General features: G+C 66.4%; 51 protein-coding genes, 1 tRNA gene and 2 pseudogenes (2 of these 54 cut by a window edge). 16 read left to right on the top strand and 38 right to left on the bottom strand.

The genetic code is table 11. The features are described 5' to 3' along the window. Both istA and istB read left to right on the top strand, forming a co-directional pair. Positions 1 to 836 carry the 3' portion of an IS21 family transposase gene (gene istA, locus D5041_RS09100; protein ID WP_265284485.1) on the top strand. It extends 691 nt beyond the left edge of the window, so only the last 836 of its 1527 coding nucleotides appear in the window; the start codon falls outside the window, past its left edge; its stop codon occupies positions 834 to 836. A gap of 59 nt (positions 837 to 895) precedes the next feature. After that, positions 896 to 1666 carry an IS21-like element helper ATPase IstB gene (istB, locus tag D5041_RS09095; RefSeq protein ID WP_265285072.1) on the top strand — a complete coding sequence of 257 codons (771 nt, stop codon included), beginning with the start codon at positions 896 to 898 and terminating at the stop codon, positions 1664 to 1666. Positions 1667 to 1933: 267 nt separating this feature from the next. Here istB and D5041_RS09090 read toward each other — a convergent pair whose 3' ends face one another. From D5041_RS09090 to D5041_RS09050, 9 genes are all read right to left on the bottom strand, one after another. Then, positions 1934 to 2296, bottom strand: a complete 363-nt coding sequence (locus D5041_RS09090) for a hypothetical protein (RefSeq protein WP_265284484.1) — start codon at positions 2294 to 2296, stop codon at positions 1934 to 1936. 383 nt (positions 2297 to 2679) lie between these two features. Further along, positions 2680 to 4137 carry an N-acyl-D-amino-acid deacylase family protein gene (locus tag D5041_RS09085; protein ID WP_265257580.1) on the bottom strand — a complete coding sequence of 486 codons (1458 nt, stop codon included), beginning with the start codon at positions 4135 to 4137 and terminating at the stop codon, positions 2680 to 2682. A gap of 10 nt (positions 4138 to 4147) precedes the next feature. Further along, positions 4148 to 5125 carry an ABC transporter ATP-binding protein gene (locus tag D5041_RS09080; RefSeq protein WP_265257581.1) on the bottom strand — a complete coding sequence of 326 codons (978 nt, stop codon included), beginning with the start codon at positions 5123 to 5125 and terminating at the stop codon, positions 4148 to 4150. Continuing rightward, positions 5122 to 6144: an ABC transporter ATP-binding protein gene (locus tag D5041_RS09075; RefSeq protein ID WP_265257582.1), complete on the bottom strand. Its 1023-nt coding sequence runs from the start codon at positions 6142 to 6144 to the stop codon at positions 5122 to 5124. Before D5041_RS09075 ends, D5041_RS09080 begins: the two co-directional genes overlap by 4 nt. A gap of 14 nt (positions 6145 to 6158) precedes the next feature. After that, complete coding sequence (locus D5041_RS09070; protein WP_010103953.1) at positions 6159 to 7046, bottom strand: ABC transporter permease; 888 nt, start codon at positions 7044 to 7046, stop codon at positions 6159 to 6161. A 2-nt stretch (positions 7047 to 7048) separates the two neighbouring features. Continuing rightward, positions 7049 to 7984: an ABC transporter permease gene (locus tag D5041_RS09065; protein ID WP_010103954.1), complete on the bottom strand. Its 936-nt coding sequence runs from the start codon at positions 7982 to 7984 to the stop codon at positions 7049 to 7051. Positions 7985 to 7996: 12 nt separating this feature from the next. Next, positions 7997 to 9565 (bottom strand): ABC transporter substrate-binding protein, encoded by a 1569-nt coding sequence (locus D5041_RS09060; RefSeq protein WP_265284483.1) that lies wholly within the window; start codon positions 9563 to 9565, stop codon positions 7997 to 7999. A 95-nt stretch (positions 9566 to 9660) separates the two neighbouring features. Then, positions 9661 to 11106: a M81 family metallopeptidase gene (locus D5041_RS09055; RefSeq protein ID WP_010103956.1), complete on the bottom strand. Its 1446-nt coding sequence runs from the start codon at positions 11104 to 11106 to the stop codon at positions 9661 to 9663. A 441-nt stretch (positions 11107 to 11547) separates the two neighbouring features. Then, positions 11548 to 12528: a DMT family transporter gene (locus tag D5041_RS09050; RefSeq protein ID WP_265284482.1), complete on the bottom strand. Its 981-nt coding sequence runs from the start codon at positions 12526 to 12528 to the stop codon at positions 11548 to 11550. A 92-nt stretch (positions 12529 to 12620) separates the two neighbouring features. Between D5041_RS09050 and D5041_RS09045 the strand changes: the two genes are divergently transcribed. Further along, complete coding sequence (locus D5041_RS09045) at positions 12621 to 12983, top strand: DUF1801 domain-containing protein (RefSeq protein ID WP_265284481.1); 363 nt, start codon at positions 12621 to 12623, stop codon at positions 12981 to 12983. A gap of 49 nt (positions 12984 to 13032) precedes the next feature. Here D5041_RS09045 and D5041_RS09040 read toward each other — a convergent pair whose 3' ends face one another. From D5041_RS09040 to D5041_RS08975, 14 genes are all read right to left on the bottom strand, one after another. Then, positions 13033 to 13458, bottom strand: coding sequence for a VOC family protein (locus D5041_RS09040; protein WP_265284479.1), 426 nt, complete (start codon positions 13456 to 13458; stop codon positions 13033 to 13035). Positions 13459 to 13602: 144 nt separating this feature from the next. Continuing rightward, the gene (locus D5041_RS09035) at positions 13603 to 14346 is read right to left on the bottom strand and encodes a class I SAM-dependent methyltransferase (protein WP_265284478.1); all 744 of its coding nucleotides are present in this window, start codon (positions 14344 to 14346) and stop codon (positions 13603 to 13605) included. Positions 14347 to 14467: 121 nt separating this feature from the next. Beyond that, positions 14468 to 15205 carry a lysophospholipid acyltransferase family protein gene (locus tag D5041_RS09030; protein ID WP_029554284.1) on the bottom strand — a complete coding sequence of 246 codons (738 nt, stop codon included), beginning with the start codon at positions 15203 to 15205 and terminating at the stop codon, positions 14468 to 14470. Between the two features lie 69 nt (positions 15206 to 15274). Beyond that, positions 15275 to 16582, bottom strand: coding sequence for a dihydroorotase (locus D5041_RS09025; RefSeq protein WP_265284476.1), 1308 nt, complete (start codon positions 16580 to 16582; stop codon positions 15275 to 15277). A gap of 148 nt (positions 16583 to 16730) precedes the next feature. Beyond that, positions 16731 to 17693 (bottom strand): aspartate carbamoyltransferase catalytic subunit, encoded by a 963-nt coding sequence (locus D5041_RS09020; protein ID WP_265284475.1) that lies wholly within the window; start codon positions 17691 to 17693, stop codon positions 16731 to 16733. Between the two features lie 2 nt (positions 17694 to 17695). Next, positions 17696 to 18208, bottom strand: a complete 513-nt coding sequence (pyrR, locus tag D5041_RS09015; protein WP_010103973.1) for a bifunctional pyr operon transcriptional regulator/uracil phosphoribosyltransferase PyrR — start codon at positions 18206 to 18208, stop codon at positions 17696 to 17698. Then, positions 18205 to 18615, bottom strand: a complete 411-nt coding sequence (gene ruvX, locus D5041_RS09010; RefSeq protein ID WP_010103974.1) for a Holliday junction resolvase RuvX — start codon at positions 18613 to 18615, stop codon at positions 18205 to 18207. Before ruvX ends, pyrR begins: the two co-directional genes overlap by 4 nt. Then, entirely contained in the window at positions 18612 to 19214 is a 603-nt protein-coding gene (locus D5041_RS09005; RefSeq protein WP_010103976.1) for a YqgE/AlgH family protein, read from the bottom strand. Before D5041_RS09005 ends, ruvX begins: the two co-directional genes overlap by 4 nt. 83 nt (positions 19215 to 19297) lie before the next feature. After that, a complete protein-coding gene (locus D5041_RS09000; protein ID WP_265284473.1) occupies positions 19298 to 25321 on the bottom strand; it encodes a hybrid sensor histidine kinase/response regulator in 6024 nt (2007 codons plus the stop codon). A gap of 48 nt (positions 25322 to 25369) precedes the next feature. Further along, positions 25370 to 27622, bottom strand: a complete 2253-nt coding sequence (locus tag D5041_RS08995; RefSeq protein WP_265284471.1) for a methyl-accepting chemotaxis protein — start codon at positions 27620 to 27622, stop codon at positions 25370 to 25372. 23 nt (positions 27623 to 27645) lie between these two features. Next, positions 27646 to 28173, bottom strand: a complete 528-nt coding sequence (locus D5041_RS08990; RefSeq protein WP_010107874.1) for a chemotaxis protein CheW — start codon at positions 28171 to 28173, stop codon at positions 27646 to 27648. Between the two features lie 14 nt (positions 28174 to 28187). Continuing rightward, the gene (locus tag D5041_RS08985; protein ID WP_010107876.1) at positions 28188 to 28553 is read right to left on the bottom strand and encodes a response regulator; all 366 of its coding nucleotides are present in this window, start codon (positions 28551 to 28553) and stop codon (positions 28188 to 28190) included. 11 nt (positions 28554 to 28564) lie between these two features. Continuing rightward, the gene (locus D5041_RS08980) at positions 28565 to 28960 is read right to left on the bottom strand and encodes a response regulator (RefSeq protein WP_029554591.1); all 396 of its coding nucleotides are present in this window, start codon (positions 28958 to 28960) and stop codon (positions 28565 to 28567) included. Between the two features lie 50 nt (positions 28961 to 29010). Next, positions 29011 to 29184 carry a rubredoxin gene (locus tag D5041_RS08975; protein WP_321162188.1) on the bottom strand — a complete coding sequence of 58 codons (174 nt, stop codon included), beginning with the start codon at positions 29182 to 29184 and terminating at the stop codon, positions 29011 to 29013. 109 nt (positions 29185 to 29293) lie between these two features. On the opposite strand from D5041_RS08975, the gene thiD reads away from it, so the two are divergent. After that, entirely contained in the window at positions 29294 to 30244 is a 951-nt protein-coding gene (thiD, locus tag D5041_RS08970) for a bifunctional hydroxymethylpyrimidine kinase/phosphomethylpyrimidine kinase (protein WP_029554592.1), read from the top strand. Further along, complete coding sequence (gene hemL, locus D5041_RS08965; protein WP_265284470.1) at positions 30228 to 31541, top strand: glutamate-1-semialdehyde 2,1-aminomutase; 1314 nt, start codon at positions 30228 to 30230, stop codon at positions 31539 to 31541. Before thiD ends, hemL begins: the two co-directional genes overlap by 17 nt. A gap of 74 nt (positions 31542 to 31615) precedes the next feature. On the opposite strand, the gene purH is transcribed toward hemL, so the two are convergent. The 7 genes from purH to tilS all read right to left on the bottom strand — a co-directional run bounded on the left by purH (position 31616) and on the right by tilS (position 37744). Next, positions 31616 to 33199, bottom strand: a complete 1584-nt coding sequence (gene purH, locus D5041_RS08960) for a bifunctional phosphoribosylaminoimidazolecarboxamide formyltransferase/IMP cyclohydrolase (protein WP_265257589.1) — start codon at positions 33197 to 33199, stop codon at positions 31616 to 31618. Positions 33200 to 33311: 112 nt separating this feature from the next. Next, a complete protein-coding gene (locus D5041_RS08955; protein ID WP_010107890.1) occupies positions 33312 to 33545 on the bottom strand; it encodes a helix-turn-helix domain-containing protein in 234 nt (77 codons plus the stop codon). After that, complete coding sequence (gene dusB, locus D5041_RS08950) at positions 33542 to 34588, bottom strand: tRNA dihydrouridine synthase DusB (protein ID WP_265257590.1); 1047 nt, start codon at positions 34586 to 34588, stop codon at positions 33542 to 33544. The genes D5041_RS08955 and dusB overlap by 4 nt, the downstream gene beginning before the upstream one ends. Positions 34589 to 34685: 97 nt before the next feature. Further along, positions 34686 to 35222 (bottom strand): M15 family metallopeptidase, encoded by a 537-nt coding sequence (locus tag D5041_RS08945; RefSeq protein WP_265284469.1) that lies wholly within the window; start codon positions 35220 to 35222, stop codon positions 34686 to 34688. A 73-nt stretch (positions 35223 to 35295) separates the two neighbouring features. After that, positions 35296 to 35388, bottom strand: a tRNA-Ser gene (locus tag D5041_RS08940). A 53-nt stretch (positions 35389 to 35441) separates the two neighbouring features. Beyond that, the gene (locus D5041_RS08935) at positions 35442 to 36710 is read right to left on the bottom strand and encodes an aspartate kinase (RefSeq protein WP_265284468.1); all 1269 of its coding nucleotides are present in this window, start codon (positions 36708 to 36710) and stop codon (positions 35442 to 35444) included. Positions 36711 to 36769: 59 nt separating this feature from the next. After that, positions 36770 to 37744 (bottom strand): tRNA lysidine(34) synthetase TilS, encoded by a 975-nt coding sequence (gene tilS / locus D5041_RS08930; RefSeq protein WP_029554256.1) that lies wholly within the window; start codon positions 37742 to 37744, stop codon positions 36770 to 36772. Positions 37745 to 37933: 189 nt separating this feature from the next. Here tilS and D5041_RS08925 point away from each other — a divergent pair, with 189 nt between their 5' ends. The 8 genes and pseudogenes from D5041_RS08925 (at position 37934) to D5041_RS08890 (ending at position 44234) form a co-directional block, all read left to right on the top strand. Then, the gene (locus D5041_RS08925; RefSeq protein ID WP_265284467.1) at positions 37934 to 39001 is read left to right on the top strand and encodes an ABC transporter ATP-binding protein; all 1068 of its coding nucleotides are present in this window, start codon (positions 37934 to 37936) and stop codon (positions 38999 to 39001) included. 59 nt (positions 39002 to 39060) lie between these two features. Beyond that, positions 39061 to 40350 (top strand): ABC transporter substrate-binding protein, encoded by a 1290-nt coding sequence (locus tag D5041_RS08920; protein WP_265257593.1) that lies wholly within the window; start codon positions 39061 to 39063, stop codon positions 40348 to 40350. 31 nt (positions 40351 to 40381) lie between these two features. Next, complete coding sequence (locus tag D5041_RS08915; protein WP_010103677.1) at positions 40382 to 41281, top strand: ABC transporter permease; 900 nt, start codon at positions 40382 to 40384, stop codon at positions 41279 to 41281. Next, positions 41278 to 42171, top strand: a complete 894-nt coding sequence (locus D5041_RS08910; protein ID WP_265257595.1) for an ABC transporter permease — start codon at positions 41278 to 41280, stop codon at positions 42169 to 42171. The genes D5041_RS08915 and D5041_RS08910 overlap by 4 nt, the downstream gene beginning before the upstream one ends. Then, positions 42168 to 42896, top strand: a complete 729-nt coding sequence (locus tag D5041_RS08905; RefSeq protein WP_265257596.1) for a GntR family transcriptional regulator — start codon at positions 42168 to 42170, stop codon at positions 42894 to 42896. The genes D5041_RS08910 and D5041_RS08905 overlap by 4 nt, the downstream gene beginning before the upstream one ends. Before the next feature lie 20 nt (positions 42897 to 42916). Beyond that, positions 42917 to 43168, top strand: a pseudogene (locus tag D5041_RS08900) (aspartate/glutamate racemase family protein); the annotation flags it as partial. A 38-nt stretch (positions 43169 to 43206) separates the two neighbouring features. Then, positions 43207 to 43458, top strand: a pseudogene (locus D5041_RS08895) (aspartate/glutamate racemase family protein); the annotation flags it as partial. Positions 43459 to 43496: 38 nt separating this feature from the next. Next, on the top strand, positions 43497 to 44234 hold the full coding sequence (locus D5041_RS08890) for an aspartate/glutamate racemase family protein (RefSeq protein WP_265257597.1): 738 nt from the start codon (positions 43497 to 43499) through the stop codon (positions 44232 to 44234). Positions 44235 to 44268: 34 nt separating this feature from the next. On the opposite strand, the gene nth is transcribed toward D5041_RS08890, so the two are convergent. Next, positions 44269 to 44907: an endonuclease III gene (nth, locus tag D5041_RS08885; protein WP_010107808.1), complete on the bottom strand. Its 639-nt coding sequence runs from the start codon at positions 44905 to 44907 to the stop codon at positions 44269 to 44271. 489 nt (positions 44908 to 45396) lie between these two features. Here nth and D5041_RS08880 point away from each other — a divergent pair, with 489 nt between their 5' ends. The 3 genes from D5041_RS08880 to D5041_RS08870 all read left to right on the top strand — a co-directional run bounded on the left by D5041_RS08880 (position 45397) and on the right by D5041_RS08870 (position 48842). Continuing rightward, the gene (locus tag D5041_RS08880; RefSeq protein ID WP_265284466.1) at positions 45397 to 46494 is read left to right on the top strand and encodes an aldose 1-epimerase family protein; all 1098 of its coding nucleotides are present in this window, start codon (positions 45397 to 45399) and stop codon (positions 46492 to 46494) included. Then, a complete protein-coding gene (locus D5041_RS08875; RefSeq protein ID WP_236610810.1) occupies positions 46394 to 47554 on the top strand; it encodes a LacI family DNA-binding transcriptional regulator in 1161 nt (386 codons plus the stop codon). Before D5041_RS08880 ends, D5041_RS08875 begins: the two co-directional genes overlap by 101 nt. A 94-nt stretch (positions 47555 to 47648) precedes the next feature. Further along, complete coding sequence (locus tag D5041_RS08870; RefSeq protein WP_265284465.1) at positions 47649 to 48842, top strand: aminotransferase-like domain-containing protein; 1194 nt, start codon at positions 47649 to 47651, stop codon at positions 48840 to 48842. A 39-nt stretch (positions 48843 to 48881) separates the two neighbouring features. Here D5041_RS08870 and D5041_RS08865 read toward each other — a convergent pair whose 3' ends face one another. The 7 genes from D5041_RS08865 to D5041_RS08835 all read right to left on the bottom strand — a co-directional run. After that, positions 48882 to 49934 carry a cyclase family protein gene (locus D5041_RS08865; protein WP_265281808.1) on the bottom strand — a complete coding sequence of 351 codons (1053 nt, stop codon included), beginning with the start codon at positions 49932 to 49934 and terminating at the stop codon, positions 48882 to 48884. A gap of 80 nt (positions 49935 to 50014) precedes the next feature. Next, positions 50015 to 50527, bottom strand: a complete 513-nt coding sequence (locus tag D5041_RS08860) for a DUF1993 domain-containing protein (RefSeq protein ID WP_029554583.1) — start codon at positions 50525 to 50527, stop codon at positions 50015 to 50017. A gap of 201 nt (positions 50528 to 50728) precedes the next feature. Further along, complete coding sequence (locus D5041_RS08855; RefSeq protein WP_265284464.1) at positions 50729 to 51298, bottom strand: DUF2867 domain-containing protein; 570 nt, start codon at positions 51296 to 51298, stop codon at positions 50729 to 50731. A gap of 44 nt (positions 51299 to 51342) precedes the next feature. Further along, complete coding sequence (locus D5041_RS08850; protein ID WP_029554582.1) at positions 51343 to 53826, bottom strand: arsenate reductase (azurin) large subunit; 2484 nt, start codon at positions 53824 to 53826, stop codon at positions 51343 to 51345. A 284-nt stretch (positions 53827 to 54110) separates the two neighbouring features. Further along, positions 54111 to 54620: an arsenate reductase (azurin) small subunit gene (locus tag D5041_RS08845; protein WP_265284463.1), complete on the bottom strand. Its 510-nt coding sequence runs from the start codon at positions 54618 to 54620 to the stop codon at positions 54111 to 54113. Positions 54621 to 54895: 275 nt separating this feature from the next. Next, positions 54896 to 56140: an organoarsenical effux MFS transporter ArsJ gene (gene arsJ, locus D5041_RS08840; protein WP_265285070.1), complete on the bottom strand. Its 1245-nt coding sequence runs from the start codon at positions 56138 to 56140 to the stop codon at positions 54896 to 54898. 1 nt (position 56141) lies between these two features. Beyond that, positions 56142 to 56875, bottom strand: the 3' portion of a protein-coding gene (locus D5041_RS08835) for an ArsJ-associated glyceraldehyde-3-phosphate dehydrogenase (protein ID WP_010107782.1). It continues 310 nt past the right edge of the window; the window shows 734 of its 1044 coding nt (coding positions 311-1044); the start codon falls outside the window, past its right edge — the gene reads right to left on this strand; it ends in the stop codon at positions 56142 to 56144.

Below are 56875 nucleotides of genomic sequence, written 5' to 3'. Positions count from 1 at the left end.
TCGCCCGCCACTACGGCGTCTCGATCCTGCCGGCACGCCCGTATTCGCCCCAGGACAAAGCCAGCGCCGAATCGGCCGTGCAAGTCGTCACCCGCTGGATTGTGGCCCGGCTGCGCCACCAGGTGCTGGCCGACGTACACGCTGCCGACGCAGCGCTCTGGGCACTGCTGCCTTCACTCAACGAGCGGCCCTTCCAAAAGCTCGATGGCAGTCGCGCCAGCCTGTTCGCCGCGCTCGACAGTCCGGCGCTGACGAGCCTGCCGGCGCAACCCTGGCAGTGGGCCATCTTCAGGACCGTCAAGGCCCACATCGACTACCACGTCGAGGTCGAGCGCCATCGCTACAGCGTGCCGCATGCGCTGGTGGGTTTGGAACTGCAGGTGCGCATCACCGACGCGCTGGTGGAGGTGCTGCATCGCGGTCAGCGTGTGGCCTGCCACGTGCGCAGCAACCAGCGCGGCGGCTTGACCACGCACGATGAGCACATGCCCGCAGCCCACCGGGCGCACAAGCAGTGGACGCCCGAGCGGCTGATCCACTGGGGTCAGGGCATCGGTGCGAACACGGGCCAATTCGTCGTGCAGTTGCTGCACAGATTCCGTCATCCCGAGCACGGGTATCGCAGCTGTCTGGGCCTTCTGAGTTTGGCCAAGCACTACGGCCCGCAACGCCTGGAAGCGGCCTGCACGCTGGCTCTGGAGTTGCACGCCGGGCACTACCGCCATGTGCGCGAGATTCTGTTCAACGGACGCGACCTGATCGCGCGCAACCACAGCGCGCCCGAGTGGGTGGCACCCGCGCACGAGAACCTGCGCGGCGCGGCCAACTACCAATGATGCGTGTCGTCACGCGTACTGCCGACGGCACCGAATCCACCAAACCAGAGAACCCGAACATGATGATGAACAACACCCTGGCGCAGCTGCGCGAGCTCAAACTCGTAGGCATGGTCAGCGCCATCGAAGAGCAACTGAGCAGCAGCGCGAGCACCACGCTGAGCTTTGAGGAGCGGCTGGCGCTGATGGTCGATCGGGAGGTGCACCAGCGCAGCGACAAGCGCCATGCGGCCCTGCTCAAACGGGCACGGCTGAAGTACCCGCAGGCCTGCATCGAAGACGTGGACGGCCGTGCCGGGCGCGGCTTTGAGCGACCGACGCTGATGAGTCTGGCGCTGTCGCGCTGGGTCGAGGAAGGCAGCGCGCTGCTCATCACCGGCCCTACCGGCTCGGGCAAGTCGTGGCTGGCCTGTGCGCTGGCGCAGTACGCGTGCAGGCGCGGGCAATCGGCGCTGTATCTGCGCGTGCCGCGACTGGCCGAGGAACTGCGCATCCTGCACGGCAACGGCGGCTTCACGCGCTGGCTGGCGACGCTGGCGCGCACCGACGTACTGCTGCTCGACGACTGGGCGCTGGCAGCCCTGGACGGCCCCACGCGGGCGGACCTGATGGAGGTCATAGACGACCGGGCAGGCACCCGCGCCACGATCATCACCAGCCAGTTGCCGCTGGAGCACTGGCACGCCTGGATCGGTGACGCAAGCATCGCAGACGCCATCCTCGACCGACTGCTCGCGCGCAGCCACCGCCTGGCATTGAAGGGCCAATCGCTGCGCACGCAACCGCCCGGCGCGGGCAACACCACTGACTCTCCCGAGACGGTGCGCTGAGCAGCACCAGCCCTGTGCATTCGTGCACAGGGCCACGCGGGCCGCGCGACTGAACGCCTACAAGGGCGTTGTTGACCTGTGGATGAGTCAGAGTCCAAGCACAAAAAATAGAAAAACACAAGAAAAAACTCGAACGATACTCAGGTATCGTGGCCTGCAACACCCGACAAGGAGGCCTCAACCAGTCAATCCATACCCCTCTCTACAATCTCAACCGCGTAACCCCAGACCCAGCGCTCAAATCGGTCACGATGCCGAAATGGGCGGTCACGCTCGCCGAAATACCCAGCCGGGCAGCGCGGGCATGTCTTCCTCGCGCTGGTATTTGTTGCCGCTGATGACGTGGATCGGGTTGCCCGCGCCCTGGTTCGTGCCGCTGGTGTTGCCCTGGCTCGCGGGGCCCGGGCTGCCGCAGGTTGCACCGCCTGGCGTGGGGCTGCAGACCCCGCCGCCCGGTCCGGCGGTATCGGGCTTTTCTGTGCCGGGCATGCAGCTTTGGCGTTTCGGGTCGCAGGTCCCCGGCGTCTTGCCCCCGGGCAGACCGTCGAGCGGACCGGCCGATGCGCTTTGGCCGAGCACTACCGCGCATACAAGGCAGGCTGCGTGCAGCAGTTGCTTCGGGTGCATCATTTGGTGGCTCCACAGGATGGGCAATTCGCACCGACACAGCCCGTGTCTCCCCCGCCGGTGCCCGGGTCGTCAGCGCGTGGCGCAGCCGATCGTGGTGTGCTGTGTTGCCGCATGATGAATTGGATCGACAAGGTTTTCTGGCTTGGCAATGACCCAAAATGGGGCGGGAACCCGATACGGAGTTCCCTCTGTACAGTGGCCGACTACAGGGAAGGCAGTTACGCCGAGTCCCGGCCAGCATGCACTGGTAACGTCAGTGTATCCCATGGATCACGAATGATAAGCATTCGATTTCCTGCCGTGGTCTGCAACTTGATGCAGCAGCGACCCGACCCCTGCCTTCATGCAGGAGGAATTCCGCCGCCGAAGTCGGCTGAACCCCGCTATTTTCCCGTCTTGCGCACGATGACCTGCCCGTTGCGCGCGCCGCTGTGCGCGCCGTCCTGCCAAGTCACGGCGCCGTTGACGATCACCGTGTCGATGCCCTCGGCCGCCTGCGTCGGGTTCTCGTAGCTGGCCCTGTCGCGCACCGTTGCGGCGTCGAAGATCACCACGTCCGCGTGCTGCCCGGGCGCGAGCGTGCCGCGCCCTTGGAGTCCGAAGTTGCGCGCCGTGAGTCCGCTCATCTTCCACACCGCGGTCTCCAGCGGGAACAGGCCGAGGTCGCGGCTGTAATGGCCGAGCACGCGCGGGAAGCTGCCCCACAGGCGCGGGTGCGGCTTCTCGCCGAGCGGAATGCCGTCCGAGCCGATCATGGTCTCGTCGAACGCGAGGATGCGCTGCACGTCGTCCTCGTGCATCATGAAATAGATCGCGCTGCCGGGCTGCAAGCGCCGCGCCGCCTCGGTTCCCGAGACGCCCCATTCGGCCGCGATGTCCTTCAGGTCGCGGCCCGCGCATTCGGGGTGCGCAAGGCTCGACGCGATGAGCACGCGGCAGTCCAGCATCCCGCGGTCGGTGCGGATCATGGTCGATCCCGCGGTGTAGGGATAGCAGTCGAGCGCAATGCACTGGTGGCGCATGGCCTCCTGGATGAAGGGCAGCGTGAGCCGCGTCTTGCCAAAGTTCCGCGCGTTCTGCACCTTGTGGTGCGAGATCACCACCGCAACGTCGAGCGCGCGGCCGATGGCAAAACTCTCTTGCAGCGCTTCCATCACCTGGTCCGCCTCGTCGCGCATATGCGTCGCGTAGAGCGCCTTGCGCGCCGTGAGCGGGCGGCCGACCGCGATGATCTCCTCGGTCGTGGCCTGCGCTGCGGGCGGGTAGAAGGTGCCGCTCGACAGGCCGATGGCGCCGGCCTGCAGCGCCTCCTCGACCAGTTCCTGCATGGCGCCGATCTCGGCCGCGTTCGCCGGGCGGTCCAGGTCGGCCATGGTCACGGCGCGCAGGGTCGAATGCCCGACCAGCGCCGCGACGTTCACCGACGCGGGCGCAGCGCGCAGCGCGTCGAGGTACGCGGCGAAGCGGGTATGGCGTCCCTCGGCCGGCGTATCGAGCAGGCTGAGCGGCATCGGCAGGTCCATTCCGGCGCGCAGCGGCGCGGCGCTGATCCCGCAGTTTCCCGTGACCACGGTGGTCACGCCCTGCGAGACCTTGAACGGCATCTGCGCCTGCGACAGCAGCGCCTGGTCGTCGTGCGTGTGCGCGTCGATGAAGCCGGGCGCGACGATGCGGCCGCTGGCGTCGAGGACCTGGTGCGCCGCGCGAGCGCTCAGGTCGCCGATCTCGGCGATGCGGCCGGCGCGGATTCCGACGTCGGCCGCGAACCGCGGCGCCCGGGTGCCGTCGATCACGTCGCCGCCGCGGATCAGCAGGTCGAAGGCAGATGGGTCGTGCGGCACGGGGGGCTCCTTAGCGAAAATGGCAGGCTACGAAATGCCCGTCTGCCGGGGGCCGTGCGCCGAGTTCGGGCGCCTGCTCCTGGCACACGGGCCGCGCCAGGGGGCAGCGCGTATGGAAGTGGCAGCCCGGGGGCGGGTTCGCCGGGCTCGGCGGGTCGCCCTGCAGCAGCAGGCGTTTCGCCCGCGTGCGCGGGTCGGGAACCGGAACCGAGGACAGCAGGATCTCGGTGTAGGGATGGCGCGGCGCGGAGAACAGCGCGTCGCGGTCGGCGACTTCGACGATGCGCCCCAGGTACATCACGGCCACGCGCCGGCTGATGTGGCGCACCACCGCCAGGTCGTGCGCGACGAAGAGGTAGGCGATTCCCAGCTCCGCCTGCAGGTCCATCAGCAGGTTCACCACCTGCGCCTGCACCGACACGTCGAGCGCCGAGACCGGCTCGTCGCAGACGATCAACTTGGGCCCGAGCGCCAGCGCCCGCGCGATGCCCAGGCGCTGGCGCTGGCCGCCGGAGAATTCGTGCGGGTACTTGCTTGCCGCCTCCGGCCGCAGGCCGACCCGGGCGAACAGCCATTGCACGCGCGCGCGCCGCTCGGCGGCCGAGGCCATGCCGAAATTCCTCAGGGGCTCGGCGACGATCTCGCCCGCCGAAAGCCGCGGGTTGAGCGACGCGTAGGGGTCCTGGAAGATGATTTGCAGTTCGCGCCGGCGCAGCCGCATCTGCCCGGGCGACAGTTGCGTGAGCTCCTCGCCTTCGAGCCGCACCGAGCCGCAGCTGGGTTCGACGAGGCGCAGCACCGACTTCGCCGTGGTGGTCTTGCCGCAGCCCGACTCGCCCACCAGCGCCAGCGTCTCGCCGCGCGCCACGGAAAAGGAGACGCAGTCCACCGCCTGCACCGGCCGCCGCGCTTTCTCCAGCCAGCGCCGGGGGAGCGCGTAGTGCTTGCTGAGCCGCTCGACCTGGAGCAGGGGCGCGGGGGTGTTCATGCGCGCGCCTCCTGCGCGGCCCGGACGCGGCCTTCCTCGACGGCAAAGCAGGCCACCGTGTGCCCTGCTGCCTGCGTTGCGAGCCGCGGCGTCTCGCTCGCGCAGCGCGCGCCGGCGTGCGCGCAGCGCGCCGCAAAAGCGCAGCCGCGGCCCAACTCGTGCGGCGCCGGAACCATGCCCGGGATCTCCGCCAAGCGCGCCCCGCTGCTGTTCATCGAGGGCATCGAGGCCATCAGCGCGCGCGTATAGGGGTGCAGCGGCCGGTCGAAGAGGTCCAGCACGTCGGCCTCTTCCACCTTGCGCCCGGCGTACATCACGATGACCCGCGTGCAGCTCTCGGCGACCACGCCCAGGTCATGCGTGATCAGCACCACGCCCATTCCCAGTTCCTGCTGCAGGCGCCCGATCAGGTCGAGGATCTGCGCCTGTATGGTCACGTCGAGCGCCGTGGTCGGCTCGTCGGCGATGAGCACCTCGGGGTGGCAGACCAGCGCGAGCGCGATCATCACGCGCTGGCGCATTCCGCCGGAGAGCTCGTGCGGGTACGCGTGCACGCGCCGACCGGGTTCGGGGATCGCTACCTGACGCAGCATCTCCACCGCGCGCGCGAGCGCGTCGGCGCGACCGAGCCTCTGGTGCAGCCGCACCGTCTCGGCGATCTGCCGGCCCACGGTGAGCACCGGGTTCAGCGAGGTCATGGGCTCCTGGAAGATCATCGAGATGCGGTTGCCGCGCACCTGCCGCATCGCGCGCTCGCTCAGGCGCAGCAGATCGGTTCCGCGCAGGCGCACCGCGCCGCCGATGCACGCCGGCGGTGTCGGCAGCAGCCGCAGGATCGACAGCGCGCTCACACTCTTGCCACAGCCCGACTCGCCGACCACGCCCAGGGTCTGGCCGGCGCGCACCGTGAACGAGACGCCGTCGACCGAGCGCACCCGCCCGGCCAGGGTGTCGAAATGCGTGCGCAGGTCCTCGACTTCGAGCAAGGGCTCTCCAACGGGCAGGCGGGGCATGTGCATCGTGCGACCCGCGCTCACAGCTGCCGCGCCAGGCGCGGGTCGAGCGCGTCGCGCAGGCCGTCGCCGAGCAGGTTGATCGCCAGCACCGTCGTGGCCAGCAGCAGGCCCGGGTACAGGATGATGTGGAACGCCACGGCAACGAAGTTGCGGCCTTCGGCCATCATGTTGCCCCAGCTCGGCGTCTGCGCCGGAACGCCGACGCCGAGGAAGGACAGCACCGCCTCCGAGAGCACCGCAGCGGCCGCGACGAAGGTGGCCTGCACGGTCAGCGGCGCCACGATGTTCGGCAGCACGTGGCGCAGCAGGATCCACGGCAGCCGGGTGCCGACCGCGTGCGCCGCCTCGACGAACAACTGCTCGCGCAGCGTGAGCGCCAGCGAGCGCACCAGCCGCGCCACCCGGGGGACCTCGGGGATGGTGATGGCGACGATCACGGTCGCCAGGCTGGCCCGGGTGAGCGCCATGAGCGCGATCGCGAGCAGGATTCCGGGGATGGCCATGAACCCGTCCATGGTGCGCATGATCCACGCGTCGGCCCAGCGCACGAAGCCCGCGAGCAGCCCGAGCAGCGCGCCCAGGGCCGTCGCCATGCAGGCCACCGCAAGGCCCACGATGAGCGACACGCGCCCGCCCCAGACCGCGCGGCTGAAGACATCGCGCCCCAGCGCGTCGGTGCCGAACCAGTGCTCGGCCGACACGGACTGCATGCGCGCCAGCGGATCGATGTCCTGCGGGTCGTGCGTCGCGACCCAGGGCGCGGCAAGCGAGAGCGCGGCCACCGCGATCAGGAGCAGCGCGCCGAGAATCAGCGTCGGGTGCTTGCGCAGCCAGCGCCAGCGCGGCACCACGAAGGGGGCCTCGTGCGCCGCGGACGCGTCGGCCAGGAGAAGGGGCGTGGACATGGTCAGTACCGTATGCGCGGGTCGAAGAAGCGGTAGCTCAGGTCGATCAGCAGGTTGATCAGCACGTAGACCCCGGCCGAAATCAGCAGCACGCTCTGGATCACCGGGTAGTCGTGGCGCAGCACCGAGTCGATGACCAGCCGCCCCACGCCGGGAATCGCAAACACCGTCTCGGTCACGACCACGCCGCCGATGAGCAGCGCGATGCCCACGCCCACCGTGGTGGCGATCGGGATCGCGGCGTTGCGCAGCGCGTGGCCCAGCACCGGCAGAACGCCCAGGCCCTTGGCGCGCGCGGTGCGGATGTAGTCCTCGTGCAGCACCTCGAGCACGGTGGCGCGCGTCATGCGCGTGACCAGCGCGCTGTAGACCAGCGCCAGGTTGACGCAGGGCAGGACCAGCGAGCGCAGCCAGCCAGCCGGGTCTTCGGCCAGGCGCACGTAGCCCTGCACCGGAAACCACGGCAGCCGCACGGCGAAGCTGTAGATCAGCAGGTAGCCCACGAGGAACACCGGCACCGAGAAGGCGAGCACCGCGAGCAGCATCACCAGCCGGTCGATCCAGCTGCCCGCGCGGTACGCCGCGAGCGTTCCCAGCGGCACCGAAAGCAGCAGCGTGAGCGCCATCGTGAACAGCGCGATGCAGAGTGTGGGCTCGAGCCGCTGGCCGAGCAACTGCGCCACCGGAACCTGCGTGAAGATCGAGGTGCCCAGGTCGCCACGGGCCAGCTTGCCGACCCACAGCGCGAACTGCTGCCACAGCGGCAGATTCAGGCCCAGCGTGGCGCGCAGCCTCTCGATGTCCTCGGTGCTCGCGAGGTCGCCCGCGATCAGCGCCGCCGGGTCGCCCGGCGCCAGGTGCATCAGCAGGAACACGATGACGGCCACCACCGCCATCACGGGCAGGGTGGCGAGCAGGCGGCGCAAAACGTAGCCCATCGGGTCTGCGACCTACTTGTCGAACATCCAGGGCATGGGTATGCCGGCCCAGATCCCTTCCGCTCCCTTGAGGCTGGTGCGCGCGGCGAAGGCGATCGAGTACTGGCCCGTGCTCACGTAGGGAACGGTCTCGTAGGCGCGGCGCTGGAATGCGTCGAGCAGTTCCTTGCGCTTGGCGGGTGCGCGCTCCTTGAGCCAGACGCTGCGCAGCTCGTCGAGCGGCTTGTCGCAGGGCCAGCCGGGCAGCGTGTTGCCGCAGGCTGCGCCCAGGTAGAGGTTGGTGATGGGCGAGTCGATGTCGAGCTGGCAAGCCGCCGTCGCGTAGACGTTCCAGCCGCCGGCCTCGGGCGCGTCGCGCCTGGTGCGGCGCGCGCTGATGGAGGACCAGTCCATGGTCTGCATGTCCACGTTCATGCCGATGCTGCGCATGGTCTGCGCGGCCATCAGCGCCTCGGCGTTGAGGTAGGTGATGTCGCTGGGCACCAGCAGCGCCACCTTCTCGCCCTTGTAGCCCGAGGCTGCGAGCATCTGCCGGGCCCGCGCGAGGTCGGCCCTGCGGTAGGGCTCGGCGCCGGCCGCCGTCTCGTTGCTCCCGCCGCAGATGAAGTAGCTGGGGCAGTGCGTCACGCGCATGTCCAGCGGGTAGCCCATGGCCGTGGTGAAGCGCTCCTGGCTCACCGCCTGCAGCAGCGCCTGGCGCACCTTCGGGTTGTTGAACGGCGGGTGCAGGTGGTTGAACACCAGCAAGCCCTGGTAGGCACCGCCCGAGCCGATCTTCACGCTCTTGTCGCTGCGCAGCGCAGCGATGTAGTCCGGTGGCAACTGTTCGATGAGGTCAACCTCGCCCCGCTTGAGCGCCGCGATGGCGCTGTTCGCGTCGGGCAGGTAGAGCCATTCGACACGCTCGAAGGGGCTCCTCTTGCCACCCGCCAAGCCGTTTGGCGACTCGCTGCGCGGCACGTAGTGCGGGTTGCGCACGAACACCACCTTGTTGCCCGGAACCCATTCGTCGCGCTTGAAGACATAGGGGCCGGAGCCCAGCACCTCGGTCAGCGGCGCGCTGGCCGGCATTCTTGCCAAGCGCTCGGGCAGGATCAGCGGCGGGAAGCCCGAGGGCTTGGCCAGCGCGTCGAGCACCAGGCCAAAGGGCTCGTCGAGCGTGAGCGTGAAGCTGCGCGCGTCGCTGGCCTTCCACGCGGCGCCGCTGGCCAGCATGGCGCGGCCCATGCTGTCGCGCGCGGCCCAGCGCTGCAGCGAGGCGATGGCGTCGGCCGAGGTCACGGCGCTGCCGTCGGAAAACTTGAGCCCGGGGCGCAGCGTAAAGCGCCACAGCTTGCCGTCCTCCGAAGCCGCGTACTTCTCGACCATCTGCGGCTGGGGCTTGCCGCCCGCGTCCTGCGCAAACAGGCTTTCGTAGACCATGTGGCCGAAGTTGCGCGAGATGTAGGCGGTGGTGAAGGTCGGGTCGAGGATCTTCAGGTCGGCGTGGGCCACCATCTTCAGCGTTTTGGGCGGCGTCTGGGCGAGCGCCGGGAGGCAGGCACAGGAGAGCGCCAGGGCGGCGAGCATGCGTCGTTTCATCTTCGGTTCTCCAACGGGAGGCTGCAAGGAATCGGGGGAATGCATCCGGGGGGCGCCGTGGCCGTTGTCCCCCGAACTGGCGCAAGAGCGGGCGCTCATGCCGCGATCGGCCATTTCGGCAGGCGCGCCTTGCGGTACGCGAGCGTGCTCAGGTCGAACGCCACCGTGCCCGGCGCGCCGACGTAGATCACGTGCTTGGCGAGCCGGGAGTAGGACGCGTGGAAATGCTGCGCCGACTTCACGACGATGATTTTCTTGGCCGCGAGCACGCAGCCGAGCTGCGTGAACAAATCGATGTCGATCGCCTGGTTGCGCAGCGTGTTCAGCACGATCTCGATTCCTTCGGCCTCGACCAGCGCGCAGTCGCCCATGAGCGCACGCGTTGCGGCCAGGCCGGTCATCACCAGGTCCTTGCGCAGCGCCTTCACCGTGCATTCCAGATCCAGCGGGTCGCCCGAGAGCGGGCCGATCTTGCCGCCAATGCGCATGGCCAGCCTCGCGCCCACCCCCGCGTCGAAGGCGATGCGCACCGCGATCGGGTCCCACAGCGGGCCCAGCGCCGCGTTGCTGATTGCGCGCTCGCGCATGCGGCGCAGGATGAAGGTGGAATCGCCCACCGCGCCGCCGCCGGGGTTGTCCGCGCCATCGGCCAGCACCACGGGCCCGGCAGCGCAGGCCAGCGCCTCGTCGAGCGCGGCGTCGATTCCGGAGTAGTGCACCACCAGGCCGTCGCGCATGGCGATGACTTCGTCGGCGAGTTCGCGCGCCAGCGCCTCGGCCCGGGCCTTGTCGCCATCGGTATAAACCAGCAGCTTGGTTCCCATCTCGGGAACGTCACCCCACGGAAAGCCGTGCGTGAGCGAGATCGAGAGCACGCCGTCGCGCCCCTCGAGCGACTGCATGCGCTCGACGAAGGCGCGCGCCGGCGCACGCGAGGTATGCACCGTGGCGACCATCTCGCAATCGACCACCGCGGCCACCGGCCGCACCCGGCCCTGAACCATGGCGGCGCACAGGTCCACCAGTTCCAGCGCACGCTCCAGTACGTCGGTGTGCGGGTACTCCTTGAACGCGATCAGCAGGTCGGCGTGCTCCACCATCGCGCGCGTGAGGTGGTTGTGCGGGTCGAGCTCGGCGCCGACGACCACGCCGGGCCCGACGATCTGCCGCACGCGCGCCAGCAGGTCGCCCTCGCAGTCGTCGTACCCTTCGGCAACCATCGCGCCGTGCAGGCCCAGCAGCACCATATCGACCGGCAGCGCCGCGCGCAGATCGGCGAGCAGTTCGTCGCGCAGCGTTTCATACGCGTGGCGCGTGGTCGTTCCGCTGGGCTGCGCGCTGGCGACCATGCCTTCGCACAGCGTCCAGCCCTTGTCGGCGCCGCGCAGGCGCGCGGCCCACAGCGGGCCCGAGAACAGCGTCATCGCATCGGGGTGCTTGCCCGCGGCAAAGTAGCCACGGTCCTTGAACGCGGACAGGCCGGTCGGCATCGGGGCAAAGGTATTCGTTTCGGTGGCCAAGGAGGCACTGAAGACACGCATGGCGGGTTCTCGTAGTGGGTGGGTCTGCGCGGCTCAGGCGGCAAGCGTGCGCAACGGCAACAGGCGATTCAGGAAAGGCGCCACGGTGGAAAGTGTAGGCAGTAATTTTCTGATACACAAATTGATTGAAGGAATCCAAGGGAAAACCCGTACACATCGCCCGCCCCTGCGTCAGAGTCGTTGTCGCCTCCATGGAATCAAGCACCGGGGCAGCATGGAACGCAATCCGTAACGCATAAAGCATGCCAACCCCATGCTTGGGCAAGCAGTGTCCCGACAGGAGCGGGTCGTGCAGAAGCTCTGCGCTCCGGCAAAGCTGCGGAAGGTGCCCGAGATTTCTTGCTTGGACCTCGGGCAATTGGTAGCGGTCCACCAGCAACTCGCCGGCGCGTAAAAAGGGGGGTTATCCGCAGAAGATGCGTATCCGCCTCCCCGCCACGCTCATGTCGCGCGCTCGCGCAATCCGGACGCCGACCTCAGTGCCAGCGGCACCACGTGCACGCCCAAACCCAGCAAGACCGCTGCGACCGACATCAGCAAGCGCAGGCTCAGATTCTCTCCTGCGAACAACCACGCGAGCGTCACGCCAAACACCGGGATCAGCAGCGCGAAAGGCGCTGTGGCGGCTATGCCGATGGCACCAATGGCTTGCCCCCACAGCACCTGCGCCACGACGAAGGATGCAAGCACCAAGTAGGCCACTGGCAGCCAGGCATGCAACGGCGCCTGCACGAGCGTCTGGATTGCGGATGGCGCCGCAGGCAGCATCACCTCACGGACAACGGACACGACCGGCAAGCAAATCAAGCCGGTCGCGCACTGCAAGCGGAGCATGCCTTCCGGGTAGCGCTTCATGGTGACGCTGGCGACGGCCCATCCGGCTGCAGAAATCAGGCACACCGCGCAAGCGAGCAGTGGTGCCTTGCTGCCGCCCATCACCAGCACGCCGGCGAGGCCCGCCAAGCCCAAGACGCAGCCCACGACCGTCGTAGCACGAATGGACTCGCCCAACATGAGCCAGCCGAGCGCCAGCGAGATGAACACCTGGAATTGCATCAGCAGTGCCGCGAGTCCGGGTGAGAGGCCCAGTTGGATTGCCATCGTTGACAGCAGGTACTGGCCGATTCCCGAGCAGGCGGCGTAGCACAGCAGCGCAGGCCACGGCACCCCGGGCCAGCCGACGAATGGAACCAGTAGCGCCACGAAGGCGAAGCGCAATGCGGCAAGCAGGTAGGGATCGAAATGCTTCAGCGCGAACTGCAGCACGACGAAATTGCCGCCCCACAACAGGGCAGCGACCACCGCGGCAATATAGGCTCTGCGTTCCAAGCTCATGGTTGAATCTCGATCCATGGTGTGCGCGCCGACTCGGGCGCATCGGTCAGCTATGCGCTGGTTCCCGTGATGGTAGATCATGGTCATGGATTCGGGCGGCACGCAGGCGTCGCATAGCCTGAAGGCGCTGTGCTCGCGGGCGTAAATCCGGACAGATTGAAACAGCAAGGAGCAAACAGATGGCAGCCAGCAAGTCAAAGGTCGATGACTTCTTCAATGACCTCGGTCTGACCGCCCCCGAGAAGCATCAGGTCGCGGTCGCCCTGCGCAAGGAAATCAAGCGACAGGCCAAGGCGGCGGAAGAACGAATGATGTACGGCGGCGTGCTGTACTACCTCGAAGAATCCTTCTGCGGAATCTTCTCGTACAAGACGCACGTCACCCTCGAGTTCAGCGAAGGTTACCGGTTCGATGACAAGGCCGGCGTGCTCGAAGGCGCCGGGAAGTACCGGCGTCATATCAAGTTCAAGCAGGTGCCCGACATCCGCGACAAGCACGCGGCGGCCTACATCGAGCAGGCCATCAAACTGGTGAATAGCTGAGGCGCCGCAAGACCATGGATCTCGACACGGCGCAGATTCGGCGAAAGCGTCAGCGCGCCACGGGCTGGGCGAAGCCGAGCACGTAGCCGTTGAGGTCCTTCACGTAGATTTCCTTCATGCCGTAGAAGGTGTCGTGCAGGTCGCGCACGACCTCGCAATGCTTCTTCAGGCGGGTTGCCAGCGTCGCCAGATCGTCGACCTCGAAATAGAGCACGGCACTGCTGCGGATGTCGGCGGCGTCCGCGAACGCCGGGACGTTCTCGCGCAGGCTCTTTTGCTCCTGCAGCATCAGCTCGATGTCGCCGTTCTTGATCAGCGCATAGACCAGATCCTTGTTGCAGTCGTACTGGAAGAGGACTTCCTCGGACCCCATCGGGACGCTCATCACATGCTGGAACCCCAGTACATCGGCGTAGAAGTCGATGGCCTTGTTGACATCCGCAACCATCATGTTGCTCCACAGTTTCTTCAGCATGAATCGTTCCTCTTCTTGAACATTGATGAAAATGCGCCGGGGGGGGGCCGAAGGGTCAGTCACCGGACCTGCCGCATGCGAATCGCGCCGTAGATTGTTGCACGCTCGGCCTCGCCCATCTGCATCTGCGTGGGCCTTTCCTGCTCAGCGCTTCGCGAAGAAGGAGTGGATGTCGAAGTTCACCTTCACGCTGGGCGCGGTCTCGATCTCGGCGACCTTGCGCAGCAGCTCGTCGGCGTATTCGGCGTCGCCGGCCTGGTCCATGTACTTCGTGACGTAGCTCGTGGACAGGAAGAACGTGGCGACCTCGCGCGGCGTCAGCTCGATGATGTTCGACAGCACGACGCGCTCAGCCTCGCGGAAGACCTTGCTGGCCTTGATGCGCTCCAGGGTGTCGTCGTAGCGCGTGAGGCGCGCGTCGCGGTAGGCGGCCCACTTGAGGGAGAGTTCGCGCGCGCAGAAGTCGCGCAGCGGGCCGTAGGCGATGGGGAAGTCGTACTTGTAGGCGCAGAACACGCCGCCGGGCTTGAGCAGCGTTTCCATCTTGCGCAGCACGGCGTCGCGGTCCATCCAGTAGAAGGATGTGGCGCTCGTCACCGCATCGAACTGGCGCGTGGACGTGTAGTCCTCGGCCGGGGAGACGCCGAAGGTGATGCCGGGATAGGTCTGGCGCGCCTTGTCGATTAGCGAAGCGCCGAGGTCGGAACCCTCGACGTAGTCGAACAGCGGCCGCAGGCGATAGGTGGAGACCCCGTTGCCGCAGCCGATGTCGAGCGCGGCCTCGCGGCCGGGGGCGCGGCGGACGAGGGTCTCATAGACGATGTCGGGGTAAGCGACCTTGCCTCGAACGGCATGGTAGGCGTCGGCGTGCTTGTCGAATTGCTTCATGTCAGAGTTCCAGGAGTGATTGGCTGTACTCGCCCTTGTGGACGAAATGGATGAGGACGCATGGCGCGCTGCAGCGGATCGCGATCGCCAGCGCGCCGGATTCAGAGCGGCGAAGGGCGCCTCAGCCGCGGCGCAGTTGATCGACGGCGGCGTGCAACTGCCTGGCCCAGGCGTGCCGGTCGCGCGCGCCCGCGTGCTCGGGCTGGCCGTAGCGCACAACGGCTTCGATGGGCGGCGCGCACAGCGTGCGCCAGATCGATCCCACCAGGGTTTCGTCGCCGATGTAGCTGGGCGCAAAGCTCTCGGCTCCCGTGTTCCGGTCGGCAAAGCGCAGGCCCACGGGCTGGACCGGGGCCTGGGCCGTGACCGCGGCCTGCAGCAGATTCGCGTGGAACGGCAGCAGTTCGCGCCCGTCGCCGGTGGTGCCTTCGGGGAACACGGCCAGCACCTCGTGCCGCGTCAGCGCCTCGTGCATGCTGTGCACCATGCGCAGCGCGTCGCGGCGCGCGCGGCGCTCGATGTACAGGGTGCCGGCCGCGGTGGCCAGCGCGCCGATCAGCGGCCAGCCCCGGACGTTGGATTTGGCGACGAAGCGGCAGTGGCGCGCCGCGTGCATCACCGGGATGTCGAGCCACGAGAGGTGGTTCGCCACGAGCAGCACCGGCCCGCTGACCGGGGGCTGCCCCTCGATGCGCAGGCGCACTCCCGCGTGCGCGAGCAGTTCCATGGCCCAGCGCTGCACCTGCGCATTGCGCTGCTCGGGCGCCAGCGCGGGAAAACGCAGCGTCACGATGCACAGCCCCTTGAGCACGTGACCGAACAGGCGCAGCACCCGCCAACAGGCGCGCGGATGCTTCATGGACCAGGCCAGCGCCGTTGCCGGATATCCCGGCACCGCGCGTTCCTCGGAGTCTGCGCGCGCCATGGATCAAGCGCGCTCGGAGGTGGCGTCAAAGACCACCTGCCCGCCGACCAGCGTCATGCGCACGCGCCCGGGCAGCGCGCAGCCGGAGAACGGGGTGTGCTTGCCCTGGCTGCGCAGGGCGTCGTCGCGCACCGTCCAGACGGCCTCTGGATCGAGGATGCACAGATCGCCCGCCGCGCCTTCCGCGATCCGTCCCACGCTGCTCTGCAACGCGCCCAGTGCGCTGCCGAGCACGCGCGCGGGGCCGGAGGTCACGGCGGCCAACGCGCGCGGCAGCGGCACGGCGCTGTCCTGCGACCACTTGAGGACCAGGCTTGCCAGCAGTTCCAGCCCGGTGGCTCCCGGCTCGGCCTCGGCGAAGGGCAGGGCCTTGGCGTCTTCGGCGACCGGGGTGTGGTCGGACACCAGCGCGTCGATGCTGCCGTCGGCCAGCGCCGCGGCGAGCGCGTCGCGGTCGCACTGCTGGCGCAGCGGGGGCGACAGGCGGGCGCGGCTGTCGAAAAAGCCGATGGCCGCGTCGGTCAGGTGCAGTGAGTTGATGCTCACGTCGGCCGTGACCGCAAGGCCCCGGTCCTTGGCGCGGCGCAGCAGTTCCACGCCGGCGGCGCTGCTGATGCGGCACAGGTGCACGCGCGCGCCGCTGCCCGCGAGCAGTTCGAAGATGGTGTGCAGCGCGATCGTCTCGGCCGCCACGGGAACGCCCGACAGACCCAGGCGCGTGGCCAGCGGGCCGCTGGCGGCAACGCCCTGGCCCAGGTGCAGGTCCTGCGGGCGCAGCCACAGGGTGTAGCCAAAGCTCGCTGCGTATTGCAGCGCGCGCTGCAACACCAGGGTGCTGGCGAGCGGCCGCTCGGCCTGGCCAAAGCCCACGCAGCCCGATTCGGTGAGCGCGACCATCTCGGTGAGCGCCCCACCCGCGAGCTTGCGCGTGAGCGCGCCCAGGGGGAACAGGCGCGCCTGGTGCAGCCTCTGGGCGCGGAACCTGAGCATCTCGACCAGGCCCGGCTCGTCGAGCACGGGGTCGGTGTCGGGCGGGCAGACCAGGCTGGTCACGCCCCCCGCGACGGCGGCGGCCATCTCGGACGCGAGCATTCCCGCATGCTCGTGCCCGGGTTCGCGCAGGCGCGCGGCCAAGTCCACGAGACCGGGCAGCACGATGCAGCCCGCCGCGTCGATCACCCGCTGGGCGGCAAAGTCCGGCGCAACGCGGTTCAGCCCCGCGATGCGGCCGGCAGCCAGGGCAATGTCACAGCACTGATCGAATCCCGAGTAGGGGTCGATCACCCGGCCGTTGCGGATCAGCAGCTTCATGATTCCCGAATCCCCCAATGCCGCTCAGGCGCCGCCCCATGCAACGCGCGCCGCCCCAGCCGGGGACAGCGCGGAGCCGGCCCTGCCGGGTCGCCGGGGCTTGCCCCCTCGCAGGCAGGCCCGGGGGAGGTCCATTGCATCCAGTGCATCATGCGTCGTTGCCGGCGACGATGGACATCACGGCCATGCGCACCGCGATGCCGAAGCCGACCTGCGGCAGGATCACGCTCTGCCGGCCATCGACCACGGCCGAGTCGATCTCGACTCCGCGGTTGATCGGGCCGGGGTGCATCACGATGGCGTCGGGCCTGGCCCGTTGCAGCTTTTCGGGCGTCAGGCCGAAGCATTTGAAATACTCTTGGCTCGAGGGCAGTAGCGCGCCGCTCATGCGCTCGTTTTGCAGGCGCAGCATGATGACCACGTCGGCGTCCGCGAGGCCCTCTTGCAGCGTGTGGCACACGCGCACGCCCATCTGCGCCAGGTCGCACGGCACCAGGGTGCGCGGGCCGACCACGCGCACCTCGGCGCAGCCCAGCGTCATCAGGCCGTGGATGTCGGAGCGCGCCACGCGCGAGTGCAGCACGTCGCCGACGATGGCCACGACGAGGCGGCTGAAATCCTGCTTGTAGTGCCGGATGGTGTACATGTCCAGCAGCCCCTGCGTGGGGTGCGCGTGGCGCCCGTCTCCGGCGTTGATGACGTGCACGTGCGGCGCGACGTGCCGGGCGATCAGGTGCGGCGCGCCTGACTCGCCGTGGCGCACGACGAACAGGTCGGCGGCCATGGCCGACAGGTTGGCGATGGTGTCGAGCAGCGATTCGCCCTTGCTCGCGGAACTGCGCGCGATGTCCAGGTTGAGCACGTCGGCCGACAGGCGCTTGGCCGCGATCTCGAAGGTCGTGCGCGTGCGCGTGCTGTTCTCGAAGAACAGGTTGAACACGCTCTTGCCGCGCAGCAGCGGCAGTTTCTTGACTTCGCGGTCGTTCACGCTCGCGAAGTTGGCTGCGGTGTCGAGGATCTGCGTGACGATGGCGCGCGGCAGGCCTTCGACGGACAGCAGGTGGATGAGTTCGCCGTTGCCGTTGAGTTGGGGGTTGCGCGCGTGCGGCATGCTCAGACGCCCTCGATCTGCAAGCGCAAGACACCGCCGGCGCGCGCCAGGGCCAGCGACTGCGTTGCGGGCAGCGCCAGGCGCGCGGCGGCAAAGTCGGCCTGCACCGGCAGTTCGCGGCCGCCGCGATCGACCAGCACGGCCAGTTGCACGCGCGCGGGACGCCCGTAGTCGAACAACTCGTTGAGCACGGCGCGCAGGGTGCGGCCGGTGTAGAGCACGTCGTCGAGCAGCAGCACGTCCGCCCCGTTCACGTCGAACGGCAGCCAGGTTTGCGCCGCGGCCGACAGGCCGCGCCGGGAATGGTCGTCGCGGTGCAGCACCGAGGACAGCACGCCGGGGGCGTCCGCGAGGCGCAGGTCCTTTTGCAGGCGCTCGGCCAGCCAGGCACCGCCCGAGGCAATTCCCGCGAGCCGCGTGGCGCCGCAGCACAGGCCGCGCACGCCGCGCAGGAGCTCGCGGTACAGTTCCTCGGCGTCGGGAACCGGGGGCGTGGCAGCGCCGGGGGCGCTCATGCCAGACCCCGCAAAAACTGCTCCAGGATGATGCAGGCGGACGCGGCGTCGGCGTCCCGGGCGCCGCCGGCGAGCGCCTCGGTGGTGCTGTAGCGCTCGTCCACCTCGAACACCTGCAGGCCAAAGCGCCCGCGCAGGCGGCGGCCGAATCGGAGCGCGCGCCCGGTGTTCTCGTGGCTCGCGCCGTCGGGGTGGTAGGGCACGCCGATCACCAGCGCGTCGGGTTGCCAGTGCGCGATGCGCTGCGCCAAGTGCACGAAGCGGGCGTCGCCCCGAGCGGCGATGGTGGGCTGCGGCGTGGCGCTGCGCAGCAGGCGATTTCCCGTGGCCACGCCGGTGCGCACGAGGCCGAAGTCAAGCGCAAGAAAGGTCTGGAAATGCGCGGGGACAGCACACGGGCCGGTCATGCATGCCCCGCCTCGGGCGACAGCATCCAGGTCTGCACGCCAAGCAGCGCCAGGGCCCGGTCGTAGCGCTCGGGAGAGGGGGTCTCGAAAATCACCGACAAATCGGCCGCCACCGTGAGCCAGGCGTTTGCCGCGAGTTCCGACTCCAGCTGCCCCCCGCCCCAGGACGAGTACCCGAGCGTGATCAGCACCCGGCGCGGGCCGGCACCGGTGGACAGGGCTTCGAGCACGTCCTTGGAGGTGGTCATCTCCAGCGCGCCGGCAATCGCCATGGTGCAGGCGTAGACCGGGCCGTCGGTGCCCGCACGGTCCATGAGCAGGGGTTCGTGCAGCACGAAACCGCGCTCGGTCTGCACCGGACCGCCCTGAAACACGGGCTCGCGGCCCAGGTCTTCGCGCCGCAGCGACAGATCGACGCGGTCGAAGAGCCCCTTGAGGGTGATGTCGGTGGGTTTGTTGATGATCAGCCCGAGCGCACCCCGCTCGCTGTGCTCGCACAGGTAGACGACACTGCGCGCGAAGGACTCGTCTTCCAGACCGGGCATCGCGATCAGGAAATGGTGCGTCAGGTTGGTGGTGGGCGCGCTGGCGGAGGACATGCGCTGATTCTAGCGGCGAACTTCGCGCCGGCGGCTCCTGTCCGGTCCGCGACACGCAGCCGGTTTTTTGCCGACTTTGCCGGCTAGACCTCGGCCAGAGCCGCGTTGCGGACGTAGTGCTGGATCAGGTTCAGCAATTCCTCGTCCGAGTAGGGCTTGCCCAGGTAGTGGTTCACACCCAGCTCGATCGCATGCTCGCGGTGTTTCTCGGCGATGCGCGAGGTGATCATGATGATCGGCAGGTCGCGCAGCGCGCCGTCCGCCCGGATGTTGCGCGCCAGGTCAAAGCCGTCCATGCGCGGCATTTCGATGTCCGAGAGCACGACGGTCGGCCGCTCCTCCTGCAGGCGTTCCAACGCCTGCAAGCCGTCGGCGGCGAGCGCCACCCGGTAGCCCTCGCGCTGCAGCAGGCGCTGCGTGACGCGGCGCACGGTGATCGAATCGTCGACCACCAGCACCAGGGGAACCTGGCTCGGGCCGGCGAGCGGCGACGCAACAACCGGTTTGCCGGCAGCGGCGGCGGCTGCGCTCTGGTCCTGGGGCGCGGACGGCAGGCCGGCGCTGGCCGCGCGCACCTGCTCCCCGTACACCGTGGCCAGGGCCACGGGGTTGTAGATCAGCACCACCGCGCCCGAGGCCAGCACCGACATGCCCGCCAGGCCGGGCAGGCGCGACAGCTGGGGCCCGAGGTTCTTCACCACGACTTCCTGGTTGCCCAGGACTTCGTCCACGTGCATGGCGATGCGCTGCGCTGCGCTGCGCAGGATCACGACCGGGCGGTTCCTGCCTGCGGGCTCGCTGCTGCGCGCCGAGGCCTGCAGCAAGGCGCCGGACCAGAAGAACGGCAGCTTTTCCGCGCCGTCGTCAAAGCTGCCGCTGCGGTAGGCCTCGGCCAGGTCGGCGATCGAGGTGCGGCGCACGGTCTCGGCCACGTTCGCGGGAACGCCGATGACCAGCTCACCGGTGCGCAGCATCACCACCTGCGTCACCGCCGTGGTCAACGGCAGAACCATGCGGAACGCGGTCCCCTTGCCGGCTTCGGTCGAGGTTTCGATGCGCCCGCCCAGCGCGTTGATCTCGGTGCGCACCACGTCCATGCCGATGCCCCGCCCGGCCAGGCCGGTGACTTCGGACGCGGTGGAGAAACCGGGCATGAAGATCAGCTGCGCCGCGTCGGCGTCGCCGAACTGCGCATCCGCGGCGACGAGGCCCTGCGCCACGGCCTTTGCGCGGATGCGCGGCAGGTCCAGGCCGGCGCCGTCGTCGCGGAACTCGACGGATACGTCGTTGCCCTCGTGGCGCAAATTCACCGTGATCGTTCCGGACGCGGGCTTGCCCACGGCGGCCCGCTGCTGCGGGCCTTCGATTCCATGCGCCACGCAGTTGCGCAGCAAGTGCTCGAACGCCGGGGTCATGCGGTCGAGCACGCCGCGGTCCATTTCGATGGAACCGCCGACGATGTCCAGCTTGATCTGCTTGCCGGTCTCCTTGGATGCCTGGCGCACGACGGCGTACAGCCGCTCGGCAATGCCTTCGAATTCCACCATGCGCGTGCGCAGCAGATCGCGCTGCAGTTCGCGCGCCTGACGGCCCTGGGCGATCAGGTCGTCCTCGGCGCTTTCCATGGCCCGCTGCAGATTGCGCTGCACGGTGGCCACGTCGTTCACGGACTCGGCCATCATGCGGGTGAGTTCCTGCACGCGCGTGAAGCGGTCGAACTCCAGCGGGTCGAAGCCGGCCGCGCTGTCCTTGGACAGCGCCAGGCGCGACTGCATTTGCGACTCGGCCTGCACTTCGATGTCGCGCAGCTGCTGGCGCAGACGGTCCAGGTTGCTCGAAAGATCCGTCAACGAACTGCGAAACTGTCCCAGATGCACGTCCAGCCGCGAGCGGCTGATCATGACTTCGCCCGCCTGGTTCACCAGCCGGTCGAGCAACTGCGCGCGCACCCGCACCGACTGGCTGGCAACGACACGCTGCGGCGCCAGCGGGACCCGCTGGACAAAAACCGGTGGCAGGCGCGGCGGCGCGAAAGCGACTGCGGCCGTATCCACCGGCGCGCTCACCGGTGCTGCGGTCTCGGCCGCTTCGCGGCGCGGCTGCAGCGCCTCCACGGGCAGAGACACCACCGTATCCGCGGGGCTCTGACCGATCGCGCGCAGCGCCTCGAAATTTGCCAGCAGGCCGTCGAAGCTCGCTTGCAGGGGTTCGATCTGCTCCGTGTCCACCGCCTCGGTGTCGAGTTGCTCGATCGCGGATTCCAGCCGGTGCGCCATCTCCCCCAGGCGCATGGCGCCGGCCAAGCGCGCGCTGCCCTTGAGGGTGTGCAGCGCGCGCAGCACCTCGTTGCGCGCACCGAGGTTGTCCGGCCGCGAGGCCCACTGGCGCAAGGCCCCCCCGAGCTGCGGCAAGAGTTCTGCCGCCTCTTCCTCGAAGATCGTGAACAGGTCGGGGTCGATGACGTCGATCGCATCGATGTCGTTGTCCGCGTCCGTTCCCATTGCAATGGCGTGCGCAATCGCGTCGTCGATATGCTGCTCGGGGTCGTCGTGCAGCGCCGGGGCGACCGGGTCCGCAGCGACCGGGGGCGGCGCGATGGCAGGCGCCAGCGGGGTCGGGGTTGGGGTCACCGTAATCACCGTCGTCACGACCGGAGCCGCCGGGGCTATTGGAGCCGTCGGAGTCACCGAGACCACCCAAACCACCGGAGCCGGTGGCGGCGCCTCGGGAATAGCCTGCTGCACCGGCGCCGGCTGCGCCGGGAATTCGTCCAAATCATCCTCCGGCAGGGACCCGCTATTGAGCGTCTCGGTTTGCAGGATCCGGCGCAACTGCTCGAGCACTTCCTGGTTCGGCTCCTTGAGGAAGCCTGCCGCGAACTGGTGCAGCAGCCGACGGATATCCTCCGCCGCGGCCACGAAGGCCTGCGCCTGCCCCGTGGTGCCGCCGCCGGACTGGAGTTGCACATGCTGGAGTGTGTGTTCGAGCACCCTGGCCATTTCCGACAGGGCATTGAACCCCACGGTGGCGGAACTGCCCGCGAGCGAGTGCGCGAGCGCCACCGCGGTATCCGGAACGGGCTCGTACAGCTCGTGCGACCATTCCTGGAGGCAGGTCAGCAGACGGCGCGACCACTCGTCGGCTTCGTTCAGATAGACGCTGTAGAGCGGTATGCCGATGCGCAGGCTGCCGATCACCTTCACGGCCTCGTCGCTGGCGCCGTCTTGCGGCGGCGGGGCCGGCGCAGGATCGGCGGCGGCGGGCGGCGGCGTTGCAGGCAAACCCGCGACCACCGGGGAATCGGCGACCGGCGGCACCTGATCGCGCAGGTCCAGCTCGAAGACAAAATCCTTACCCGGCGCAGGCGGCCCGGCAGGCGGTGCAGGGGGTGCCTCGTCCAATGCTGCGGCGAAGATCGAGAAATCGATCTCCTCGGCCATTTCCGTGGTGTCGGCAGCGTCAAGCGCCGGTTCGGGAACGGCGTCCAGGGTCTCGGGCGTCTTGGGCTGCGGCACACCGGGGAGCGGCGCGCCGACCGGCTCTGGCTTCGGCTCCGGCGCCACGGCGGCGGGCGCGCGTGCTGCGGCAGTTGCCGCAATGGGCAGCAGGCTGCCATCGAGGCGCATCGCGTCCGCCGATTTGCGGAAGTCCTCGGGGTCCCAGTCCGGCGCGCGGTGCGCGGCAATGTCATCGACCCAGCGGCCGAAGGCGTTCAGGGCCTGCGAGGACAATTCCAGCAATTCGGGGCGCACGGGCTTTTGTTCGGCCAGCCAGACGTTGAGGACCTGCTCCATCGACCACGCGGCCTCGCCGAAGTCCTTCAGGCCCACCATGCGGGAGCTGCCCTTGAGCGTATGGAACGCCCGGCGCAGCGTCGTCTGCTCGCTGAGATCCCCCGGTTCGCCCCGCAACTCGGCGACGGCGGCCAAGCCATTGAGCACCACTTCGCGCGCCTCTTCGAGGAATATGTCCAGCAGTTCGTCGTCCACACCCGGTGCGGGCGCGGGCGCCTTGGCGGCGGGCGCTGTGGTGGTCACAGGCGGGGCTGCGGGCAAGTGCACGGGCGCAGGCGTGGGCGCTGCGGGCACGGGCACGGGCGCAGGCGGCACGGGCGCGGCCGGCGCGGTGGCGGTGAACACGAACACGTTCGCGGGCACGGTCGGCACGAACGCCGCCTTGGCGGGCGCCGGCGCGTCCGGGAAGATGCCGGGGGCCGGGGTTGCCGGCACGGCGGGCGCGGGTGCGGGCGGACTTGGCAGCGTATCGGGCTGCGGCATCGCAGCGCGTTCCTCCGGCGTGTCGGACGTCCCTTCGTCCGGGTCGGACGCGCGCGAGCGCGACTGGCCCATGAGGATGCGCAACTCGCCCAGGTCCTCGTCGTACACGAAGAGCTTGCGCGCCATGGCACGCTGGTAGCCCAGCATGTCGATCAGGAATCCCAGGGCGCCGAGGCTGTTCGCAAACTTCCCGAAAACGCCCTGCATGTCCTCCTCGGGCAGGGGTTCGACGAGCAGGCGCTCGACCGTCTCGCTCATGCGCGCCATGGCGCGTGCGGCCTCGTCCAGCCCGATGACCGAGAGCACGCCGCGCATCTGCGAGAGATGCCCGGGAACGGTGGCCAGGACCACCGTGTCCCCGGGGTTGCGGAAGAACTGATCCAGCGCCTTCTCCGTCTCGCCCAGGGTGGCGCGCAACTCGTCGACGATGCTGCCCATGGTCTGGTTGCCGCTGACCCTGCGGTACAGGTCTTCCATCCACTGCTCGAGCGGCCCGGGGTCCGCGCCGGAGCTGCTCGCGTCCAGACGCTGCGCCAGGCGGGTCGCCCGGGCCTCCATCTGCTCCTGCGTGGCGTCCAGTTCCTCGAACGCCGCCTGCAGGTACAGCACGGAGGTCGCCACCTCCATCGCCAAGACGGCCGAAGGGGGCTCTGCCGATTCGGCGATGGAGTTCACCGCACGCGTGAGCGCCTGCGCCAAGTCCTCACTGCCAGGGTGCAGCTTGCGCAGCAAATCGCACACCAGACTGAACTGGTCTGCCACCGGCTTGCGTTTGTTCAGATCGCCACCGGCGAGCGCAGACCAGGTCTCTGCGGCCGACGCGATGCGCTTGCGCGCCTGGACCAGCACGGCAGGGTCGAAGCGCCCGAAGCGGACGCTCTCGTAGTCCACGGGCGCAAAGCGCTCCAATGAGAACGCCCGGCGCACGGCCCGCAACCAGGGCACGGCGTCGGCCGGCAGATCGGCGGTCCGGGCCTGCGCGCAGAAGAACAGCAGGTCCTGAATCAGGCGGTTGGTGATCTCCGGATTCCCCTTGGCGAGGGTGGCGTACTGCATCAGCACGCGCGAGGCGACGCGCTTGACGTAGATGTCCTGCGCCAGCAATCCGGAGCCAAAGGCATCGAAGAAGCCCGCGCAGATTCTCCAAAAAGCGCGCACCTGGCGATCCGTCTGCGCCGCAGCAAAGCCCAGGCAGATATCGCGCAGGCCCAGCGCCGCCGTCGAATCCCCCGACTTGACGGTGCGCAGCACCATGGAATCGAGCTGCGCACGCGCCTGCGGACCATAGACCAGCGGGGGCAGGGGAAGCGCACCCTCGGGCTCGCGAAAGCGCCGCTCGACCGGCCACAGGTCCGCAGGATGGACGTGCTCCACCTCGGCCAGCGCCTGGACCTCCCGGTACTGCGGGAATAGCGCCACCGGCGACGCCTCCTTGCCCGCGAGAACGGTCTCCAGATACTCGACGAGCGCAAAACTCGCGCGCTCGACCGTCGCTGCGGCGTCGTCCCTGCAGGTCTCGGGGCGCCGGACAAACTTCTGCACGGCAGATTCCATGGCCTGCAAGAGCAGGGCAGGAGCGGCCATGCCGACCATTTCCAAGACGCCGAAGCCCTGGTGCAGTTGCTGACGCGCGGTGCGCAAGGGACCAACGTCCAGCGCCTCAAGATCGGATTCCTGCGCGATTTCGGCGGTGCGCACGAAGCGCCGCACGGCGTGGACCGCGCTGTGCAGCGACTTGCGCAATTCGTCAAGCACCCAGGCCAGCGGGCCCAGGTCCAGATCTCCCTGGGCCCCATCCGTGGCGGGTGCATGGCTGTCGATGAATGACATGGATTCGTTCCCGGCTGCTGAGAACCAAGCTGCTTGATGACTACTGCGTCAGGCGATTTTGAAACGCGCCACCGATTGGCGCAGTTCCTCGGCCATGTGCGAGAGTTCGCGCACCTGCTGCGCGGTGCTGCGGGTGCCTTCACCCGTTTGCTCGGTGACCGCAAAAATGTGCTGGATGTTACCCGCGACCTCGTTGGCCAGGACGGCTTCGCGGGAGGTAGCCGAAGAAATCTGTTCGATCAGCTGCGCAAGACGGCGCGACACGCGGTCGATCTCGGTCAGCGCAGTGCCCGCGCTGTCGGACAGACGGGCCCCTTCGACCACACCCTGCGTGGAACGCTCCATGGCGGCCACGGCGTCCTGGGTATCGGTCTGAATCGCCTTCACCAGCGCCGAAATCTGGCGCGTTGCATCGGCCGAGCGTTCTGCCAGCCGCTGCACTTCCTCCGCCACCACCGAGAAGCCGCGCCCGGCTTCGCCGGCGGACGCGGCCTGGATCGCGGCGTTGAGCGCGAGCACGTTCGTCTGCTCGGTAATGTCGGAAATCAGCTCCGTGATTTCGCCAATCTCCTGCGACGATTCGCCCAGGCGCTTGATGCGCTTGGAGGTGTCCTGGATCTGGTCGCGGATCGAGTTCATGCCGCCGATGGCGTTCTGCACGGCGTGCAGACCCGAGTCCGCCGCCTGCAGCGACTGGCGGGCGACGGTGGCCGACTCCTGCGCCTGCGTCGAGACCTCGTTGATGCGCGTCGCCATGTCCAGGACGGAGCGGCCGGTTTCACCAATTTCGTGCAGTTGCTCGGTGGACGCGGCCAGCAGCTCGGTCGACGTGTTGTCCACCAGCGCCGTGGTTTGCGCCACCCGGGTCGCCGTGCTCTGCACGCTGCCCACGAGTTGGCGCAGCTCTTCCACCGTGTAGTTCACCGAGTCGGCAATGGCGCCGGTGATGTCTTCGGTCACCGTGGCCTCCTGCGTCAGGTCGCCTTCGGCAACCACCTGCAGCTCGTTCATCAAACGCAAAATGGCGGCCTGGTTGGCGTCGTTGATGCGCTTGGCCTCCTGCTCCTGGCGCCGCGCGTCCTGCTCCTGGCGCCGCGCGTCCTTTTGCTGGACTTCGGCAACCGCCTGGCGTGCCCGGCTGTCGAGCAACTGGACGCGCGCAATCCCGATACCGCAAAGCAGCGCGACCAGCGCTGCGAGCGCGAGCGCCACGAGTTCGGCAACGCCCAAACCGGCTTGCGCGGACAGCTTGTCCTGCAGGGTTTCGAGCCCGCGGCGCAGGGGCTCGCTCTCGACGTTGATCGCCGTCTGCGCCTCGCGCGCGGACACCAGCCCCTGGAGGTTGCTCAGAACGGGGCCTGCCTCGGAACGTATCTGTTCGTAGAACTTGAGCAGCGCCTGCAACTGCTCGCGCGTCTGCTCGTCGCGGGTGGCCATCAGATGCAGTTCGGGGCTGCCATCGAGCAGACCCTGGATGATTTCCCGGAACGTGTTCAGGTCCTTGCCCAGCAGGAACACGGCCTCGGTACCCACGCCTTCCACGTTGTTCAATTCATTCGCCGACTTGCCGATGCGCTGGGTCAGCATCACCATCTGACCCACGGCAGAGATTTCACCGGCGGGCGCGTTCTGCTGCAGTTTCAGCGACGAGACCGTTTCCGCGATTTCGAGCAGGTCGGACGACTGGCGGTTGATGCTGCGCAGCGCATCGCTGACCTGCACCAGAACTTTCTGCTGGCCCAGCACGACGCCGGCGTTGCGCTCGGCCCGCTCCACGAGCGGATTCACCGTGCCCAGTTCCGGCTTGAACGGATCGCCCAGGGACTGCACGCCCAATTTCTCATCGCCCGCGCCAAGAGCGCGCACATTGCGCGCCAGCACGCCCGCGCTGTCCTGCACATCGGTGAAGGCCTGCGGGCTGCCCTGCATCGCCAGAGACGCCGATTTGGCCAGACGCTGCGACTGCATCAGCGACTGCCCGGTCGCCGTCAGTTGCTGGGCGACGCGGTCGGTCTGCCGCAGCACCCAGCCGGAAATCAACACCAGCGCCACCACCGCCAGCGTCAGCAGCGCCAGCAAGCGGCGCTGGTGCGCGGTGACGGTCGAGCGCCCGAACAGGGGCAGGGAGACGAGATCCACCTGCGGCGCGGCCGCTTCCGGGGGACGCGAATCCGCGCCGTCCTGCGCACTGCGCATGGCCCCGGGGGGATGTGGCTTGTGCCCAATTCCGGTATCCGCGGCGCCAGTGTCCGGCAAGGCGGGTTTCTGATTGAACAGTTTTCCAAATTTGACGACGGACATGGTGCGGCCTTACAGAGAAATACTCAAGCACTGATATTCAGGAAAACGGGGTGTTGGGCCAGAATCTGCAAATTCAGCTCCTGCCAGCGGGCGCCGTTGGAATCGATATAGGTGTTGCCAAAGAACGCGGGCGAATTTTCTGCGGGGGGTTCGGATGAAACGAAGGCATCGGTTCCGCGCAAACCCGTCAGGCGATCCACCAATAACGCCGCGTTCACCTCCAGCGCGGCGTTGAAGGACAGCAGACTGGCATCCGCCAGCGACTGCTCGGTGCGGTGCGGCGCAAAACCCATCAGACCCGCAAGATCCACGATGCCGACCAGACCGCCACGCAAATTGGCAACGCCGAGAAACCAGCGCTGGGTATAGGGAACGGCCTGGATCGAAACCCAAGGGAAAATTTCCCCCGAATGTCCCAGCGGCAGCAAATAGAAATTCCCGGCGGACTCCACGGCCAGCCAGGATGAAACGGACGCACCCGCGCCCCTTGCCGCCTGCAGGCGCTCGGCAAGCCGGGCTTGGAACTCTCGCAGGACTTCGCGGTTGGCCATGAGCGCGCTGCAATTCAGTTCAGAGAGTCGATCTTGGCCTGCAATTCGGCGGGATCCACCGGCTTGGTGATATAGCCGCGCGCGCCCTGCCGCATGCCCCAGACACGATCCGTTTCCTGGTTCTTGCTCGTGCACATGATAATGGGTACGTCGGCGTACAACGGATCGCGGGAAATGGCCCGCGTGAGCTGAAAACCGTTTTGTCCGGGCATTACCACGTCCATCAGGATCAGATCGGGCTTGTCTTCGGCAAGCCGGCGAAAAGCCTCTTCGGCATTTTCCGCAGTGCGTACCAACATGCCTTTTTTCTGCAGGATGTCCGTCAGGAACATTAATTCCGTCTTTGAATCGTCGACGATCAGTATTTTATGGATAGGCATTGAATTGCTCCTTATTGGGAATTTCCGAATTGCTGAACTGCTTGCAACAGCTGGTCTTTGGTAAATGGCTTGGTGAGATACTCCTGGCAGCCGACCATGCGCCCGCGCGCCTTGTCGAACACCCCGTCCTTGGACGAAAGCATCACCACCGGTGTATGCGAGAAACGGGCATTGCGCTTGATGATGGCGCAGGTCTGATAGCCGTCGAGCTTGGGCATGAGGATGTCGCAGAATATCAGCTGGGGCTGGTAATCGTTGACCTTGGCCAAGGCGTCGAAACCGTCAGCGGCGAGCAGGACTTCGTGCCCTCCCTGCTTGAGGAAAATCTCGGCACTTCGGCGGATGGTATTGCTGTCGTCCACCACAAGTACCTTGAACACATTGGAAGATGCGTTTGTTGTAGTCAATTGTTACCACTCCCTCGTGGAAAATAAACAACACGATAAGGAACCGCTCTTCAAATCTGAATCATCTCGAAATCTTCCTTGCGGGCACCGCATTCCGGGCAGGTCCAATTCATCGAAACCTGCTCCCATGGCGTGTTCGGTGCCAGGCCATGCCCAGGCGAACCGGCTGCCTCATCATAAATCCAACCACAAATCAAGCACATCCAGGTTTTAGGGGCGATCACAGCTTGAAGGGCCTTCACATAGAATCTGCGGATTAACGATTGTATTCAGTTATCTCCGCAGCCAGCAACTTCCGCAACCCCTTCGAACCCTCAGCACAGGACCCGGTCCATGGCCACCCAAGCCCCCTCCCCTCCTTCTGGAATCATAGTCCCTGAAGATGGCGCCGCGCAGGAAACGAGTCCGGCTTGTGTGCTCACGTTCAACGCCAGCGACCCCAGCGGCGCGGGGGGGCTGACCGCGGACATCACGGCCATTGCATCGGTCGGCGGGCACCCGATGGCGGTGGTCACCGGCGCCTATGAGCGCGACACCACCGGGATTTTCGATCACTTCAGCTTCGACGACGAGGCGGTGACGGACCAGGCGCAGGCCGTTCTCGAAGACCTTCCCGTGCAGGCCATCAAGATCGGCTTCGTGGGCAGCCCGGAGAACATCAGCGCCATCGCCAGGATCACGACCGACTACGACGAGGTCCCGGTGATTGCCTACATGCCCAACCTGTCCTGGTGGCACGATGAGTTGATCGACGCGTACATGGATGCCTTTGAGAATTTATTACTGCCGCAAACCTCGGTGTTGGTTGGGAACCACAGCACCCTGTGGCGCTGGCTGCTGCCGGACTGGACCGGCAGCAGCAGCCCCTGCGCGCGCGACATCGCCCGGGCCGCATCCGCACTGGGCGTGCCCTACACGCTGGTCACCGGCATTCCCCTGCCCGAGCAGTTCGTCGAAAACGTGCTCGCATCGCCCCACGAGGTGCTGGGCAGCGGCAAGTACGAGCTCTTCGACGCCACCTTCTGCGGCGCGGGCGACACGCTGTCGGCCGCGCTCACGGCCCTGGTGGCCAGCGGCAACGGCCTGGGCGAAGCCACCGGCGAAGCGCTGAGCTACCTCGACCGCTGCCTGAGCGCCGGTTTCCGCCCCGGAATGGGGCATATCGTTCCGGACCGCATGTTCTGGGCCCAGTCTGACGACGGCGACGAGGAGGAAGCCGCTACCATCGACGAAGCGCAGACCATCGAAGGCTTCGTGATGCCCCCCCATGACACCAAACACTGATCTGAACATTGCGCTGTTCGAGCGCGCCCAAGCGCTCATTCCCGGTGGCGTGAACTCACCGGTCCGGGCCTTCCGGGCCGTGGGCGGGACGCCGCGCTTCATCCGGCGCGCGCAGGGCGCCTGGCTCTGGGACGCCAACGGCCAGCGCTTCATCGACTACATCGGCTCCTGGGGGCCGATGATCCTGGGGCACGCGCACCCGGCCGTGCTCGAGGCCGTGCACCAGGCCGCGCGCGATGGCCTGAGCTTTGGCGCCCCCACCGAACGCGAGTTGGAACTCGCCGAGGAAATCCTCGGCCTGCTGCCGTCGATGGAGATGATCCGCCTCGTGAGCTCGGGAACCGAGGCCGCAATGAGCGCCATCCGCCTGGCGCGCGGCGCCACGGGACGCAGCAAATTCATCAAGTTCGAAGGCTGCTACCACGGCCACGCCGACGCGCTGCTGGTCCGGGCCGGATCGGGCCTGGCGACCTTGGGCACCGCCACCAGCGCCGGCGTTCCACCCGAAGTGCTGCAACACACCCTGGTTCTGGAATACAACGCCATCGAGCAGCTTGAGCAGGCCTTCGCCCTGCACGGCAGCGAGCTGGCCTGCCTGGTGATCGAGCCGATCGCCGGCAATATGAACCTGGTGCGTGCCAGCGTGCCCTTCATGCGCCGCTGCCGCGAGCTGTGCACGCAGCATGGCGCACTGCTCGTTTTCGACGAGGTGATGACCGGTTTTCGCGTGGCCCTGGGCGGCGCGCAGAGCCTGTACGCCCGGGAGATCCCGGGCTTCAAACCGGATCTGACGGTGCTGGGCAAGGTGATCGGCGGCGGCATGCCCCTGGCGGCCTTCGGCGGCCCGCGCGCGATCATGGAGAACCTCGCTCCTTCGGGCGCGGTCTACCAGGCCGGGACCTTGTCGGGCAACCCGGTCGCCACGGCCTGCGGCCTGGCCACGCTGCGCCAGATCAAGGAACCCGGTTTCTTTGCCGCACTCGCGGCGCGCACCCGCGCGCTGGTCGAGGGCCTCGAGGGCGCCGCGGCGGCCGAGGGCGTGGCCCTGTGCGCGGACAGCGAGGGCGGCATGTTCGGCTTCTTCCTGCTGCCCGAACTGCCGCGCAACTACGCGCAGGTGCTCAGGAGCGACGGCGCGCGCTTCAACCGCTTGTTCCACGGCCTGCTCGCGCGCGGCGTCTGTATTGCACCGGCGCTGTACGAGGCCGGTTTCGTGAGCGCCGCGCACAGCGCGGAGGACATCGCACAGACCGTGGCTGCGGCGCACGAGGTGTTCCGGGAGCTATCCAGGCAGTAGCCGAGAAAGCAGGGCCAGCCCAGTGCCCGGCGCTGGATTGCACGCAAACCGGGGCTGCGGCGCAGCAGCCACCGTCAATGGCGAAAGTGGCGCACGCCCGTGAACACCATGGCCAGGCCGCGCTCGTTCGCCGCGTCGATCACCTCCTGGTCGCGCACCGAACCACCGGGCTGGATCACGCAGACCGCGCCCGCGTCGGCGAGCACGTCGAGGCCGTCGCGAAAAGGGAAGAAGGCGTCGCTCGCCACCACCGTTCCCTGCAGCGTCAGCCCGGCGTGCTGCGCCTTGACTCTGGCAATGCGTGCCGAATCCAGGCGGCTCATCTGGCCCGCGCCCACGCCCACGGTCATTGCGTCCTTGCAGAACACGATGGCGTTGCTCTTGACGTACTTCGCGACCTGCCAGGCGAACAGCAGGTCTTGCAGCGCTTCGGGGCCGGGCTGCTTGTGCGTCACGACCCTCAGGTCGCCGGGCAATAGCCGATGGTTGTCGGCCGTTTGCAGCAGCAGGCCGGAGCCGATGCGCTTGGCGTCGATCGCGTTGCACCCGGCTCCCGCGGCGGGCAGCACGATCCGCAGCAGGCGCAAATTCGCCTTGGAGCGCAAGACCTGGAGCGCTTCTTCGGTGAAATCAGGGGCCAGCAGCACTTCGACGAACTGCTGTCTCAGCTGCCGGGCGGCCGCGCCATCGACCCGGCAGTTGAACGCGATGATGCCGCCAAAGGCGCTGGTCGGGTCGGTCTGGAACGCCTTGCGATAGGCGCTCAGCGCGTCGCTCCCCAGCGCCACACCGCAGGGGTTGGCGTGCTTGACGATCACGCAGGCCGCAGCGTCAAAGCTCTTCGCGCATTCCCAGGCCGCATCGGCGTCGGCGAGGTTGTTGTACGACAGTTCCTTGCCCTGCAACTGCTCGGCCGTGACCAGCGCGCCGGGTGCGGGGTGCAGGTCGCTGTACAGCGCAGCCTGCTGGTGCGCGTTCTCGCCATAGCGCAGGTCCTGCAACTTGGTGAAGATGGCGTTGCTCTGGCCGGGGAACTGCACGCGGACCGGCACATGGCTGTCAAAGGGCTTGGCGGCGTCGAAGACCACCGCCGAGAGGTAGTCGCTGATCGCCGCGTCGTACTGCGCAATGCGGTTGAACGCCGCCACCGCCAGCGCAAAGCGCAGCCCGTCGCTCAAGCCGCCGCCGGCCTCGAGTTCCGCGAGCACGGCGGGGTACTGCGAGGAATCGGTGAGCACGCCCACGTCCCGCCAGTTCTTCGCCGCGCTGCGCACCATCGCCGGGCCGCCGATGTCGATGTTCTCGATGGCCTGCGCCAGCGTGCAGTCGGCCTGCGCCACGGTGGACTCGAAGGGGTAGAGGTTGACCACCAGCAGGTCGATGGTGGCGATGCCATGCTCCGCGAGCGCCGCCATATGCCCGGGCAATTCGCGCCGCGCCAGCAGGCCGGCGTGCACCCCGGGGTGCAGCGTCTTCACGCGGCCGTCGAGCATTTCGGGAAAGCGCGTGACTTCGGCCACCTCGGTCACGGGCAGGCCCTGGTCGGCGAGCAGCTTGGCGGTTCCGCCCGTGGACAGGAGCCTGATGCCCCGCGCGTGCAGGGCCCGCGCGAATTCGACGATGCCGGTTTTGTCCGAGACGGAAAGGAGTGCATTCATGGCGCGGTGCGAAAGGTTTGAAGGAAAACAGGCGCAGTCCCCAAGCCAGGGACGCCGCCAAACCGATTTTTCCAAGCCCCGGGTAGCCCCCCTCGGGGGAGAGGTGCTCCCGTCAGATCATCTTGTGCTCGACGAGCTTCTTGCGCAGGGTGTTGCGATTCAGGCCCAGCCATTCCGCAGCGCGCGACTGGTTGTAGTTGGCATGCGTCATCACCACCTCGAGCAGCGGTTTTTCCACCACGCGCACCAGCATGTCGTACATGTCATCGGGTGTCTCGCTGCCCAAATCGCGAAAGTAGCCTTGCAGGCTATCGCGCACGCATTCTTCTATGTGTCTCTTGCTCATGCGATCACTCTCTCCCATTGTTGTATGTCTGCACCCGCATCAACGACAGCGGGCAGCCGGTCCATACGTTGCCCCAGAACGTCCAGGTAGCCGTCCACGGCCTGCCACTGCGCGGCGCAATCGTCCAGCGCAATGACGCGCTGCCGAAACGCCGCGCCGCCCGGCAGCGCACGCAAATACCAAGCAATGTGCTTGCGCGCACTGCGCACCCCGGTCTGCTCGCCGTACAGGCGGTAGTGGTCCTGCAAGTGCTCCAGCAGCACGCGCCGCAGTTCAGCGACCAGCGGGGGCGCGAGGTGTTCGCCCGTGGCCAGGAAATGGCCGACCTCGCGGAAAATCCAGGGCCGGCCCTGCGCGGCGCGGCCGATCATGATCGCGTCCGCGCCGGTCGCGGCGAACACGTCGCGCGCCTTCTCGGGCGTGGTGATGTCGCCGTTGGCCACCACGGGCACCTGCACGGCGGCCTTCACGGCGGCAATGGTTTCGTACTCCGCCTGGCCCTGGTAGCCCTGCTCGCGGGTGCGGCCGTGCACGGTCAGCATCTGGACGCCCACCGACTCGAACTGCCGCGCGAGCCGCACGGCATTGCGCTGCTGCTGGCACCAGCCGGTGCGCATCTTCAGCGTCACGGGCACCCTGTAGGGCGCGCAGGCCGCCACCACCGCCTGGGCAATCGAGACGGCCAACGCCTCGTCGCGCATCAGCGCCGAGCCCGCCCACTTGTTGCATACCTTCTTCGCCGGGCAGCCCATGTTGATGTCGATGATCTGCGCGCCGCGCTCCACGTTGTAGACCGCAGCCTCGGCCATCATGGCCGCGTCGGTGCCGGCGATCTGCACGGCAATCGGCCCCGGCTCCCCCTCATGGTTCGCGCGGCGCGAGGTCTTCAGGCTGCTCCACAGATCCTTGCGCGCCGTCACCATCTCGCTCACCGCGTACCCCGCGCCCAAGGTCTTGCACAACTGGCGAAACGGCCGGTCGGTGACTCCCGCCATCGGGGCAACGAACAAGCGGTTCGCCAAAGGAATGTGACCGATGTGCATGGAAGAGGGGGCAGGGCGGCAGCGCATATATGAACGAGACGGCGGGATTATATTTCTGCCCAAAAAATCAGCGAACCCCTTGTCTCGCAGAGCGGAATTACCGTTCGGAACATCCCGCGCCTCCCGCCGAAGCCGCTCCGTCCTGCGGCGCGAAATGCCACCAAGCGTCAGGCAGGTTGCAGAACTGGTGGCGTGCCATCAGCGCGCGCAGCCACTGGCGATTGTGCTGGACGTCGGGGGAGAAACCGCTGGCGCCCGTCGGCGCGCCCGCCGCTGGCGCCCCGGCCGGGGTCCCCATGTCCAGCGCGTAGCCGTCGGCCAGCGGCCCGCGCACGACCCGGCCGGCCTGCGTGCCATCGAGCACGCGCAGCTGCACCACCCAGCCGTCGCCCGCGGCCGTGCATGTGGCGTGCAGCGCCATGCCCTGGGTCTGCAATTCGTCGGCAATGCCCTGCAAGGTGGCGCGCGCGGCCGGGGAGCAGCCCGGCGGGCCCGGCTGCACAGCGGGCGCGGACGCCGGCGCCGCGGCAGGCGGGTCCGCCGTCCACGGACCCTGCGCACAAGCCGCGAGCAGCAGCGCCAAGGCCGGCGGCGTCGCGCGCGCGACAACGGAGAAAAGTCCCTGGCGATTCATGGACGATGTCCCAAAAAAGAAGCCCCGACACGGGGACTGTGCGGGGCTTTGGGGGATCGTCATGGATCGGTTTTGGCGGAAACGGAGGGATTCGAACCCTCGATGAGGCTCTACACCCCATACTCCCTTAGCAGGGGAGCACCTTCGGCCACTCGGTCACGTTTCCAGTCGGGGGATTATGCCTTATTTCAAAGGAATTTCCGGTGCATTCCTTTGCGCTCAGGCGGCCTGCTGGTCCAGTTCAAATGCCTTGTGCAGGCTGCGCACGGCGAGTTCCAGGTATTTCTCATCGATCACGACCGAGGTCTTGATTTCGGAGGTGGAGATCATCTGGATGTTGATGCCTTCCTCGCTCAGCGTGCGGAACATCTTGCTCGCCACGCCCACGTGGCTGCGCATGCCGATGCCGACGATGCTGACCTTGCATATCTTGGCGTCGCCCACCACCTCCTGTGCGCCGAGCGCGGGGACCACTTTTTCCTTGAGCAGGTCCACGGCGCGCGCGTAGTCGTTGCGGTGCACGGTGAAGCTGAAGTCGGTCCTGCCGTCCTTGCTGGCGTTCTGGATGATCATGTCAACTTCGATGTTCGCGTCCGCCACGGCGCCCAGGATCTGGTACGCGATGCCCGGCTTGTCCGGCACGCCCAGCACGCAGAGCTTGGCCTCGTCGCGGTTGAAGGCGATCCCGGATACGACGGCTTGTTCCATTTTTTCGTCTTCCTCAAAAGTGATCAACGTGCCGGACTTGGCTTCTGCGTCGATGTCGATGTCCCACGGCGTGAAGCTCGACAGCACGCGCATGGGCACCTTGTACTTGCCCGCGAATTCGACCGAGCGAATCTGCAGCACCTTGCTGCCCAGGCTGGCCATTTCGAGCATTTCCTCGAAGCTCACCGTCTGCAGGCGGCGGGCCTCGGGCACCACGCGCGGGTCGGTGGTGTAGACGCCGTCCACGTCGGTGTAGATCAGGCACTCCTGCGCCCCCATGGCCGCCGCCACGGCCACGGCCGAGGTGTCGGAGCCGCCACGGCCCAGCGTGGTGATGTTGCCCTCGTCGTCGATTCCCTGAAAGCCCGTGACGATGACCACCTTGCCGTTGGCCAGATCGGCACGCACGCGCTGGCCGTCGATCGATTCGATGCGCGCCTTGGTGTAGCTGTTGTCGGTGCGGATCGGCACCTGCCAGCCGGCGTAGCTGACCGCGCCCATGCCCTCGGCCTGCAGCGCAATGGCGAGCAGCGCCGACGAGGTCTGCTCGCCGGTGGCGGCGAGCATGTCGAGTTCGCGGTGGTAGGCATCGGTGGCGCGTGCCGGGGCGAGTTCCTTGGCCAGCGCCAGCAGGCGGTTGGTTTCGCCGCCCATGGCGCTGGGTACCACCACCATCTGGTGGCCTGCACGCGCCCATTTGGCGACGCGCTTGGCGACGCAGCGGATGCGCTCGGGCGAGCCCATCGAGGTGCCGCCGTATTTGTGAACGATGAATGCCATGGGAATTTCTTGGGGTGACGCAGCCGCAGCGCAGGTTGGTCACCGTTTTCGCGCGCACGCTAGCCAGGAGAGAGCAAAGCCTGCGGATTGTACCAATCGAGTCCTGCCCCGCAGCGCACGACGAAGCCGCGCCCCACCTTGATGTGGATGCCGTGCCCCCGGGTGGTGCAGGCCTGCACCTGGTTGAGCAATGCACCGAGTTGCGCGGCGGCGGGCGTGGTGCCGTGCGCCGTGCGCAGCCAGTGGCGCAGCACGTTCGCCTGCCGCGCGCGGCTCAATTCCTGCAACAAGCTGATCTGCGGCGGCGTGCCCACCCGCTCCAGGTCCTGCTGCGCAAGCTCCAGCAGCAGTTCCGCCGCCTGCGCCGCATGCGCCGCGGAGCGCGCAAACGTGTCACGGAATGCCGGGAAAGCGGCCGCCAGCGCGGGCGAGAGCCGCGCGCGGATGCGGTTGCGGGTGAAGCGCTCGTCGGCGTTGCTCGGGTCTTCCACCCAGTCCTGCCCCTGCGCGCGCAGCCACTGGCGCACGTCGGCGCCAGCCACTTGCAGCAAGGGACGGTGCCACACCACCCCGGCGCGTTCCCAGCGCGCGGGCATGGCCGCCAGCCCCGCGACCCCGGCGCCGCGCAACAGGGCCAGGAGCAGGGTTTCGGCCTGGTCGTCCGCGTGCTGCGCGAGGGCCATGGACTGCATGGCGTCCCGTTGTGCACGGCGGTCCAGCGCCAGCGCCTCGAAGGCCCGGTATCTGGCCTGGCGCGCAGCGTCTTCGGGGCTCTGCCCCGGGGCCGGGCGGGCGTCGAGCCGCTGCACCGTCAGGGGCACGTCCAAGTCCTGACACAGGGCGATGCAATGCCGCTCGAAGCCCTCTGCCGCTGCCTGCAGGCCATGGTGCACGTGGACGGCCCGCACCCGCCCTGGCCAGCGCCGCGCGCAGGCCAGCAGCAGAGCGGTCGAATCCGCGCCGCCGCTCAGACCCACGGCCAGGGGAAGGGCCGGCGCAAAGGCGCGCATCGCGGCGTCGAATGCCTGCGTCACGCCCAGCGCCTCCCCGCCCCCGCAGACGGCGGCCAAGACCCGACGGCGGTGTCCACGAGACGGATGCGCATGGGCGCCGATTATCACGGGACGGGGCCGGGCTCACCCGTTCAGGGCCTCCCGCGCCGCGACCTCGGGACAAGGTGAAATTGCGTACAAATTGGCACAGAGCTTGCGTGCACTTTTTCCATGCCATTGCCCGTGCAAGCCCCTGCGGCCATCGAACTCATCGCGCTCACCAAGCGCTACGCCGAGGGCCGGCCGGCGGTCGACGCCATCGACCTGCGCGTCGCCAGCGGCAGCTACTGCTGCCTGCTGGGCCCTTCGGGCTGCGGCAAGAGCAGCACGCTGCGCATGATTGCGGGGCACGAGGCGGTGAGCAGCGGCGCCATCGTGCTGGAAAACCGCGAGATCACCGGACTGCCCGCGGCCGCGCGCGGAACGGCCATGATGTTCCAGAACTTTGCACTGTTCCCGCACCTTTCGGCGCTGGACAACGTGGCTTTCAGCCTGAAGATGAAGGGGCTTGGCCGGGCCGAGCGCCAGGCCCGGGCGCGCGATCTGCTCGACCGCGTGGCCATGGGGCACCTGGCCGAGCGCAAGCCGGCGGAGCTCTCGGGCGGGCAGCAGCAGCGCGTGGCGCTGGCGCGCGCCCTGATCACCGGGCCGCGCGTGCTGCTGCTGGACGAGCCGCTGTCGGCGCTGGACCCGTTCCTGCGCCTGCAAATGCGCGCCGAACTGCGCCGCTGGCAAAAGGAGCTGGGCCTGACGTTCATCCACGTGACCCACTCGCAGGAGGAGGCGATGGCCCTGGCCGACACCATGGTGGTGATGAGCCATGGCGTGATCGAGCAGGTGGGCTCGCCGCACGCGGTCTACAACCGGCCCGCAAGCGAGTTCGTGGCGCGCTTCATGGGCGGGCACAACGTGATCCATACCCCCGCAGGCAAGGTGGCGGTGCGCACCGACCATCTGCAGGTGGCGCCCGCCGAGGCCGATCTGCCCGGAGACCTGCCCCGCTTGCACGCCGTGGTGAGCGACGTGGAGTACCAGGGCGCCTACGTGCTGCTGGGCCTGCAAGAACAGGGTGCCGCCCGCTGCGCGAACGCCGCGGCGGCGTACTCGGTCCTGCTGCCCGAGGCCGCGTTTCTCGCGCGCCCCTACCAGGCGGGGCAGGCGGTGCAATTGCACTGGACGCCGGCGCAGGCGCATGCGCTCGGGCCAAGCGCCCCGGCCACGGCGCAGGCCGCACCGTAGGCGGCCGCGCCAAGCTTTCTCTCACCCATTCCCTCTCGCAAACCAAGGAGCCCATCCCCATGTCCGACCCCTGCGCCCCCTCCCCCGCCCCCGTTTCCGGCGCCGCCGGCGTACAGCGCCGCGCGCTGCTCCAGGGCACGGCGGGCATTCTGGCCGCTGGCGTGTTTCCGGCGATCCATGCGCAGGAAGCGATCGTGCTGCGCTACCTGGGCACGGCGGTGAACCAGGACAAGGCGATCGCCGAGCGGTTCAAGGCCGACACCGGCATCGCGATCCAGTACGTGGCCGTGACCACCGACGACGTGACCAAGCGCGCCGTGACCATGCCGAACAGCTTCGATCTGATCGACACCGAGTATTTCTCGCTCAAGAAGATCGTTCCCACCGGCAACCTGCGGGGCATCGACACCCGCCGCATCAAAAACGCCGACAAGATCACCCCGCTGCTCACCACCGGCAAGGTGGCGGGCAAGGCCGTGGGCGAGCAGGGCACGGCGCCGAAGAAGGTGATTTATCTCGAGGGCGAGAACTCCCGGAAGTTCGCCCCGGCGCCCACGCAGTTCATGTCGCTCATCCCCACCGTGTACAACGCCGACACGCTGGGCATCCGCCCCGACCTGATCCGGCGCCCCATCGAATCCTGGGCCGAGTTGCTCAACCCCGAGTTCAAGGGCCGGGCGGCCCTGTTGAACATTCCCTCGATCGGCATCATGGACGCGGCCATGGTGGTCGAGGCCATGGGCCTGTACAAGTACCCCGACAAGGGCAATATGACCAGGAAGGAGATCGATCTGACGGTCAAGACCCTGATCGAGGCCAAGAAGCAGGGGCAGTTTCGCGCGCTCTGGAAGGATTTCAACGAGTCGGTGAATCTGATGGCTGCGGGCGAGGTGGTGATCCAGTCGATGTGGAGCCCGGCCGTGACCGCCGTGCGCACCAAGGGCATTGCCTGCAACTTCCAGCCGCTCAAGGAGGGCTACCGCGCCTGGGCCGCCGGCTTTGGCCTGCCGGCCACGCTCGCGGGCCGCAAGCTCGATGGCGCCTACGAGTTCGTCAACTGGTTCCTCGACGGCTGGGTCGGCGCCTACCTGAACCGCCAGGGCTACTACAGCGCCGTGCTGGAGACCGCGAAGGCGAAGATGGAGGCCCACGAATGGGCTTACTGGATGGAGGGCAAACCCGCCGCGCAGGACATCCGCAACGCCCATGGCGACGTGCAGGCCAAGGCCGGCACGGTGCGCGACGGCGGCAGCTACGAGGCCCGCATGGGCGCCATCGCCTGCTGGAACGCGCTCATGGACGAGAACACGTACATGGTTCAGAAGTGGCATGAATTCGTCGCCGCTTGATGCCCCCCCGCAGGCCATTCGGTCCCGCCGCATGAGCAAGCCGACCGCTTCGCCCCCCGCCCCCGGGCGCGGCATCGCCGCCTGGTGGCAGGCGGCGCCGTTCGCGCTGGTGTTCGCGCTGTTCTTCCTGATCCCGCTGCTGCTGATCGCCATGGTCAGCTTCTGGGATTTCAACGAATACGAGTTGCTGCCCGGCTTCACTTTCAGGAACTACCTGTCGATCTTCGAGGGCTGCGGCACGGCGCCCAGCCAGTGCGTGGCGTTCAAGACCTACTACAGCACGCTCAAGTTCAGTGTTCTGGTGTGGCTCATCACGCTGCTGGTCGGCTTTGCCGTGGCCTATTTCCTGGCCTTTCACGTGCGCTCCCCGGGAACGCAGACGCTGCTCTTCGTGCTGTGCACCATCCCGTTTTGGACCTCGAACGTGATCCGCATGATCTCGTGGGTGCCACTGCTCGGGCGCAACGGCCTGGTGAACCAGACGCTCATGGGGCTGAACGCCATCGAGGCGCCCATCGAGTGGCTGCTGTTCTCCGACTTCTCCGTGGTGCTGGCCTTCGTGCACCTGTACACCATGTTCATGATCGTGCCCATCTTCAACAGCATGATGCGCATCGACCGCAGCCTCCTCGAGGCCGCCAGCGACAGCGGCGCGAGCGGCTGGCAGACCGTGTGGAACGTCATCGTCCCGCTCTCGCGCACGGGAATCGTCATCGGCTCGATCTTCATCCTCACCATCGTCATGGGCGACTTCGTCACCATCGGCGTGATGGGCGGCCAGCAGATCGCCTCCATCGGCAAGATCATCCAGGTGCAGACCTCGTACCTGCAGTTTCCGCTGGCGGCGGCGAATGCGGTGATCCTGCTGGCCGTGGTGCTCATGATCATCCGGGGCCTCACGCGCCTCGTGGACATCCGCAAGGAACTATGACGACGAACCCCGCCCGTCCCGCCAGCTTCTGGCCGCTGGCCCTCTTCTTTGGCCTGTTCGTGCTGTTCCTGTACGGGCCCATGCTGGTCATCTTCGTCCTGAGCTTCCAGGGACCCGAGGGCGGGCTCAGCTTCCCGCTGCGCGGCGTGTCGCTGCACTGGTTCCGCAAGCTGGCCGAGGGGCTGGGCGTGGTGGACATCGGCGCGGCGCTGGGGCGCTCGCTGGGCCTGGGCGCGGCCGTGATGCTGTGCACCGTGGCGCTCTCGGTGCCCGCGGGCCTGGCGTTCCGCAAGCGGCTCGCGGGCGGCGACGCGCTGTTCTTCATCGTGGTGGCCAGCCTCATCATGCCCTCGATCATCGTTTCGCTGGGCATCGGGCTGGAGTTCCGGCTGATCGACAGTGCCATCAAATCCGCCCTGCAATGGCTGGGCATGGACGGCGCGCTGCAAGACTATGGCAGTTCGCTCGGGCTGTTTACTTCGGCGCTGGGCGCGCATCTGACGTGGACACTGCCGTTCGGCCTGCTCATCATGTTCGCCGTATTCAACCGCTTCGACCCGGCTTACGAGGAGGCCGCGCGCGACCTGGGCGCCACGCCCTGGCAGAGCGTGGCGCACGTGGTGCTGCCGCTGATTGCGCCTTCGGTGGTGGGCATCGCCATGTTCGGCTTCACGCTCAGCTGGGACGAGATCGCCCGCACCTCGCAGGCCATCGGCGACGTGAACACGCTGCCGCTGGAACTCCAGGGCCTGACGAGCACGGTGACCACGCCCAGCATCTACGCGCTGGGAACGCTCATCACCGGGGTGTCGTTCGCGGTGCTGGGAATCACGCTGGCACTCGCATGGGCCCTGGAGCGCCGCAAGAACCGGGTAAAAACGGCGCCATGACCGCGAACAAGACAAGCCCGCGCACGCGCCGCGCCGCGCTGAGCGACGACGAGATGTACCAGCGCATGGTCTCGGCCATGCTCGATCACCGCCTGCCGCCCGGCACCAAGCTGGTGGAGGACCGGCTGGCTGCGGCCTTTGGCGTGTCGCGCACGCGCGTGCGGCCGGTGCTGGTGCGGCTCGCGAACGAGCAGGTCGTGCGGCTCACGCCCCATCGGGGCGCTTGTATCGCACAGCCCACGCCGCAGGAGGCACAGGAGGTCTTCGAGACCCGCCGCCTGCTCGAGCCGCGCCTGGTGGAGCTATTCATCGCCCACGCCACGGACGCGGACATCGCCGCGCTGCGCGCCTGCACCGACGACGAGGAGTCCGCGCGCACCCGCGGCGACATGCGCCGCGCGATCCGCCTCTCGGGCGACTTTCACCTGCGCATTGCGCAGGCGGCCGGCCAGCGGACGCTCGAGCGCATCCTGCGCGAACTGGTGTCGCGCACTTCGCTCATCCTGATGAGCTACAGCCCCAGCCACGCGCACGCACGCGAAGAGGCCACGGTCTGCGGCTGCCGGGAGCACCGGGCGCTCATCGACGCGATCCGCCTGCGCGACCCGCGGGAAGCGGGCCGCCTCATGCGGGCGCATCTGCTGCGCATCGAAACCCGGCTGGATTTCACGCCTGCACCCGGCGGCGCTCCGGACCTCGTCGCTTTGCTCGGCCAGGCAGCCTGAGCCGGACGCAAGCAAACACCATGCGCCAGTTGCTGGTCATCAACCCCAACACCTCGGCCCGCGTCAGCGCGCTGCTGCAGCAGCACGTGCAGGCCGCCGCCGGACCGCATGTAGCAGTGCGCACGGCGACCGCGCGCTTTGGCGCGCCCTCCGTCGCCTGCGAGGCGATCTACGCCGTGGCCGCGCACGCGGCACTGGACGCCTGGACGCACGCGCTGGCGCAGCCCGACGCCGTGCCTGCACCCGGCGGGGCTCCGGACCTCGTCGCTTTGCTCGGCCAGGCGGCCTGAGCCGGACACAAGCAGACACCATGCGCCAGTTGCTGGTCATCAACCCCAACACCTCGGCCCGCGTCAGCGCGCTGCTGCAGCAGCACGTGCAGGCCGCCGCCGGACCGCATGTGGCAGTGCGCACGGCGACCGCGCGCTTTGGCGCGCCCTGCATCGCCTGCGAGGCGATCTACGCCGTGGCCGCGCACACGGCGCTGGACGCCTGGGCGCACGCGCTGGCGCAGCCCGACGCCGTGCCTGCACCCGGCGGGGCTCCGGACCTCGTCGCTTTGCTCGGCCAGGCGGCCTGAGCCGGACACAAGCAGACACCATGCGCCAGCTGCTGGTCATCAACCCCAACACCTCGGCCCGCGTCAGCGCGCTGCTGCAGCAGCACGTGCAGGCCGCCGCCGGACCGCATGTAGCAGTGCGCACGGCGACCGCGCGCTTTGGCGCGCCCTACATCGCCTGCGAAGCTAGCTACGCCGTGGCCGCGCACGCGGCGCTGGACGCCTGGGCGCACGCGCTGGCGCAGCCCCGGCAGCAGCCCGACGCCGTGCTCATCGGCTGCTTTGGCGACCCCGGCCTGATGGCGCTGCGCGAGAGCAGCCCCGCTCCCGTGACCGGGCTCGCCGAAGCCTCCTTCATCGAGGCCGCGCGCCATGGCCGCTACGCCATCGTCACCGGCGGCGCGCGCTGGGCCCCCATGCTGCACCGCCTGGCGCAGGCGCTGGGCCAGGCGCAGGCGCTGGCCGGAATCCACACCGTGGCCCCCACGGGCGCGCAACTGGCGGCCGACCCCGAGGCCGCGCGCGCGCTGCTCGCCCGGGCCTGCAGCGACGCCGTGCGGCAGTTGGGGGTGCAGGCGCTCATCCTCGGCGGGGCCGGTCTGGCCGGCATGGCCGCCGCGGTGCAGCCGCAGCTGGACGTTCCGGTCATCGACAGCGTGGTGGCCGGCGCGCACTGGGCGCTGCACGCGCACCCGGCGCCGGCGCAGCGCGCGGCCGCGGGTTTCGACGTCGCCTGGCAGGGCGTGTCGCCGGAGATCAGCGCACTCGGGGCAGGCTGAGAATGTCCACGGGGCGGGGGTCAATGGACAAAGGTCATGGCGCCGGCGTCTTGGACCCGAAATCGCACCAGGGCGCGACCACGCATTTCCAGCAGCGGGGCTTGCGCGCCTGGCACACGTAGCGGCCCAGCAGGATGAGCCAGTGGTGCGCGTCCACGGCGTAGGCCGGCGGAACCCGCTCCAGGAGTTGTATTTCCACCGCCAGCGGGTTCTTTCCGGGGGCCAGACCCGTGCGGTTGCTCACGCGAAAGATATGGGTGTCCACCGCCATGGTGGGCTGACCAAAGGCCACGTTGAGCACCACGTTCGCCGTCTTGCGCCCCACACCGGGCAGGGCCTGCAGCGCCTCGCGCGTGCGCGGCACCACGCCCGCATGCTGCTCCACCAGAATGCGACAGGTCTGCAGCAGGTGGCGCGCCTTGTCCTTGTACAGGCCAATGGTCCTGATATGGCCCTCCAGTCCCTCCAGGCCCAGGTCGAGGATGGCCTGCGGCGAGCCCGCCAGCGCAAACAGCTTGCGTGTGGCCTTGTTCACGCCCACGTCGGTGGCCTGCGCCGAGAGCAGCACGGCGGCGAGCAACTCGAACACGCTGGTGTATTCCAGCTCGGTGCGGGGCGTGGGGTTGGCCGCCTCGAGCGCCGCGAAAAAGGGCACGATGGATTCTTTTTTCATGGGTCGATGGGGCGAGAGCAAGCGGACCGGGCGGTGCAGGACGCGGCATCATAAAGTGCCACTCAAACACTGAGCTTACATACCGGGGCGCTATCATGCGCAATGAAAACACCTCAAAACACATCATGAATCTGACTCGCAAAGAGTGGATTCAAAGCACATGATTTGCCCGGCTTGCCATTGGCCAGACTGCCTGAAATGCGCTTGCATCCCCCCCAAAACACCTCAATGCCCCGGGGGCCGCAAGCAGGTAGAGCCGGGAGCAGAACATTTGCGACACCGTGATGCATGAATAATGATTGGAGACAAAAATGAACCCTCGTATCTTCTGCACTCTGGTGCTTTCCGCTCCGGCAGCCAGCAGCGTCTTTTCAGGTACTGCATGCGCCGAATCGGCCCCGAAGGGCAGCCATGACAAAGCTTTTTGACAAAACATGGACCCGGCGCGGGATTGCGGCGTATTCCGGGCAGTTCTCCCAGTTTGCCGGCGTGGAACTCCTGACCCTGGGGGACGGCGTGGAGCGCGGGGTGCGTTGCCTGGAATTTCGTACCGGCACCGGCCTCAGATTCCGGGTGATGGTGGACCGGGCCTTGGACATCGGCATGTGCGAGTACAAGGCCGCGCCCATCGGATGGCACTCGCCCACCGGATTTCGCCACCCGGGTCTGCACGAGAGCACGGACGAGGACGGTCTGGGCTGGTTGCGCTCGTTCAGCGGCCTGCACGTCACATGCGGTCTTGATCATATTCTGGGTGCAGAAGAGGAAGCCGCCGAACACTACCAATACCGCTTGCGCAAGCGCGTATTCTCCCCACTGCATGGGCGCATCGCGCACACGCCGGGCCGGTTGATCGGATACGGGGAATCCTGGGAAGGCGACGAATGCACCCTGTGGGCCGAGGGTCTCGTAAAACAAGCCGCGGTATTTGGTGAGAATCTGTCCCTGCGGCGCCGGATAGAGGCACGCGTCGGCAGCAACCAGGTCAGGATCCGGGACAGAGTCACGAACGAGGGGTTCTCGAAAACACCGCACATGATGATGTACCACATCAATATTGGCCATCCGGTCCTGTCCGAGGGCAGCCGATTCCTGGCCCCCGTGCGGCATACCCGCTGGGCATCGCATGCGGACAATCTGCAATGGCAAGCCGTCGGCAGCGTCACCCAGGGTGCTCCCCAAGATTGTTTTGAAGAGCAGGTCTATGAGCATGCCATGCAGCCAGACCCGGAAGGCGTCGTGCGCATGGCCTTGGTGAACGACCGTTTTGACGCCGGGCGGGGTCTGGGGCTTGGCATTCAAGTGGATGCGAATCAATTCCCGCACCACCTCCAATGGCAGAACTACCGCAGCGGAATGTACGTCATGGGCATCGAGCCGAGCACACACCATGTGCTCGGCAAGAAATTTGCCAGCGATCGGGGCGAGTTGATCTGGTTGTCGGCAGGCGCAGAGCGTGCGTATGGCGTGACCTACGACATCCTCGATGGCGCTGCGGAAATTGCACGCTACGAGCGCCTCATCGCCAAAGCCGGCGCACCCGCGCAGGAGGAGTTTCCCGTGCCGACGGGAGATTGGGAACACTGAAGCACCGGCTGCGAAGAATATGCAACAGCCGCCTCGGGCCCGCGCAAGGCTCGCCGACGTCGCCCACCGTGCAGCCGTCTCGGTGGCCACTGCCGACCGGGTGCTGCACGACAGGACAGGGGTGCGCGAATCGACGCGCAAGCGGGTATTGGAGGCCGCTGCGCGCCTGGATTACATCCCGGAAGGAACGCTGGCCAAGATGCTGCACCCGGCTTGCACGCGGCTGAGCTTCATTCTTCCCGAAGGGAATAATCGATTCATCTCCCTGCTGGCTGAATCTGCCTTGCGGGCGCAGGAGCAATTGGCTGCGTACAACGTGCAGTGCAAGGTTCGCTGGGTTGAATCGTTCAACGCCGAGGCGCTGTCCAAGGAGTTGCTGGCGCAGGGCAGGAAATCTGACGGGATTGCCTTCATCCCGCTGGAGCATCCTCTGGTCCGGGATGCGACCAACCACCTGGTCGACTCCGGAGTCCCCGTCATGACGGTCGCGTCCGATCTGTCGAATACCCGCAGGACCGCCTATATCGGTCTGGACAACTATGCAGCCGGCAGGACCGCCGGCTTGGTACTGGGCAAGTGGAGCGGCGGCCAGGCCGGGCAGGTCGTGATGATTTGTGGCAGCCTGAGCTACCGGGGGCATGGCGAGCGGGAACTGGGATTTCAGCATCTCCTGCAAGAGAGCTTTCCCGAACTCGAGATCACGGGTGTTCGGGAGGGACACGATGACCCCGAGCGCACGTACCAGCAAACGAATGAGCTGATCGCCCAGCACAAGAGATTGGTCGGCATCTACAACGTTGGCGGGGGCGCGGAGGGTGTCGGGCGGGCGCTGAAGAAAGCGGGGCTTGCCGGAAAAGTCAGCTTCGTCGGGCACGAACTCACCCCCGAGACCCGGGGCTTTCTGATTGACGCAACCATGGCGGGCGTGATTCACCAGAACCCGCAATTGGAAGTGATGAACTGCGTGCGGACCCTTGCGAATCTGCGCGAGGGCAAGAAACCGCAGGAAGGAATCGAACCCCTTCGGATCGCTTTGATCGTCCGGGAGAACCTGCCCTGAACCCATTCACCGGGGGAGCGCAACGGGATTTCGTCGCTTGTCGAAAAACCGCCAACTGCTTATGCTGCCCCGCCCACCACCCGCCGCCCACACCATGCAATTTGCCGACCGCCTGAACAACATAGAAACCTCCGCCATCCGGGAGCTTTTCAAGCTGCTGGGCAAGCCCGGGATCATCAGCTTTGCCGGCGGTTTTCCGGACAGCGCCCTGTTCGACGTGGAGGGCGTGCGCGCGGCCAGCCTCCGGGCGCTCAGCGAAACGCCCGGTGCGGCCCTGCAGTACGGCGCCACCGAGGGCTACCAGCCCCTGCGCGAGCAGCTTGCCGCGTTCATGACCGGCAAGGGCGCCCGGGACCTCGCCGCCGGGGACCTCATCGTCACCACCGGCAGCCAGCAGGCGCTGGATCTGCTGGGCAAGACGCTCATCAGCCCGGGTGACAAGGTCATCGTGGAAGGCCCCACGTTTCTGGCCAGCATCCAGTGCTTTCGCCTGTACGGCGCCGAGCTGATCAGCGCCCCCATCGACGGCGACGGCGTCAGGACCGACGCGCTGGAGCGGCTCATCGCCGAGCACCGGCCCAAATTCGTGTACCTGATTCCGACCTTCGGCAACCCCAGCGGCGCCCTGCTGAGCCTGGAGCGCCGCAGGCAGGTGCTGGAGATGGCCGTCCGGCACGAGACCCTCATCGTCGAGGACGACCCTTACGGCGATCTGTACTTCGGCGCGGACCCGCCGCCGCCGAGCCTGCTGAACCTGTCGGCCGGCGTGCCCGCAAGCCGCGCGTTGCTCGCGCACTGCGGCTCGCTGAGCAAGGTGCTCGCACCCGGCCTGCGCGTGGGCTGGATGGTCGCCCCGGCCGAACTGCTGGACAAGGCCAGCATGTGCAAGCAGTTCAGCGACGCGCACACCAGCACCTATGCGCAGGCCACGGCGGCCCAGTACCTCGGGTCCGGCCGCATGCCCGCCACGCTGGCGCGCGTGCGCGCGGTGTACGCGGAGCGCGCCCGGACCATGGGCGAGGCCCTGCGCCGGGAACTGGGCGACGCGATCGCGTTCACCCCGCCCCGGGGCGGCCTGTTCATGTGGCTGCGCCTCACGGGGGCGGGCGGCAAGGTGGCCGACGGCAGCCTGCTGGCCCAGCGTGCGCTGGAAGAGGGCGTGGCCCTTGTTCCGGGCGCGCCGTTCTTCTGCGCCCAACCGGACAAGGCCACGCTGCGCCTGTCGTTCGCCACGGCCGATGGGGAGCAGATCCGCGCCGGCGTGGCCCGGCTGGGCCAGGCCATCTGACATTCCGTGCGCGGCGACCCGGGCGCCGGCAGGACGGACTCAGACGGTGGCCACGGGCGAGACCGGCGAGCCGACGGCCCCCGGCAGATCCAGCGGCGGTGCCGTGAGCAGGAAGCGGTGGCGCCGATGCGCCCGGAGCCAATGCGCCAGCGGCGTCAGGCGCCACAGCTCGCCCAGGTGGATTCCCAGCTTCACGAGGCAGTGCGTGTGCAGTGGCAGTGCGCTGCAGCAGGGGTCGTCGCTGCGCGAGGGATAGTCCTCCACGGCGAGGTTGTCCGAGGCGATCGCGGCCAGCCCGGATTCGTCGATCCAGCGCAGCAAGCGCGCATCGTAGCCGTCCAGGACGGCGCCGGTTTCGGCCAGCACAGCGCTGTCCGGGTTGCCCTGCATGCCGAGCAGGGCCTCGGCGTAGCCCGTGTGCACGCACACCAGATCCCCCGGACCGACCTCGATCGCTTCCGCATCGAGCACCTGGCGCAGCTTGTCGTAGCCGACCAAGGTTCGGCCGGGTCCGAAATGGGCCTCCAGATCGATCATCACGCCCACCCCTTGCACACCCGTCCGGGCCAGTTGCTCGATGCCGAGCGCCCGGGCGCGGCTCGTTCCCGCATAGGGCGGCCCGCTGTCCAGGCCGCAACCTTCAACGCCCGCGGGGCCCTGCATGTCCTCGGCCCCGTAGCCGTTGTAGTAGCGGGTTTCCGGCAGGCCGTCGCCATCCGCGTCGAATCGGGTGCCGGCGTGCGCCAGGCTGTCCCACTGGGTCGAGTACTGCAGGTGCAAAACGGCCAGGTCGTCGGACAGAACGTCCGGGCGCCGGGGATCGAGCAGGCATTTGAAATTCACCTGCCCCTTGCGCAGGGTCGGGCGCAGCACGGGCGGATGCCGGCTCGGGTTGAGCACCGAGCGCCCCGGAATGTCGAGCGGCAGGCTAAGCACGAAATTGCGCCCTGCCTGTACCTGGCGCACGCCTTCCAGGACTTTCCCGGCGGTGACCAGATGCATGCGCCCGATCTGATCGTCTTCCCCGAATTCACCCCAGTTCGAGCCCTCGGGCCGGTGTTTCCAGCGCCTGTTGCGGTTGCTGTGCGGCATCTTCCGTTGTCCTTCCGGTAAAAAGTCCGACGAACGCAACGACCCGGCGCTGCGCGGTCATCGCTCTGCAAGGCGCATGCTCAGTACTTTCCCATGTAATCGCGCTTGGCCAGTTCCACGCCGTTGTGGCGCGCAATCGCGTAGGTCGTGGTCACATGGAAGAAGAACTGCGGCAGGCCGTAGTGCAGCAGGTAATGCGCGCCCACGAACTTCTTCTCGCGCGGCGTACCCGGCTGTATGGTGATTTGCCGCATCGCGGCGTCGGCAAACTGCGCGACCGGCAGGCCCTCGACAAACGCCAGCACCGCGTCGATGCGCTCGTTCAACTCGGCAAAGCCGGGGCACTGCGCATCGGGGAGCGAGGGCGGCTCCACCCCCGCCAGCCGTGCCGCGACGCCCTTGGCAAAGTCGCAGGCAACCAGCACCTGCCGCGCCAGCGGAAACATGTCGGGGAACAGCCGCGCCTGCAGCAGCGCATCCGGCTCGATCTTGCGTGCCGTGGCGTAGGCCTCGGTCTTGGCGAGCAGGTCCTTCAGGGAACCCAGCATCTGGCGAAAGACGGGGACGCTGGCGTCGTACATGGGAGAGGTCATGGAGAAAATGTCCTGAAAACGGTGTGGGGAGGGGGCTGCGCCGCCATGCCCCATGTCAAACGGGCGCGGGCGGGAGCGCATTGCACCACATTGCAGAAGACTTTGCCGAGCGCGTCGGCAAGAGCTTGCTGGCGCTCAGCCACTGCGTTCGCCATGCGGTCCATCCGAAAATGGATGCCCCCGCGCCCTTGGGGGCAGACATTATTTGGTATTTGCGTAGAAATCGGGCGGCAGGGCGCGTTCCTCGATGACCCGCACCATGCCTTTGAGCAACACGGGAACCATCCACCGGTGAATCGGACCGACGATGGCGAAATAAACCCGCCCGAGGAGGTTCTTGGTTTCGACGGCGGTTGAAACGGCAAGCACCGTCCCCGTAGGGTGCGGCATCATCATGAGCGAGGTCCGAAAGTCGAGGTGTTTGTCATCCTGCCCAAGCAGAACTCCCCGGTCAGACAATTTGATGACCTGAAAAAACCCGATCTGCTGACCCGGCAAATAGGGCGGCAAGATCCGTTTGGGATCTCCGGATGCCGTCTTGAGACGAAAAAACCAAACCACCCGGTCCCGCAGCTTCGCCAGAAAGTCAAACCATTTGGGTGTCGAATGGAAGAATCCCGCAAGCAACTCCCAGTTGGAAATATCCTGCCGGTTGATCAGCACGGTACAGGTATCGACATAGGAAAAATCACGCCCCTCCTCCCGAATCATCGAGTTATCAGGAAGGGTGCCATACGCCATGCTCGGCTTTTTTTCGGGGTTCTGATCCATTCTTTTTTCCAGTCCTGATGGCCCAATAGGCGTTATTGCATGCGTTACGCATATCGACGGTCCTTGAAGGAAATCGTCTGTTTATAATCATTCACACTGCCAACTCGGCGAATACTGCCCCATGTGCCCTTGTAGTAGGGGATGAGGTTGCGGTCCACCCAGTTGGTAACTACATCACCATGCACTCCCTTGATGTAGCCGAAGAGCATGAAGGTATGGCCGGGTTTGACTGATTTCAGTGGGTAGGCCATCGCATAGGTGCTACCGTAGTCGTTGAATATCTCCACGATATCACCTGGGTTGACTCCCAACTGTCGAGCATCTTCCATGTTCATCTCGATGAATGCCATCGGAATGCGGTCGCGCACAAACGGGTTGTACTGGTCGTGATATGCCGTCTGCCAGACTTCGTTGGCACGGCCCCCATTTATCCAGTACTTGTGCTTCGCCTTCTGCGCTGCCACCGTCTGAGGCAGGCCATTCCAAGGGGCAGGCTTGAATTCGGCCTTGCCATCCTTCGTATCGAATTTGCTGTCGTCGTAGTGGATTTCAGTCCCGATGAGCTTGTCGCCATCAATGCGCTTGATGGGGAGTTGGACACCATTGTTGCCGGCCTTGCGAAGCAACGCATACGTGGCCATGTAACCTGTGTCACCACCCTGGCTATCGATGGGCCCCACACCCGGGCGACCCGCTCGACGGAAGCCGTCATTAAACGCGTCCTCTTCACTCTTCCAGTCAAAGTCATTGAATCGCTTGGCCATGTCTGCTTTGTTGTCCCGCAGATAGAGGGTCTTCAGAGAGTTGGCAATGTCTGCGGCAATCAGGCAGTCAGGCTTCGCAGTGCCCGGGGGATCCATGAACTTCTCGGAGAGTCGCAGCCGGCGTTCACCGTTCATGGAGGTCACATTCATTTCTCCCGGGTGTGTAGCTGGCAATAGCAAATGGGCCTCCTCGGAAATGGTCGTAGGGTACAGATTCATCGCTGCAATGAACATCCCGCCCTTGTTCTTGCACGCGCCATAGATGACATCAATGAGTTGCTCGGTGCTCGCTCCTTGAGCCTTTGCAATGGCCTCATTGACTATCTTGGCGCGACGGCTAAGAGCCCGGCGGTGCTGCTCTGCGTTGAGAGTCGTCTGGAATGGATTTGTGCCCCACAGGGTATACATCAATCCCTTTCCGTTGATGACTTCTTGGTCGATATAAATCTTCTTGTCGCCCGGGTATGGAGGGCGCACGTAGCCCTCTTGGTGTCCACCGAGACGGCACACCCCGGTGCCACGTCGCCCCACATTCTGGGTTGCCAGCACCAAGCTCACCAATGCGCTCTGAATGACGTAGTTGTCGTTGCCCCAAATAATGCCTTTCTCGTAGGGATGGAACGTGCGGGGGCGGTGGCCTGATGCCTTCGGCTTGTAAGCCCAGTCTGCTGCTTGCTTGAGCCTGTCCACCGAGATGCCCGTCGCCTTGGATCCATCTTCCAAGCTCATACGATTGGTCTTCACAGCATCTTCGAAGCCCTTGGTATGCTTGGCTATGAAGTCCTTGTCATGCCAGCTCTGGTCGACCACATAGCTGAAGAGCGTGTTGAACAATGCAGTATCCGAGCCCGGCTCAATGTCCAGGTGCAGTACGTTTTCCTTGCCCGCGACTTGCTCGCAAATGGCAATGGTTGCCGTGCGGCGGGGATCAACGATGATGACCTTGGCAGCTGCAGCGGTTTCTCCCGGGAACCACTTCTTTTTCTTATCCACCGTAGCGCCACTCAGATTTGGCATCCAGTGATTGAGAAAGTAGTTTGACTGAGTTTCATACGGATTGGCACCTGTGCAGAAGATGGTGTCGGCCAGTTGCGCATCTTCATAGCTGTTGTTCAACTCTCCCACGCCCATCTCTCGAGTGGCATGGCATTCAGAGTTATAGGCGGGGCGGTTGTGAATGCGGGCCATCTGGGTTTGCAGCGCACTGAACATGAGCTTGCCGGTACCCCACGTGTTTTCAAATCCGCCACCTGCTCCACCGTGGTCGAAGCAGTCAAAAAATAATCCATTCGGACCATCGTTGTCGAGAATTTTCTTTGTCAGGCCTGCGTACAGCGCTATCGCGTTGTCCCAATCAGTATCAAGCCATAGGTCACCACGGAAGATACGAGGATTCTTCAGCCGTTCCTTGGTGATGCCATCGTGGGCGTACATGTACAAAGCCATCTTGCCACCGCGCGTTGATGACAGACCGCTGTTCACCACGCATTCCTTATCAGGAACAACCATGATGTTCCAACGCTTTCCCGACTTATCGGTGATGGTGTTCGTCATCGCCTTGGTCATGGTGATGGACAGAGGCGGGACCTGTTTTGTAAAGTCCACTCCCAAGGCGTTTTGACTTGCAGGGCGGCCACCTTCCTTGTTCGAGTCCCACTTGTAAACGTGGTACCCACATCCAACGATGCAGAAGTGGCACGTCATATTTGACTTCTGCGCATCCTTCGGAGGTAGTGCAATGCGGTCATTGATGTTGGTGGGCATGATGCGCTTCTCAGAGTCTGTAAATAAATGACGGTGCGAATATTACTTGTTTTTACGCGATTAGTGTCACCACAAATTCAATCGCATGGTGGTTCTGAGCTTGGCCTTCGCAGCCTGAAACGTGCAGAACAAGCCATTGCAGGCGACCATGGCGCGCCAAGATGCGCTACATCAAAGCAAACTCGCCCTTTAAGAAGCACTTCGGCTCCAATCGCGCCATCTTCCAGAGCCAGAGTGCTTTGCCTCGTCGAATTCGTTGCTGAAATTGAAAAATTCACATGCGCTCAGAGAATGTTGAATTGGCGGCCATAAATCAGACCATCAACACCAACTGCTGTGATAGAGTCGATTTTTGAGTTATACTCCAACTGAATCTTGGGGAGATCTTCGGTCGCCTGACCGCAGACCATCTGCCCGCTGTTTTCGGGGTCAAAGATGGAGTAGTGGCATCCACACTTGAACGTGCGTGTCCCTCCGTCATATGTCACTGGGCAGCCCATGTGCGTGCACATTGAGCTGAAGGCAACGATGTCACCACCAGGGACGGCATTGCCCATGCGGATGGCATAGCACGGTGAACTGGTATCGGGGTACGAGAACGGTATCGCTTGGTTCACAGGCATTCCCTTGACCTTGCCGATGGCCTTGCGGGGATACAAAAGCGTAGTTCCCATTGCGTCTGCTGGCACCGGGGTAGCGTTCACACTATGGATCGGGATGACCGTGGATCCTGCCACCACAGCAACTCCACCCGACTTCAGAAAGAAGCGGCGCGCGATCCTGACGTCGTTCATGTTATTCTCCGTTTTGATATTTTCCTTCTGGTGCCGGGAGCGTCACCTGAGTGCCCGCATTGGGATCGAAGTGAAATTCGTCGCACAGAAGTCGTATCAGTCCATCCTGAACCTGAAATTCGCCGGTTCAATCGACACAGTTTGGATATGCGACCATACCCGGGCGCCAGTCCCTCTTTACCAATAATCACCAAGAGCCTGAACCACCGAAGGCGATTTTCTGGTGCCAACGCTCCCAGGACCTTGATCCCTTCCGTTTGATTCATGGGTATCCTTCAAACAACTGCGGGGATTTTTTTGTCCACGCTCACCGGCAAAGCGAGTGTGATCAGCCAACAGATGAGCAGCATTACGGCCGACCCGCCGAGAGCATATATCAGTCCGCCCCATTGGTATAATAATCCGGACATCAGCGTTCCAAAAAAGCGTCCAAGCGCGTTGGCTGCATAGTAGAAGCCAACGTCCTCGGCGGTCTTCTGCGAGCCGGCGTAGGCCAGAACCAAGTACGAGTGAACGGAGGAGTTGACGGCAAAAGCAAAGCCGAAGAGACCCAGCCCTCCCACCACAACCCATTCCAGATAGGGCGCCTGCAATACAAGCGCCACGGCAATCGCGATCGGAACAAGCGCCAGGATTGCTGACCACAGACGGGCCGCTGGAACCTCTTCGCTCAGACCGTCCGGGCTCCGTTTGACAATCTTCGGCGCCAGCGCCTGCACCAGACCATAGCCAATGGTCCAAGCGGCGAGAAACCCGCCCACCATCGTGAACGTCCAGCCTTGCGAATACAAAAAAACCGGCACGCCGACGACGAACCAGACATCGCGCGCTCCGAAAAGCACCACGCGAGCAGCTGCCAGCGCGTTGATGCCAGCGTTTTTTGCGAACAATTCTTTGGCGGATCGGGAGGCCTTGCTCTTGCCCATCATCCTGGGTAGCGACGTGACGACACCGAGCAGCACCAGCGCGAGCAACGCGATCAGCGCCCAGAGTGCCAACCTGAAGCCAAGCGCTTGCAGAAGCAGTCCACCCAGGAAGAAGCCTACGCCCTTCATCGCATTCTTGCTGCCCGTGAACCAGGCAACCCACTTGAAGAGTTGGCCCGCAACTTGTTGCTTTGCCTCTGCCGAAGTGAGCTTGATGGCAGATTTGCTGGCCGTCTTGGTCAGGTCCTTGGCGACCCCGCATATGCCCTGGGCCAGAACGACCCATACGACCGACATTGCGTCCGACCATGCGGAATCGAGCCGGGACAATAAAGTGAACCCGATGATTTGGGTCAGTAGTCCCACCGTCAGCATGCGTGTGATGCCATGGCGTGTCGCAAGCCATCCGCCGATAAGATTGGCCAGCACGCCGGCAGCTTCGTAGAGCAGGAAGAGAAAGGCCAGAGCGAATGGCGAGTACCCCAAGCGATAGAAGTGCAGCAGCACCAGCATGCGCAACGCACCGTCCGTCAGGGTGAATCCCCAGTAGGCCGCGGTGACGATGGCGTAGTTGCGCGTGGCGTGACCCTGCATCTCAAACACCGACTTCACGCATGTGACAGGCCAAATCAACCATGCGGCAGGCGTAGCCCATTTCGTTGTCGTACCAAGCGTAGACCTTCAGGAGCGAGTCGTCGGTCACCATGGTCGACAAGGCATCGACGACAGAACTGCGGGTGTCACCTGCGTAGTCCGCACTCACCAAGGGTCGTTCCTCGTAACCGAGAATGCCTGCCAGGCAGGACTCGGCGGCTTGTTTGAAGAGCGCGTTTACTTCCTCCGCCGTGGTCTTGCGCTCAAGCTCAAAAACGCAGTCCGTCAACGAAGCATTCAGCACCGGAACACGCACCGCATGACCATTGAGCCGGCCCTTAAGTTCGGGATAAATCAGTGCAATGGCGCTGGCGCTACCCGTCGTCGTCGGCGCCAGACTCTGCATGGCACTGCGGGCGCGGCGCAGGTCCTTGTGCGTAGCGTCCACGACCACATTGGTGTTGGTCGGGCTGTGCAGGGTCGTAATCTGCCCATGCTTGATGCCGATATTTTCGTGTACCACCTTCACCACCGGTGCCAGGCAGTTCGTAGTGCAGGAAGCGGCCGTGACGATGCGGTTCCTGGCGGGGTCGTAGAGTTCATGATTGACGCCGACCACGACGTTCAGAACGTCCCCAACTTTCACAGGAGCCGCCACGATGATCCTTTTCGCACCTCGGTCAAGGTGCCCCTGGAGGGACTCGGGATTCAGGAATTTCCCTGTGCATTCCAAGA

It is taken from the genome of Verminephrobacter aporrectodeae subsp. tuberculatae, from assembly GCF_026127385.1.
Lineage (GTDB): Bacteria > Pseudomonadota > Gammaproteobacteria > Burkholderiales > Burkholderiaceae_C > Acidovorax > Acidovorax aporrectodeae.
This window is presented reverse-complemented; position numbering and strand designations above follow the sequence as displayed.

Bases quoted from the DNA above. Each gene is read 5' to 3' on its own strand.
- pyrR (WP_010103973.1), bottom strand. From the start codon at position 18,208: ATGAGCGCCCCCGGCGCTGCCACGCCCCCGGTTCCCGACGCCGAGGAA.
- D5041_RS08865 (WP_265281808.1), bottom strand. From the start codon at position 49,934: ATGCCGCACAGCAACCGCAACAGGCGCTGGAAACACCGGCCCGAGGGC.
- D5041_RS09035 (WP_265284478.1), bottom strand. From the start codon at position 14,346: ATGAAGCAATTCGACAAGCACGCCGACGCCTACCATGCCGTTCGAGGC.
- D5041_RS08905 (WP_265257596.1), top strand. From the start codon at position 42,168: ATGACCGCGAACAAGACAAGCCCGCGCACGCGCCGCGCCGCGCTGAGC.
- D5041_RS08860 (WP_029554583.1), bottom strand. From the start codon at position 50,527: ATGACCTCTCCCATGTACGACGCCAGCGTCCCCGTCTTTCGCCAGATG.
- D5041_RS09060 (WP_265284483.1), bottom strand. From the start codon at position 9,565: ATGAAACGACGCATGCTCGCCGCCCTGGCGCTCTCCTGTGCCTGCCTC.
- D5041_RS08915 (WP_010103677.1), top strand. From the start codon at position 40,382: ATGAGCAAGCCGACCGCTTCGCCCCCCGCCCCCGGGCGCGGCATCGCC.
- D5041_RS08855 (WP_265284464.1), bottom strand. From the start codon at position 51,298: ATGGATCAGAACCCCGAAAAAAAGCCGAGCATGGCGTATGGCACCCTT.
- D5041_RS08990 (WP_010107874.1), bottom strand. From the start codon at position 28,173: ATGGCCAACCGCGAAGTCCTGCGAGAGTTCCAAGCCCGGCTTGCCGAG.
- D5041_RS08875 (WP_236610810.1), top strand. From the start codon at position 46,394: ATGGCGCTGCGGAAATTGCACGCTACGAGCGCCTCATCGCCAAAGCCG.
- D5041_RS09090 (WP_265284484.1), bottom strand. From the start codon at position 2,296: ATGATGCACCCGAAGCAACTGCTGCACGCAGCCTGCCTTGTATGCGCG.
- D5041_RS09045 (WP_265284481.1), top strand. From the start codon at position 12,621: ATGGCAGCCAGCAAGTCAAAGGTCGATGACTTCTTCAATGACCTCGGT.
- D5041_RS09030 (WP_029554284.1), bottom strand. From the start codon at position 15,205: ATGAAGCATCCGCGCGCCTGTTGGCGGGTGCTGCGCCTGTTCGGTCAC.
- D5041_RS08985 (WP_010107876.1), bottom strand. From the start codon at position 28,553: ATGCCTATCCATAAAATACTGATCGTCGACGATTCAAAGACGGAATTA.
- D5041_RS09055 (WP_010103956.1), bottom strand. From the start codon at position 11,106: ATGCGTGTCTTCAGTGCCTCCTTGGCCACCGAAACGAATACCTTTGCC.
- D5041_RS09025 (WP_265284476.1), bottom strand. From the start codon at position 16,582: ATGAAGCTGCTGATCCGCAACGGCCGGGTGATCGACCCCTACTCGGGA.
- D5041_RS08925 (WP_265284467.1), top strand. From the start codon at position 37,934: ATGCCATTGCCCGTGCAAGCCCCTGCGGCCATCGAACTCATCGCGCTC.
- D5041_RS09070 (WP_010103953.1), bottom strand. From the start codon at position 7,046: ATGTCCACGCCCCTTCTCCTGGCCGACGCGTCCGCGGCGCACGAGGCC.
- D5041_RS09065 (WP_010103954.1), bottom strand. From the start codon at position 7,984: ATGGGCTACGTTTTGCGCCGCCTGCTCGCCACCCTGCCCGTGATGGCG.
- D5041_RS09050 (WP_265284482.1), bottom strand. From the start codon at position 12,528: ATGACCATGATCTACCATCACGGGAACCAGCGCATAGCTGACCGATGC.
- ruvX (WP_010103974.1), bottom strand. From the start codon at position 18,615: ATGACCGGCCCGTGTGCTGTCCCCGCGCATTTCCAGACCTTTCTTGCG.
- D5041_RS08920 (WP_265257593.1), top strand. From the start codon at position 39,061: ATGTCCGACCCCTGCGCCCCCTCCCCCGCCCCCGTTTCCGGCGCCGCC.
- D5041_RS08870 (WP_265284465.1), top strand. From the start codon at position 47,649: ATGCAATTTGCCGACCGCCTGAACAACATAGAAACCTCCGCCATCCGG.
- D5041_RS08890 (WP_265257597.1), top strand. From the start codon at position 43,497: ATGCGCCAGCTGCTGGTCATCAACCCCAACACCTCGGCCCGCGTCAGC.
- istB (WP_265285072.1), top strand. From the start codon at position 896: ATGATGATGAACAACACCCTGGCGCAGCTGCGCGAGCTCAAACTCGTA.
- D5041_RS09075 (WP_265257582.1), bottom strand. From the start codon at position 6,144: ATGCACATGCCCCGCCTGCCCGTTGGAGAGCCCTTGCTCGAAGTCGAG.
- dusB (WP_265257590.1), bottom strand. From the start codon at position 34,588: ATGCACATCGGTCACATTCCTTTGGCGAACCGCTTGTTCGTTGCCCCG.
- D5041_RS09020 (WP_265284475.1), bottom strand. From the start codon at position 17,693: ATGCCGCACGCGCGCAACCCCCAACTCAACGGCAACGGCGAACTCATC.
- D5041_RS09040 (WP_265284479.1), bottom strand. From the start codon at position 13,458: ATGCTGAAGAAACTGTGGAGCAACATGATGGTTGCGGATGTCAACAAG.
- hemL (WP_265284470.1), top strand. From the start codon at position 30,228: ATGACACCAAACACTGATCTGAACATTGCGCTGTTCGAGCGCGCCCAA.
- D5041_RS09080 (WP_265257581.1), bottom strand. From the start codon at position 5,125: ATGAACACCCCCGCGCCCCTGCTCCAGGTCGAGCGGCTCAGCAAGCAC.
- D5041_RS08935 (WP_265284468.1), bottom strand. From the start codon at position 36,710: ATGGCATTCATCGTTCACAAATACGGCGGCACCTCGATGGGCTCGCCC.
- thiD (WP_029554592.1), top strand. From the start codon at position 29,294: ATGGCCACCCAAGCCCCCTCCCCTCCTTCTGGAATCATAGTCCCTGAA.
- nth (WP_010107808.1), bottom strand. From the start codon at position 44,907: ATGAAAAAAGAATCCATCGTGCCCTTTTTCGCGGCGCTCGAGGCGGCC.
- D5041_RS08995 (WP_265284471.1), bottom strand. From the start codon at position 27,622: ATGTCCGTCGTCAAATTTGGAAAACTGTTCAATCAGAAACCCGCCTTG.
- D5041_RS08850 (WP_029554582.1), bottom strand. From the start codon at position 53,826: ATGCCCACCAACATCAATGACCGCATTGCACTACCTCCGAAGGATGCG.
- D5041_RS09000 (WP_265284473.1), bottom strand. From the start codon at position 25,321: ATGTCATTCATCGACAGCCATGCACCCGCCACGGATGGGGCCCAGGGA.
- D5041_RS08845 (WP_265284463.1), bottom strand. From the start codon at position 54,620: ATGAACGACGTCAGGATCGCGCGCCGCTTCTTTCTGAAGTCGGGTGGA.
- D5041_RS08910 (WP_265257595.1), top strand. From the start codon at position 41,278: ATGACGACGAACCCCGCCCGTCCCGCCAGCTTCTGGCCGCTGGCCCTC.
- purH (WP_265257589.1), bottom strand. From the start codon at position 33,199: ATGAATGCACTCCTTTCCGTCTCGGACAAAACCGGCATCGTCGAATTC.
- D5041_RS08945 (WP_265284469.1), bottom strand. From the start codon at position 35,222: ATGAATCGCCAGGGACTTTTCTCCGTTGTCGCGCGCGCGACGCCGCCG.
- D5041_RS08955 (WP_010107890.1), bottom strand. From the start codon at position 33,545: ATGAGCAAGAGACACATAGAAGAATGCGTGCGCGATAGCCTGCAAGGC.
- D5041_RS09005 (WP_010103976.1), bottom strand. From the start codon at position 19,214: ATGTCCTCCGCCAGCGCGCCCACCACCAACCTGACGCACCATTTCCTG.
- arsJ (WP_265285070.1), bottom strand. From the start codon at position 56,140: ATGCAGGGTCACGCCACGCGCAACTACGCCATCGTCACCGCGGCCTAC.